This is a genomic window from Kribbella sp. NPDC056951 (genome assembly GCF_042674205.1).
GTDB classification, from domain to species: Bacteria; Actinomycetota; Actinomycetes; order Propionibacteriales; family Kribbellaceae; genus Kribbella; species Kribbella yunnanensis.
Map to the genome: position 1 here is coordinate 451,843 of NZ_JBHUQZ010000006.1, position 55,864 is coordinate 507,706.

The 55,864-nt window shown below is 67.7% G+C and carries 57 protein-coding genes (2 of these 57 running past the window's edge); 25 read left to right on the plus strand and 32 right to left on the minus strand.

The features are described from left to right. A protein-coding gene (gene ligA / locus ACFTSF_RS25395) for an NAD-dependent DNA ligase LigA (RefSeq protein WP_380156110.1) crosses the window boundary here: on the minus strand, positions 1 to 822 show its 5' portion. Its footprint begins 1,170 nt before the window's first position; only the first 822 of its 1,992 coding nucleotides appear in the window; it begins with the start codon at positions 820 to 822; the stop codon falls past the left edge of the window. Between the two features lie 50 nt (positions 823 to 872). On the opposite strand from ligA, the gene ACFTSF_RS25400 reads away from it, so the two are divergent. After that, entirely contained in the window at positions 873 to 1,616 is a 744-nt protein-coding gene (locus tag ACFTSF_RS25400) for an MBL fold metallo-hydrolase (protein ID WP_380156112.1), read from the plus strand. Here ACFTSF_RS25400 and zwf read toward each other — a convergent pair. Continuing rightward, entirely contained in the window at positions 1,613 to 3,109 is a 1,497-nt protein-coding gene (zwf, locus tag ACFTSF_RS25405; protein WP_380156114.1) for a glucose-6-phosphate dehydrogenase, read from the minus strand. The genes ACFTSF_RS25400 and zwf overlap by 4 nt on opposite strands. 83 nt (positions 3,110 to 3,192) lie before the next feature. Between zwf and ACFTSF_RS25410 the strand changes: the two genes are divergently transcribed. The 3 genes from ACFTSF_RS25410 to ACFTSF_RS25420 are packed head-to-tail and all read left to right on the plus strand — an operon-like array spanning position 3,193 to position 5,306. Beyond that, positions 3,193 to 3,510: a YciI family protein gene (locus tag ACFTSF_RS25410; RefSeq protein ID WP_380156116.1), complete on the plus strand. Its 318-nt coding sequence runs from the start codon at positions 3,193 to 3,195 to the stop codon at positions 3,508 to 3,510. Next, positions 3,507 to 4,697 (plus strand): RNA polymerase sigma factor, encoded by a 1,191-nt coding sequence (locus ACFTSF_RS25415; protein WP_380156118.1) that lies wholly within the window; start codon positions 3,507 to 3,509, stop codon positions 4,695 to 4,697. Before ACFTSF_RS25410 ends, ACFTSF_RS25415 begins: the two co-directional genes overlap by 4 nt. Before the next feature lie 18 nt (positions 4,698 to 4,715). After that, positions 4,716 to 5,306, plus strand: a complete 591-nt coding sequence (locus tag ACFTSF_RS25420) for a maleylpyruvate isomerase family mycothiol-dependent enzyme (RefSeq protein ID WP_380156120.1) — start codon at positions 4,716 to 4,718, stop codon at positions 5,304 to 5,306. Here ACFTSF_RS25420 and ACFTSF_RS25425 read toward each other — a convergent pair. Next, positions 5,269 to 6,846: a serine hydrolase domain-containing protein gene (locus ACFTSF_RS25425; RefSeq protein ID WP_380156122.1), complete on the minus strand. Its 1,578-nt coding sequence runs from the start codon at positions 6,844 to 6,846 to the stop codon at positions 5,269 to 5,271. The genes ACFTSF_RS25420 and ACFTSF_RS25425 overlap by 38 nt on opposite strands. A 77-nt stretch (positions 6,847 to 6,923) precedes the next feature. On the opposite strand from ACFTSF_RS25425, the gene ACFTSF_RS25430 reads away from it, so the two are divergent. From ACFTSF_RS25430 to ACFTSF_RS25440, 3 genes are read left to right on the plus strand one after another with little or no spacing between them, the layout of a single operon-like run. Continuing rightward, positions 6,924 to 7,457: a helix-turn-helix domain-containing protein gene (locus ACFTSF_RS25430; protein WP_380156124.1), complete on the plus strand. Its 534-nt coding sequence runs from the start codon at positions 6,924 to 6,926 to the stop codon at positions 7,455 to 7,457. Positions 7,458 to 7,513: 56 nt separating this feature from the next. Next, on the plus strand, positions 7,514 to 8,776 hold the full coding sequence (locus tag ACFTSF_RS25435) for an MFS transporter (protein ID WP_380156126.1): 1,263 nt from the start codon (positions 7,514 to 7,516) through the stop codon (positions 8,774 to 8,776). 10 nt (positions 8,777 to 8,786) lie between these two features. Further along, positions 8,787 to 9,401: a TMEM175 family protein gene (locus ACFTSF_RS25440; RefSeq protein WP_380156128.1), complete on the plus strand. Its 615-nt coding sequence runs from the start codon at positions 8,787 to 8,789 to the stop codon at positions 9,399 to 9,401. Here ACFTSF_RS25440 and ACFTSF_RS25445 read toward each other — a convergent pair. Both ACFTSF_RS25445 and cobF read right to left on the minus strand, forming a co-directional pair. Next, on the minus strand, positions 9,394 to 10,947 hold the full coding sequence (locus ACFTSF_RS25445) for a carboxylesterase/lipase family protein (protein WP_380156130.1): 1,554 nt from the start codon (positions 10,945 to 10,947) through the stop codon (positions 9,394 to 9,396). The two genes, ACFTSF_RS25440 and ACFTSF_RS25445, sit on opposite strands and share 8 nt — an antisense overlap. Before the next feature lie 70 nt (positions 10,948 to 11,017). Further along, a complete protein-coding gene (cobF, locus tag ACFTSF_RS25450; protein WP_380156132.1) occupies positions 11,018 to 11,764 on the minus strand; it encodes a precorrin-6A synthase (deacetylating) in 747 nt (248 codons plus the stop codon). Positions 11,765 to 11,904: 140 nt separating this feature from the next. On the opposite strand from cobF, the gene ACFTSF_RS25455 reads away from it, so the two are divergent. Continuing rightward, positions 11,905 to 12,549: a hypothetical protein gene (locus ACFTSF_RS25455; RefSeq protein WP_380156134.1), complete on the plus strand. Its 645-nt coding sequence runs from the start codon at positions 11,905 to 11,907 to the stop codon at positions 12,547 to 12,549. 10 nt (positions 12,550 to 12,559) lie between these two features. On the opposite strand, the gene ACFTSF_RS25460 is transcribed toward ACFTSF_RS25455, so the two are convergent. Beyond that, positions 12,560 to 13,036 (minus strand): MarR family transcriptional regulator, encoded by a 477-nt coding sequence (locus tag ACFTSF_RS25460; protein WP_344154590.1) that lies wholly within the window; start codon positions 13,034 to 13,036, stop codon positions 12,560 to 12,562. Between the two features lie 50 nt (positions 13,037 to 13,086). Further along, the gene (locus ACFTSF_RS25465; protein ID WP_380156136.1) at positions 13,087 to 13,590 is read right to left on the minus strand and encodes a DinB family protein; all 504 of its coding nucleotides are present in this window, start codon (positions 13,588 to 13,590) and stop codon (positions 13,087 to 13,089) included. A 119-nt stretch (positions 13,591 to 13,709) separates the two neighbouring features. Here ACFTSF_RS25465 and ACFTSF_RS25470 point away from each other — a divergent pair, with 119 nt between their 5' ends. The 8 genes from ACFTSF_RS25470 (at position 13,710) to ACFTSF_RS25505 (ending at position 21,085) form a co-directional block, all read left to right on the plus strand. Then, positions 13,710 to 14,873 (plus strand): MFS transporter, encoded by a 1,164-nt coding sequence (locus ACFTSF_RS25470; RefSeq protein WP_380156138.1) that lies wholly within the window; start codon positions 13,710 to 13,712, stop codon positions 14,871 to 14,873. A gap of 43 nt (positions 14,874 to 14,916) precedes the next feature. Next, positions 14,917 to 15,981: a precorrin-3B synthase gene (locus ACFTSF_RS25475; protein ID WP_380156140.1), complete on the plus strand. Its 1,065-nt coding sequence runs from the start codon at positions 14,917 to 14,919 to the stop codon at positions 15,979 to 15,981. Continuing rightward, positions 15,975 to 16,610, plus strand: a complete 636-nt coding sequence (locus ACFTSF_RS25480; protein WP_380156142.1) for a precorrin-8X methylmutase — start codon at positions 15,975 to 15,977, stop codon at positions 16,608 to 16,610. Before ACFTSF_RS25475 ends, ACFTSF_RS25480 begins: the two co-directional genes overlap by 7 nt. Next, positions 16,607 to 18,118: a precorrin-2 C(20)-methyltransferase gene (locus ACFTSF_RS25485; RefSeq protein WP_380156144.1), complete on the plus strand. Its 1,512-nt coding sequence runs from the start codon at positions 16,607 to 16,609 to the stop codon at positions 18,116 to 18,118. Before ACFTSF_RS25480 ends, ACFTSF_RS25485 begins: the two co-directional genes overlap by 4 nt. A 78-nt stretch (positions 18,119 to 18,196) precedes the next feature. Further along, positions 18,197 to 18,796, plus strand: coding sequence for a hypothetical protein (locus tag ACFTSF_RS25490; protein ID WP_380156146.1), 600 nt, complete (start codon positions 18,197 to 18,199; stop codon positions 18,794 to 18,796). A 44-nt stretch (positions 18,797 to 18,840) separates the two neighbouring features. Next, positions 18,841 to 19,884: an FAD-dependent oxidoreductase gene (locus tag ACFTSF_RS25495; protein WP_380156148.1), complete on the plus strand. Its 1,044-nt coding sequence runs from the start codon at positions 18,841 to 18,843 to the stop codon at positions 19,882 to 19,884. 56 nt (positions 19,885 to 19,940) lie between these two features. After that, a complete protein-coding gene (locus tag ACFTSF_RS25500; protein WP_380156150.1) occupies positions 19,941 to 20,525 on the plus strand; it encodes a helix-turn-helix domain-containing protein in 585 nt (194 codons plus the stop codon). A gap of 32 nt (positions 20,526 to 20,557) precedes the next feature. Next, positions 20,558 to 21,085 carry a DUF6036 family nucleotidyltransferase gene (locus ACFTSF_RS25505; RefSeq protein WP_380156152.1) on the plus strand — a complete coding sequence of 176 codons (528 nt, stop codon included), beginning with the start codon at positions 20,558 to 20,560 and terminating at the stop codon, positions 21,083 to 21,085. Here ACFTSF_RS25505 and ACFTSF_RS25510 read toward each other — a convergent pair. The 3 genes from ACFTSF_RS25510 to ACFTSF_RS25520 form a co-directional block, all read right to left on the minus strand. Continuing rightward, a complete protein-coding gene (locus ACFTSF_RS25510; protein ID WP_380156154.1) occupies positions 21,066 to 21,455 on the minus strand; it encodes a hypothetical protein in 390 nt (129 codons plus the stop codon). The genes ACFTSF_RS25505 and ACFTSF_RS25510 overlap by 20 nt on opposite strands. A 960-nt stretch (positions 21,456 to 22,415) precedes the next feature. After that, the gene (locus tag ACFTSF_RS25515; protein ID WP_380156156.1) at positions 22,416 to 22,856 is read right to left on the minus strand and encodes a hypothetical protein; all 441 of its coding nucleotides are present in this window, start codon (positions 22,854 to 22,856) and stop codon (positions 22,416 to 22,418) included. Positions 22,857 to 22,968: 112 nt separating this feature from the next. Further along, positions 22,969 to 23,829: a transglutaminase-like domain-containing protein gene (locus tag ACFTSF_RS25520; RefSeq protein WP_380156158.1), complete on the minus strand. Its 861-nt coding sequence runs from the start codon at positions 23,827 to 23,829 to the stop codon at positions 22,969 to 22,971. A 106-nt stretch (positions 23,830 to 23,935) separates the two neighbouring features. Here ACFTSF_RS25520 and ACFTSF_RS25525 point away from each other — a divergent pair, with 106 nt between their 5' ends. Both ACFTSF_RS25525 and ACFTSF_RS25530 read left to right on the plus strand, forming a co-directional pair. Continuing rightward, positions 23,936 to 24,265 carry an ArsR/SmtB family transcription factor gene (locus ACFTSF_RS25525; protein ID WP_380156160.1) on the plus strand — a complete coding sequence of 110 codons (330 nt, stop codon included), beginning with the start codon at positions 23,936 to 23,938 and terminating at the stop codon, positions 24,263 to 24,265. A gap of 2 nt (positions 24,266 to 24,267) precedes the next feature. Continuing rightward, a complete protein-coding gene (locus tag ACFTSF_RS25530; RefSeq protein ID WP_380156162.1) occupies positions 24,268 to 24,705 on the plus strand; it encodes an SRPBCC family protein in 438 nt (145 codons plus the stop codon). Positions 24,706 to 24,857: 152 nt separating this feature from the next. Here the strand turns inward: ACFTSF_RS25530 and ACFTSF_RS25535 are convergent, their stop codons facing one another. From ACFTSF_RS25535 to ACFTSF_RS25545, 3 genes are read right to left on the minus strand one after another with little or no spacing between them, the layout of a single operon-like run. Next, a complete protein-coding gene (locus ACFTSF_RS25535) occupies positions 24,858 to 25,913 on the minus strand; it encodes a DUF5937 family protein (protein WP_380156164.1) in 1,056 nt (351 codons plus the stop codon). Further along, on the minus strand, positions 25,913 to 26,383 hold the full coding sequence (locus tag ACFTSF_RS25540; RefSeq protein WP_344154554.1) for a GyrI-like domain-containing protein: 471 nt from the start codon (positions 26,381 to 26,383) through the stop codon (positions 25,913 to 25,915). The genes ACFTSF_RS25535 and ACFTSF_RS25540 overlap by 1 nt, the downstream gene beginning before the upstream one ends. Positions 26,384 to 26,417: 34 nt before the next feature. Then, positions 26,418 to 26,813 (minus strand): nuclear transport factor 2 family protein, encoded by a 396-nt coding sequence (locus ACFTSF_RS25545; protein WP_380156166.1) that lies wholly within the window; start codon positions 26,811 to 26,813, stop codon positions 26,418 to 26,420. A gap of 80 nt (positions 26,814 to 26,893) precedes the next feature. Here ACFTSF_RS25545 and ACFTSF_RS25550 point away from each other — a divergent pair, with 80 nt between their 5' ends. Beyond that, a complete protein-coding gene (locus ACFTSF_RS25550) occupies positions 26,894 to 27,406 on the plus strand; it encodes a TetR/AcrR family transcriptional regulator (protein ID WP_380156168.1) in 513 nt (170 codons plus the stop codon). On the opposite strand, the gene ACFTSF_RS25555 is transcribed toward ACFTSF_RS25550, so the two are convergent. Further along, positions 27,403 to 27,774, minus strand: coding sequence for a cupin domain-containing protein (locus tag ACFTSF_RS25555; protein WP_344154545.1), 372 nt, complete (start codon positions 27,772 to 27,774; stop codon positions 27,403 to 27,405). The two genes, ACFTSF_RS25550 and ACFTSF_RS25555, sit on opposite strands and share 4 nt — an antisense overlap. Positions 27,775 to 27,837: 63 nt before the next feature. Between ACFTSF_RS25555 and ACFTSF_RS25560 the strand changes: the two genes are divergently transcribed. After that, positions 27,838 to 28,302, plus strand: a complete 465-nt coding sequence (locus ACFTSF_RS25560; RefSeq protein ID WP_344154542.1) for a MarR family transcriptional regulator — start codon at positions 27,838 to 27,840, stop codon at positions 28,300 to 28,302. Here the strand turns inward: ACFTSF_RS25560 and ACFTSF_RS25565 are convergent. Next, positions 28,299 to 29,540: a serine hydrolase domain-containing protein gene (locus ACFTSF_RS25565; RefSeq protein ID WP_380156171.1), complete on the minus strand. Its 1,242-nt coding sequence runs from the start codon at positions 29,538 to 29,540 to the stop codon at positions 28,299 to 28,301. The two genes, ACFTSF_RS25560 and ACFTSF_RS25565, sit on opposite strands and share 4 nt — an antisense overlap. Before the next feature lie 73 nt (positions 29,541 to 29,613). Here ACFTSF_RS25565 and ACFTSF_RS25570 point away from each other — a divergent pair, with 73 nt between their 5' ends. Continuing rightward, positions 29,614 to 31,686, plus strand: a complete 2,073-nt coding sequence (locus tag ACFTSF_RS25570) for an alpha-amylase family glycosyl hydrolase (protein WP_380156173.1) — start codon at positions 29,614 to 29,616, stop codon at positions 31,684 to 31,686. Here ACFTSF_RS25570 and ACFTSF_RS25575 read toward each other — a convergent pair. Further along, entirely contained in the window at positions 31,675 to 32,220 is a 546-nt protein-coding gene (locus ACFTSF_RS25575) for a TetR/AcrR family transcriptional regulator (RefSeq protein WP_380156175.1), read from the minus strand. The genes ACFTSF_RS25570 and ACFTSF_RS25575 overlap by 12 nt on opposite strands. Positions 32,221 to 32,286: 66 nt before the next feature. Between ACFTSF_RS25575 and ACFTSF_RS25580 the strand changes: the two genes are divergently transcribed. Beyond that, entirely contained in the window at positions 32,287 to 33,336 is a 1,050-nt protein-coding gene (locus ACFTSF_RS25580; RefSeq protein WP_380156177.1) for an SDR family oxidoreductase, read from the plus strand. Here the strand turns inward: ACFTSF_RS25580 and ACFTSF_RS25585 are convergent. From ACFTSF_RS25585 to ACFTSF_RS25610, 6 genes are all read right to left on the minus strand, one after another. Further along, positions 33,309 to 36,164 carry a DEAD/DEAH box helicase gene (locus tag ACFTSF_RS25585; RefSeq protein ID WP_380156179.1) on the minus strand — a complete coding sequence of 952 codons (2,856 nt, stop codon included), beginning with the start codon at positions 36,162 to 36,164 and terminating at the stop codon, positions 33,309 to 33,311. The two genes, ACFTSF_RS25580 and ACFTSF_RS25585, sit on opposite strands and share 28 nt — an antisense overlap. 80 nt (positions 36,165 to 36,244) lie before the next feature. Then, the gene (locus tag ACFTSF_RS25590) at positions 36,245 to 37,069 is read right to left on the minus strand and encodes a chitosanase (RefSeq protein ID WP_380156181.1); all 825 of its coding nucleotides are present in this window, start codon (positions 37,067 to 37,069) and stop codon (positions 36,245 to 36,247) included. 121 nt (positions 37,070 to 37,190) lie between these two features. Further along, a complete protein-coding gene (locus ACFTSF_RS25595) occupies positions 37,191 to 38,063 on the minus strand; it encodes a diacylglycerol/lipid kinase family protein (protein ID WP_380156183.1) in 873 nt (290 codons plus the stop codon). Beyond that, positions 38,063 to 38,887, minus strand: coding sequence for a twin-arginine translocase subunit TatC (tatC, locus tag ACFTSF_RS25600; RefSeq protein ID WP_344154521.1), 825 nt, complete (start codon positions 38,885 to 38,887; stop codon positions 38,063 to 38,065). The genes ACFTSF_RS25595 and tatC overlap by 1 nt, the downstream gene beginning before the upstream one ends. Positions 38,888 to 38,908: 21 nt before the next feature. Further along, entirely contained in the window at positions 38,909 to 39,220 is a 312-nt protein-coding gene (locus ACFTSF_RS25605; RefSeq protein ID WP_380156185.1) for a twin-arginine translocase TatA/TatE family subunit, read from the minus strand. Positions 39,221 to 39,281: 61 nt separating this feature from the next. Next, positions 39,282 to 39,446: a hypothetical protein gene (locus ACFTSF_RS25610; protein ID WP_165952621.1), complete on the minus strand. Its 165-nt coding sequence runs from the start codon at positions 39,444 to 39,446 to the stop codon at positions 39,282 to 39,284. A gap of 118 nt (positions 39,447 to 39,564) precedes the next feature. Between ACFTSF_RS25610 and ACFTSF_RS25615 the strand changes: the two genes are divergently transcribed. Then, positions 39,565 to 40,755, plus strand: a complete 1,191-nt coding sequence (locus ACFTSF_RS25615) for a winged helix DNA-binding domain-containing protein (protein WP_380156187.1) — start codon at positions 39,565 to 39,567, stop codon at positions 40,753 to 40,755. Here the strand turns inward: ACFTSF_RS25615 and ACFTSF_RS25620 are convergent. Then, entirely contained in the window at positions 40,752 to 41,723 is a 972-nt protein-coding gene (locus ACFTSF_RS25620; protein ID WP_344154513.1) for a WYL domain-containing protein, read from the minus strand. The genes ACFTSF_RS25615 and ACFTSF_RS25620 overlap by 4 nt on opposite strands. After that, on the minus strand, positions 41,716 to 42,672 hold the full coding sequence (locus ACFTSF_RS25625; protein WP_380156189.1) for a helix-turn-helix transcriptional regulator: 957 nt from the start codon (positions 42,670 to 42,672) through the stop codon (positions 41,716 to 41,718). Before ACFTSF_RS25625 ends, ACFTSF_RS25620 begins: the two co-directional genes overlap by 8 nt. Before the next feature lie 78 nt (positions 42,673 to 42,750). Here ACFTSF_RS25625 and ACFTSF_RS25630 point away from each other — a divergent pair, with 78 nt between their 5' ends. Both ACFTSF_RS25630 and ACFTSF_RS25635 read left to right on the plus strand, forming a co-directional pair. Further along, complete coding sequence (locus ACFTSF_RS25630; RefSeq protein ID WP_380156191.1) at positions 42,751 to 43,851, plus strand: DUF3866 family protein; 1,101 nt, start codon at positions 42,751 to 42,753, stop codon at positions 43,849 to 43,851. 31 nt (positions 43,852 to 43,882) lie between these two features. After that, positions 43,883 to 44,341, plus strand: coding sequence for a hypothetical protein (locus ACFTSF_RS25635; RefSeq protein ID WP_380156193.1), 459 nt, complete (start codon positions 43,883 to 43,885; stop codon positions 44,339 to 44,341). A gap of 33 nt (positions 44,342 to 44,374) precedes the next feature. Here the strand turns inward: ACFTSF_RS25635 and ACFTSF_RS25640 are convergent, their stop codons facing one another. The 8 genes from ACFTSF_RS25640 to ACFTSF_RS25675 all read right to left on the minus strand — a co-directional run. Continuing rightward, positions 44,375 to 45,343 (minus strand): FKBP-type peptidyl-prolyl cis-trans isomerase, encoded by a 969-nt coding sequence (locus tag ACFTSF_RS25640; RefSeq protein WP_344154502.1) that lies wholly within the window; start codon positions 45,341 to 45,343, stop codon positions 44,375 to 44,377. A gap of 142 nt (positions 45,344 to 45,485) precedes the next feature. Beyond that, the gene (locus ACFTSF_RS25645) at positions 45,486 to 46,760 is read right to left on the minus strand and encodes a GNAT family N-acetyltransferase (RefSeq protein ID WP_380156195.1); all 1,275 of its coding nucleotides are present in this window, start codon (positions 46,758 to 46,760) and stop codon (positions 45,486 to 45,488) included. Between the two features lie 57 nt (positions 46,761 to 46,817). Then, positions 46,818 to 48,092 (minus strand): GNAT family N-acetyltransferase, encoded by a 1,275-nt coding sequence (locus ACFTSF_RS25650; protein ID WP_380156197.1) that lies wholly within the window; start codon positions 48,090 to 48,092, stop codon positions 46,818 to 46,820. A 51-nt stretch (positions 48,093 to 48,143) separates the two neighbouring features. After that, positions 48,144 to 49,505: a Pup--protein ligase gene (pafA, locus tag ACFTSF_RS25655; RefSeq protein ID WP_132409872.1), complete on the minus strand. Its 1,362-nt coding sequence runs from the start codon at positions 49,503 to 49,505 to the stop codon at positions 48,144 to 48,146. A gap of 83 nt (positions 49,506 to 49,588) precedes the next feature. Continuing rightward, positions 49,589 to 52,744: a DEAD/DEAH box helicase gene (locus ACFTSF_RS25660; RefSeq protein WP_380156200.1), complete on the minus strand. Its 3,156-nt coding sequence runs from the start codon at positions 52,742 to 52,744 to the stop codon at positions 49,589 to 49,591. Positions 52,745 to 52,844: 100 nt separating this feature from the next. Beyond that, positions 52,845 to 53,579 (minus strand): pseudouridine synthase, encoded by a 735-nt coding sequence (locus ACFTSF_RS25665; RefSeq protein WP_380156285.1) that lies wholly within the window; start codon positions 53,577 to 53,579, stop codon positions 52,845 to 52,847. Then, on the minus strand, positions 53,572 to 55,368 hold the full coding sequence (gene scpB / locus ACFTSF_RS25670; protein WP_380156202.1) for an SMC-Scp complex subunit ScpB: 1,797 nt from the start codon (positions 55,366 to 55,368) through the stop codon (positions 53,572 to 53,574). The genes ACFTSF_RS25665 and scpB overlap by 8 nt, the downstream gene beginning before the upstream one ends. After that, a protein-coding gene (locus ACFTSF_RS25675; RefSeq protein WP_380156204.1) for a segregation and condensation protein A crosses the window boundary here: on the minus strand, positions 55,365 to 55,864 show its 3' portion. It continues 484 nt past the right edge of the window; only the last 500 of its 984 coding nucleotides appear in the window; its start codon lies off the right edge, out of view — the gene reads right to left on this strand; its stop codon occupies positions 55,365 to 55,367. Before ACFTSF_RS25675 ends, scpB begins: the two co-directional genes overlap by 4 nt.

Consider the following 55,864-nt stretch of genomic DNA (forward strand, 5'->3'; position numbering starts at 1 on the left):
GCGATCGGCAAGCCGCAGTACGGCGCCGTCCAGGTCGTAGTCGAGTTCGTTGCGCTGCTGCTCGATTCCGGTGATCACCTCCTGAGCCGCCGCGGCGTCCGCGCAGTGCCGCATGTCGGCGGCGGTGAAGCCGAGTGTCTTGAGTGCACGCTCCAGATCGGCGTCGGTGCTGTCCGGATCGGTCTGCAGGTCGAACGCGAGGAACTGGAGCCGGCGCTCGGACACCGTGGCCGGGTCCTTTGCCCGCAGCGTGCCGGCGGCCGCGTTGCGCGGGTTGATCAGCGGCTTGTCCGGGTGCGCTGCGTTGTACGCCGCGAACGTGGACCGCAGCATCACCGCCTCACCACGCACCTCCACTCGCCCCGGTGCGTCCAGCTTGTGCGGTACGCCGTCGGCCAGGGCGCGCACCAGCGGCGTCACGTCGTCACCGGTGGTCCCGTCGCCCCGGGTGATCGCCCGGGCGAACCGGCCGTCCTCGTAGACGAGTGCCAGCGACAGTCCGTCGAGCTTCGGCATCACCACGACGGGCTGTCCCGGGAACCGGCTGAAGAACGCCTCGACCTGCTCCGGCTTCGTCGCCTTCTCCAGTGACAGCATCGGGCGCGAGTGCCGGATCGGTGCGTGCAGCACGGCCGGTGCGCCCACCTGATCCAGCGGGTTCGGCTCCGGCGTCAGCTCCGGGTTGGCGGCGATCAGGGTGCGCAGCTCGTCCTCGATCGCGTCGTACTCCGCGTCCGCGACCACCGGGGATCCCTGGTAGTACGCGTCGCGCAACTCGACGATCCGGCCGGCCAACTCCTGAATGCGTTCATCGACGTTCACACCACCGGACGTTACCGGTCGCCGGGGACAATCCCCGTACCATGAAGCGCGTGAATGACAGCGGCTTGGTGGAAGCAGCAGACGACGTTTTCTTCGTCCAAGGCTCGGCAGTGAACTGGGTGTTGCTCCGCGACGGGTCGAACCTGACGCTGATCGACGGTGGCTATCCGGGCGACCTCGAGGCCGTGGAGGCGTCGATCCGGGCGATCGGACGCCGGCCGGAAGATGTGCAGGCCGTTCTGCTCACGCATGCACACGTCGACCACATGGGTGCGGTGAACCCGTTCCACAGTCGCTACGGCACACCGACGTACGCCGATCCTGCTGAGGTCGGCCACGCGCATCGGGACTACCTGGACCAGCTGGCTCCGGCCAAGCTGATCAGCAACCTGTGGCGGCCCGGTGTGCTGCCGTGGGCGGTCGGGATCATCCGGAACGGCGCTATGCAGGACGTGGCTGCTCCGCACGTCCAGGCGTTCCCCTCGGAAGGTGCACTCGACCTGCCGGGGTCACCGGTGCCAGTGCCGACTTACGGGCACACTGCGGGCCACTCGGCGTACTTCGTCCCGGCGGCAGGTGCGGTGATCACTGGGGACGCTCTGGTGACCGGGCACAAGATCGTTTCGGCCGTGGGGCCCCAGCTGATCCCACCGCTGTTCCAGCACGGCGACCCGACCGATCTGCTCGCAGCGCTCAAGCCGCTCGTCGATCTGGACGCGGATGTCGTGCTGCCCGGCCACGGCGGACTGCACCGCGGTCCGATCCGCGAAGCAGTCGCCGCCGTACATGCCTAAGACTTTGGCTTGTTCTCGCGCCACTCGCGCTCGAACGGCAGCCGCCAGGCACGCGGCGCGATCAGCTGGTGAATGGCGTTCGGGCCCCAGGTGCCGGGCTGGTACGTCTTGACCGGCGGCGGGTCCTCCAGCAGGTGCGCCGACCGCTCCCACAGTGACTCGATGCCCTCGGCGGTCGTGAAGAGCGTGTGGTCGCCGCGCATGGCGTCCAGGATCAGCCGCTCGTAGGCCTCCAGGACGTCACCGGCGCTCTTGGTCTCCTGCGTCGAGAACTGCATCGACAGCTTCTCCAGCCGCATCCCCGGCCCGGGCCGCTTGCCGTAGAACGACAGCGAGACCCGGGACGAATCCGCCAGGTCGAAGGTCAGGTGATCCGGGCCCTCCGCCCCGAAACCGGTCGGGAACATCGTCTTCGGCGCCTCCTTGAAGGCGATCGAGATGATCCGCTGCCCCTGCGCCATCCGCTTGCCCGTGCGCAGGAAGAACGGCACGCCGGCCCAGCGCCAGTTGTCGATCTCGACCTTGAGGGCGATGAACGTCTCGGTGTCGGAGTCCGGCGCGACGCCGTCCTCGTTGCGGTACCCGGAGTACTGGCCGCGGACCACGTCGGTCGCCTGGATCGGCAGCATCGACCGGAAGACCTTGTTCTTCTCCTCCGAGATCGCCCGCGGTTCCAGGGCGGTCGGCGGCTCCATCGCGACGAACGACATCACCTGCATGAGGTGCGTGACCACCATGTCCTTGAACGCGCCGGTCGGCTCGTAGAAGGTGGCGCGCTGGTCGAGACCGAGCTCCTCGGGGATGTCGATCTGCACGTGGTCGATGTGGTTCCGGTTCCAGATCGGCTCGAACAGTCCGTTGGCGAACCGGAAGGCGAGGATGTTCAGCGCCGCTTCCTTGCCGAGGAAGTGGTCGATCCGGAAGACCTGCGCCTCGTCGAAGGTCTCGTGGACGAAGTCGTTCAGCTGGATGGCACTGGCCAGGTCGTCACCGAACGGCTTCTCCATCACCACTCGCGCCCGCTCGACCAGATCGGCGTCGCGCAGCATCGCGATCACCGCCTGCGCGGCCTTCGGCGGCACCGACAAGTAGTGCAGCCGGCAGGCGCCCGCACCCAGCAGGTCCTCCGCTGCCTTCACAGTGGCGGCCAGCGCCTCCGGCCCGGCCGACACCGACACGTAGTCGAGCCGGCTCGCGAACTGCGTCCACTCCTCGTCGCTCATCCGGTGCGTCCCGTACGTCTCCACCGCCTGGCGGGCGCGCTCCCGGAACTCGTCCACGGTCAGGTCCTCGGTCGCCGACCCGATGATCCGCACGTCGGGAGCGAACTTGGACTGCTGCAGGTACGCCAGACCGGGGAGCAGCTTGCGCTTGGCCAGGTCACCGGTGGCACCGAACAGCACGATGACGTGCGGTGCCAGGGGCTCCTCGTCCCGTCGTGACGGCCGCGATCCGGGTGCCGGGTACGCGATGGTCTGGGTACGGTCAGGCATAGACGCAGTGTAGGTCGTGTCTGTTTCGGATCCGGGCGTTCGTCGGTGAACTGTTAGGGCACAGAAAGCTGGGAGGACAGGCTGTGAAGTACCTGCTGATGATCGCCGGTGATGAGAGCGCGGCAGAGCACGCCAACGACGGCTGTGGCAGCTGGTCCGAGGAGATGGAGGCACGGGGTGTGGTCACCGGCGGAGCCGGTCTGCGGCCGCCCACCGAGGCAACCACTGTGCGGGTCCGCTCGGGCGAGCTGCTGCTCACCGACGGCCCGTTCGCGGAGACCAAGGAGCAGATCGGCGGCTTCGTGCTGATCGACTGCGCGGATCTGGACGAGGCGATCGAGATCGCCGCCAAGCACCCTGCCGCGAGCTACGGGACGATCGAGATCCGCCCGGTGTTGTGACGTACGCCGAGGTCTTCCGGGCGGAGTGGGGCCAGGTGGTCGCCACGCTGATCCGGATGACCGGGAACTGGGAGCTGGCCGAGGAGTGCGCCCAAGAGGCGTGTGCGGCGGCTCTCGAGCGCTGGCCGCGCGACGGCGTACCGGACAAGCCAGGTGCCTGGCTGACGACCACTGCGCGCAACCGCGCGATCGACTGGCTCCGCCGCGAGGCGGTCGGGGCCGCGAAACTGCAGGAGGTCGCTGCGATGACCTACGAGCCCGAGGTGCCCGCGTACGACGTACCGGACGACCGGCTGCGGTTGATGTTCACCTGCTGCCATCCGGCGTTGGCGATGGAGGCGCGGGTCGCTCTGACGTTGCGGACGCTGGCCGGACTCAGTACGGCGGAAATCGCGCGCGCGTTCCTCGTCGGTGAGACCACCATGTCGAAGCGGCTCACCCGGGCCAAGCAGAAGATCCAGAACGCGGGAATCCCGTACCGCGTCCCGCCTGCGCATCTCCTGCCCGAGCGGACTCCCGCCGTACTCGCGGTGTTGTACCTGCTCTTCAACGAGGGGTACTCCGATGTCACCCGCAGCACTCTGACCGAGGAGGGTATTCGGCTGGCCAGACTGCTCGTTCAGCTGATGCCGGATGAGCCAGAGGCAGCTGGACTGCTTGCGCTCATGCTCTTCCACGACTCCCGGCGGAACACCCGGCTCTCCCCCGACGGTGTCCTGATCACGCTCGACGAGCAGGACCGAACGCGCTGGGACAGTGCGCTGATCACCGAGGCTGAGCAGTTGCTCGACCAAACGCTGCAGCGCGGCAGTCCGGGCCCGTACCAGGTGCAGGCCGCCATCGCCGCGTGTCATGCGATCGCCCGGACCGCCGCCGACACCGACTGGCCGCAGATCGCACGCCTCTACGCACAGCTCCCCCAGACCCCGGTTGTCGCGCTCAACCGCGCAGTGGCGATCGGTATGGCGGACGGACCTGCCGTCGGACTCGCACTGGTCGATCGACTCGCCGCAGGCTCCTTGGCCGGCTACCACCTGCTCCCCGCCGCGCGGGCGGACTTCCTGCGCCGACTCGACCGCCGTACCGAAGCAGCCGAGGCCTACCGAGAGGCCGCCGACCTGGCCACGACGGACGCTGACCGGAGATACCTGGAGAAGAGACTGGCCGAGGTGTCTGTCCAGAGCTGACCTGTTCGTCGGTGGGGTATGACAGACATTCGAGAGCTCGTTGCGGGTGAACGCAGTGATCTGGTCGAGGTACTGGCCGGACTGCCCGAGGAGGACTGGGACAAGCCGAGTCTGAGCGCCGGCTGGCGAGTACGTGAGGTAGTCGCCCACATCACCATGGCGTACCGCTACTCCACTCCCCGCGTTCTGCTGGGGATAGCGAAGGCAGGTGGCAGCTTCAACCGGTTCTCCGACCGCGCGGCGCGGGCCGACACCGCAGCGCTGAGCAACGCCGAACTGCTCGCCTGTCTGCGGGAGAACATTAATCACCCGTGGAAACCACCGGGTGGCGGCTACGAGGGCGCGTTGTCCCATGACGTGATTCACGGGCTCGACATGACCGTTGCGCTCGGCATCGATCGCCAGGTGCCGCTGGAGCGGCTGCGCGTGGTGCTGGGTGGTCTGGGGCCCAAGCACCTGAAGTACTTCGGTGTGGATCTGCCGAACACCGAACTGCGCGCTACCGACCTGGACTGGTCCTACGGTGCCGGTGAAGTGCTCACCGGCACCGCTCAGGAGTTGGTGTTGCTGGTCAGCGGACGGGACTCGTCAGTTCGGCGAGGCTCTTGAGCTGACGACCTGCGGCGCTTCGGGCGGCCGTAGTCTGGTGGCGGAAGAGGCGGCCGCCCAGGCGGAGGAAGGCGGGTTTGCCGTCGGGGCCTGGGATGAAGTTGGCACGGGTGTGGGTCGGGGTGCCGTCGAGGGCGAGCATCAGCACGTAGTCGCGGCGGTAGAAGCCGAGGCGGAGTGCCTGCTGACCTTGGACCGAAGCGAGGAGCTGACCCTGGTCGCCCGTCAGGTCGAGTTCGAGCGAGCTCTCCACTCCGTCGACGCCGACCTGGGTGGCGACGTACTTGCCCTCGTACGGCGCCAACTGCTTCGGCGGAAGCGGACGCTGTACGGCGGGCAGGTTGTGTACGCCGGCCAGTTCGGCCAGCGCCCAGTCGTCGGCGAACAGTTCGGCCGTCAGCTCCGGACCACTCTCCGAGTTCGTCAGCACGGTGAGGGCGAAGTCGCGCTTCGGCACCATCAGGAAACCGGAGTGCTGGCCAGGCCAGTCACCGCCGTGCTGGATCACCTTCACGCCCTCTGCGGTCGGACGGATCATCCAGCCGATGCCGACACCGTCCAGCTCGACGAACAGCGTGCCACCCGGTCCCGGGTTGGACTGCATGGCCACGCGGGTCCGCTCACGCAGCAACCGCGGGAGCCCCGGGTGGCCGAGCTGGAAACGCGCATAGCGCAGCTGGTCCTGCGCACTGGAGATCAGGCCGCCGATCGCGTGCAGGCTGCGCGGCATCGGGTCGAACGACGGCTCGACGACCGGCTTCCCGTCGACGATGTTGTGGGACGCGGCCACACTGAATCCGCCCAGTTCACTGAGGAAGAACCGGCTGTGCGCCAGACCGAGCGGGTCGATCAGCAGCTGCCGGGTAGCGGTCTCGTAGGGCTTCCCGGTGACCGCCTCGATGACCCGACCGGCCACACCGATCGCTGCGTTGTTGTACGAGAACACCTTGCCCAGTGGGGTTATCTGCGGTGCCGACGACAGCAAAGCGACGTACCGGGCCAGTCCGTCGTCGCCGTCACCGGTGTCGACGAACGTGTCACCTCTCCAGCCGGCGGAGTGGTTCAGGAGCTGCCGGACTGTCACCCGGGGACCGACTGTGGGGTCCGCTGTGGCGAAATCAGGCAGGTACGCGCGGACCGGCCGGTCCAGGTCGACCAGCCCTCGGTCGACGAGCTGCATCATCACGGTGGCGGTGAACGTCTTGCTGGTGGAGCCGATCCGGAAGACGGTGTCCGCGGTCACCGGTGCCGGCTTGTCGACGTTGGTGACCCCGAAACCGCGCACGTACTCACGGCCGCGGTACCAGACGCCCAGACCGACACCAGGGATCGCGTACTTCGCCATCCCGGCCTCGACCTTGTCGAACAGCCTCCCGACCGCGAGTGGCGTCGTACGGGATGGTTTGGTGGCGACGGGCGCCGCAGTGGCATTCGTCGTCGTCAGAGCGGTAACAGGTACGGCGGCTGCCGCGGCGGCGAGCACGGTGCGCCGCGAGAGGCCTGAGCGTTTCGAACTTGCGGGCTGCTGGTGGAGCGACACGGCAGTCTCCTCGGTCGAAGGCGGATTGATACCACAAAGGATATTATTCCCATACTTGGAATCAATAGGGGAAGACCATGACCGAACCCTCGACACCGATGGCCGACCTACTGCTGCACCCGATCCGCTTCCGGATCGTCCAGCGCGTGCTCGGCCGCGAGGTGACCACCACGGATCTGAAGCAGGATCTGCCCGACGTCCCGGCGACGACGCTCTACCGGCACGTGGCCGCACTGATCGAGGGCGGCATGCTGACAGTCGTCCGCGAGCGGCGCATTCGCGGCGCGATCGAGCGCACCCTGACCCTCGACCAGGCCACGACCGGCCGCATCGGCATCGACGAGGCGCGGGCGATGACGCCGGACCAGCACCGCAGCGCATTCCTGCTGGTGCTCACCCAGCTGATCGCCGACTTCGACCGGATGGTCGAGCGCGGCGACCTCGACGCCAGGCTCGAGCAGTTCGGCCTCAACCAGGCCTCACTGTATGTGGACGCCGCCGACCTGGACTCCCTCCGGGAGGGGATCGGCGCCCTAATCGAGCCCTACCTCCAGACCCAGCCCGGCAAGGACCGGATCACCTGGTCGATCATCTCACTCCCTGATACCTAAGCAGATCATCATGAACTAGATAGTCTACTACGGAACTATCTGCTACGGTCTTGCTCATGACGATCGAGACCGAAGTTCGCCCGGCCGGACGCCTCAAGGCGCTGGTCGTGCTGTGCGTGATGCAACTGATGATCATCCTCGACGGGACCGTGGTGACGGTCGCGTTGCCGACGCTCCAGCGCGACCTGGGCTTCTCGCCCGCCGGTCTGGCCTGGGTGATGAACTCCTACCTGATTGCCTTCGCCGCTCTGCTTCTGCTGGCCGGCCGGCTCGGCGACCTGATCGGCGGCAAGCGGGTGTTCGTCGCAGGTCTCGGACTGTTCACCGCGGCCTCCCTGCTCTGCGGGATCGCCAACAGCGCCGAGGTGCTGATCGCCGGACGGTTCCTGCAGGGCGTCGGCGGCGCACTGGCCTCCGCGGTCATCATCGGGATGATCGTCGGACTCTTCCCGGCACCTGGTGAGCAGGCACGAGCCATGGGCATCTACAGCTTCACCTCTGCCAGTGGTGCGTCCATCGGCCTGATCTTCGGTGGACTCATCACCGAGACCATCGGCTGGCACTGGGCCTTCCTGATCAACGTCCCGATCGGACTGATCGCCCTGCTGTTCGCCCAGCGCCTGCTCACGCGTGAACAGGGTCTCGGACTGGGCAAGGGTGCCGACGTGCTGCGTGCTGCCCTGGTGGCCGTCCTGCGGATGTTCCGCAGCCGGCAGATGACGGCGGCCAATCTCGTGGTCATGCTGCTGTTCGCGGCCGGGTACGGCTTCCAGTTCATGACTGCGCTCTACCTGCAGCGTGTGCTCGGCTATGACTCACTCGCCACCGGTCTGGCGTTTCTGCCGGCCCCCATCATGAACGCGGTGATGTCACTGTCCATCGCACCCCGACTGACCGTCCGGTACGGCGCCCGCCGGATGCTGATCGTCGGCCTCGCCATGTTCGCCCTGGCACTGCTATGGCTCAGCCAGGCACCCGTGGACGGCTCGTACGTCGTCAATGTCGCGCCTGCGCTCGCAGTGATGGGCGCCGGGATCGGGCTGGCCATTCCGGCCGCGATCATGCTGGCCATGGGAGCTGCGGATCCGACCGATGCCGGACTGGCCTCGGGACTCAACAACACTGCCCAGCAGGCCGGTGCGGCAATCGGCACCGCCGTACTGGCCACTCTGGCCGCCGCCACCACTTCACAACGCCTGTCCGATGGTGCGGGCGAACTGCTGGCGCTCCGGGACGGGTACGGCGTCGCCTGGCTCGCTGCCGCCGGTTTCGTTGCCACAGGCCTCGTCTTGGCGCTGGGGTTGATCCGTCGGCGCTAGGGTGTCGGCCGTGAGTAAGACGAGGAATCCGGATCGCTTGGTCCTGTTCACCGACGCAGTGGTGGCGATCGCGCTGACCCTGCTGATCCTGCCGCTGGTCGAGGTGGTGACGGAGTCCAGGACCGAAGGGCTGACCGCGCTCGAGGTCGTCACCGAGCACAAGCCGGAGATCTACTCGTTCCTGCTGAGCTTCGCGGTGATCGCGAACTTCTGGCTGGGTCACCACCGGGTCTTCGAGCACGTGCGGGCCTACACGCCGAGGCTGATCCGGCTGAACCTGATCTGGCTGCTGGCGATCGTGATCCTGCCGTTCCCGACCGAGATCGTCGGCACCTTCGAGAGCTCGCGGTTCACCGCCGGGTTCTACAGCGGGACGATCCTGGCACTCAGCCTCAGCCAGACTGCCCTCACCTGGCTGATCCGGGGACACCGGGAGATCGAGAACCCGGACAACCCGGTCAGCCGCCGGGAGCTCGAAAACTCCTTCGTGCTGACCGGGCTCACGCTGCTCGCCTTCGTGCTGGCAGCGTTCGTTCCGGGCGTCCGCTTCTACGCACTGCTGCTGTTGCTGCTCTCACCGGTCATCATGCGCGTGGGTGACCTGGTGCGCCGGCCTGCTACTTAAGACCGGCCCAGAAGTTGCAGTGGTGCTCGGTACTGAGGTTGACCGGGTGAATGCCGGACTGGTCCGTCGGAGCCAGTGAGAGTCCCGTGACCGCGCGCTGGCCGGTCGGCGACCAGTCCGGGCGGCCGGGGCCGTTCGGGTTGCCGGTGCGGACGAACGACGTCCAGTAGTCGATCATCTGGTTCGACAACTGCTGCTGCGTCGCCGAGAGCGGCCAGTCGAAGCCACCCGGGCGGAACAGGTACACCAGCTCCGCAGCGTGCGCAGCGCCCTGACCGGGCTGCACGAGTGGCGAGTGCTTGTCGGCGAACTCGTACGCGTAGACCGGCACCTTGCGAGCCGCCTGCTGACTACTGGTGACCTGAGTGCACGACCAGATCCGGTCGGTGGTGACTGCGGCCCACGCAGCGGCCGGCGACTCGTACCGGCTCAGCGGATACTCCCGCAGTACTTGAGCTGCCTGCTTCGCGCCGACCATGTCAGTCACGAGCTTCGGGTAGTCCTTGATCTCTCCGAACGCCGGTAGCCACGAAGCGGCTTCGTCATGGTTGTTGCCGGAGACAATCGGCACCCGGTGGAACAGCCCGGCCTGCAGCGCCTTGGCCGGGCTCAGCGGCAGGACGGCGCTCCCGCCGTACCCGACCTGGGTGAACTGCAAGGTGTCTTCAAGCAGTACGTCGGACTTCGCCGTCTGAGCGCAGTCGAGGAGGGACTGGCCGGGCTTGCAGCCCAGCTCTGCCTTCTTGCTCTCTACCCATTCCTTGCCGGTCGCCTGGACATCGCGGACCGGACGCCACGGCGAACCGGCCGCCTGGTTGGGGTACTGGCTGTTGTCGGCCCAGTTGAACGCACACGAGCCGCTCTGCATGATCGCCTTGCTGAACAGGCCGGCCGCTGTTGGCGAGGTGAGCTGCGTGCACACGCTCATGCCACCGGCGGACTCCCCCGAGACCGTCACATTGTGCGGGTCTCCCCCGAAGGCGCGTGCGTTGCGCTGCACCCAGCGCAAGGCGGCCTGCTGGTCCTGCAGACCGAACGTGCCGGAGCCAGGCAGACCTGGGTAGCCGAAGAAGCCATAGATGCCCAGCCGGTAGTTGACCGTCACTACGACCACATCGCCACGCGCAGCGAGCTTCGACGCCTCATAGCTGTTGCCGGCGCCCTCGAAGAACCCGCCGCCGGGAATCCACACCATGACAGCCCGTGGCTTCGCGGAGGCCTTGGCCGGGACAGTGACGTTCAGATAGAGGCAGTCCTCGAGCGATGAGCCCTTGGGGACTTCGGAATTGGCCTGTTGCGGACAGGGGTTGCCGAGCGTCGACTCACGGACGCCGGTCCAGGGCTGCACCGGTTGCGGCGCCTTCCAGCGCAATGCGCCGACCGGTGGCGCGGCGTACGGGATGCCGTCGAAGACACGAGCCTCACCGACTGTCTTGCTGCGAACGGCACCCGAGTCGGTTTGTACGACGTCCGACGCGGCTGCCGGGCCGGGGATGGCGAGCGGGGCCAACGCTGCGGTCAGCAGTGCCAAGAGTTTCTTCGTCATGCCCAGCAGCTTCGGCCGGACTGGTCACTAGCCGCTTCGGCCGGATGGCCAGGGCGCCACCACCTTTGGTCTAGGGGCGACGCAGCAGATAGGTGTCCATGATCCAGCCCTTGCGCTCGCGGGCCTCGGCTCGCACCTTCTCGATCTCCGCAGCGACCTCACGGACCGGACCGGCGATCAGCAGCTCGTCCGGCGTACCGAGGTAGGCACCCCAGTAGATGGTGGCGTCCTGGTCCAGGTGTGCGGTGAAGGCAGTCTGCGCGTCCAGCATCACGACCACGTCGTCCACACCGTCCGGCCACTCCTTGGCCAGCCGCCGACCGGTGGTGATCTGCACCGGACGTCCCACCTGGTTGAGCGGGACGCGGTGCCGGGCAGCCAGCGTGGAGACGCTGCTGATGCCGGGGATCACCTCGATCTCGAAGGACAGCTCACCGCGGGCCTGGATGTCGTCGAGGATCGCCAGCGTGCTGTCGTAGAGCGACGGATCGCCCCAGACCAGGAACGCGCCCACCTGGTCCGCACCGAGGTTCGCTGCGATCAGCTCCGCACACACGTCCGCTCGGCGGCGCCGCCAGTCGTCGACAGCCTCGACGTACGCCGTAGTGGACCGGTCCCGCTCGGGGTCGCGGCCGACGACGACCTGGTATCGGGTCGCGTGCCGCTGCAGGATCTCGGTGCGCAGATCGACCAGCTCCTGCTTGACGTCACCCTTGTCCAGCACGAAGAACACGTCGACCCGGTTCAGCGCCGCGACCGCCTGCAGCGTGAGCTGCTCCGGATCGCCTGCGCCGATACCGATCACCAGGATCTGCATGCGGGCAGACTAAGGCATCCACCCCCTGTGACTGCCGACTGACTGCGGGTGTGGATTGCCCGATCGCGAACGGGTCATGGCCCTGGCGGCGGCCTGGACGCGACTGTTGCCCGAGGCATCTGATTTTCACAATCGACGGCATGGACCTGAAAAACAGAGCACTACAGGTGGGGAAGTCGCGTACCGTCGCGGCTGTGCTGGGGGCAACGGTGGCACTCGGTGCCAGCACGGTGCTGGTCGCTTCGGCGGCTGAGCCGGCGCCGGTCACGATCAACGCGTGCGTCGGCCGGAGCTTCGGTGACGTGCGGATCATCGACCCGGCCAAGGGCGGCACCTGCCTCTTCTACGAGACGCCGACGTCGTGGAACCAGAAGGGCCCGAAGGGCGACCTCGGACCGGCCGGTGCGGCCGGACCGCAGGGTGCCGCCGGTCCGCAGGGCGTCCCGGGGCCGGCCGGACCGGCTGGGCCCGTGGGCCCGCAGGGGCCGAAGGGTGACGCGGCGGGCTTCGTCGTCAACCCGCCGACCATCTTCCGGAAGACCATCCAGGACGGCGGCTGGGCGCAGTGGGAAGCCAGCTGCCCCACCGGTCAGGTCGTCGTGACCGGCGGGACCGGCGGTGGCACCAACAATGGCCGCGGACTGACCTTCTTCCAGTCCGAGCCGAGCTACGACGGCCACCGCTGGTTCTTCGGAGCGCGCTTCAGCAGGGCTGACGGTGGCGTCAACGACAGCATCGAGGCCTACGGCTTCATCGTCTGCACGCCGGGTAAGAGCAACGCCTGAGCAGCACGCGTCAGCTCGTCCGCTGCCTTCCGCGGCGGACGGGCTGCGCCTCGACCGGCGTGGCCAGGTGGTCGTCGACCAGGGTCTGCAAGGCCTCGACGAACGGCGTCCGCCGGTCGGCCGCCAGCGCGTCCAGGGTCTCGCGGTGCACGCGGTCGACGATCGCCTGGCCTTCGCGCGCGATCTTCGCGCCGGCCGGGGTGACCGAGACGATCCGCGCCCGGCGGTCGGTGGCCGACGCCTTGCGCTCGGCGTACCCAGCCTTCTCCAGCGCGTCGACCGTGACGACCATCGTGGTCTTGTCGAGGTACGACAGCTCGGCGAGTTGGATCTGCGTCCGCTCGGCCTCCAGGGCATGACCCAGCACGCACTGCATGCGCGTCGTCAGCCCGATTTCGGCCAGGGCGGCATGCAACTGCGTCTCGAGCACGTGACCGGCGTGGTTCAGGTAGCCGGTGAGGTCGGGAACGGTCCGCGTGATCGCCATGATTCGAGTCTAGCTCGGGATTATCTGCGGCCAGATGATCCCGCTCCGGATCACTCCCCCGTGGCCCCGTCGATCAGCTCGCGCACGATGTCCAGGTGGCCGAGATGCCGGGCCGACTCCTGCAGCACGTCGGCGACGAACCGCTCGATCCGGACCGGGCCGTGGTACCCGGTCACGAACGCCGACCAGTCGACCTTCGCCAGCGTCCGCTGCGACAGCGCCCACTCCGCGTCGTACGCCGCGATGACCGTCGCGACCGTCTCGTCCGGACCTATTCGGAACTCGTAGTCATGGTCGTCGGACCGCCACAGCGACGGCAGGTCCTGGCCGCCGATCGTGCGCTGGATGTGTTGCCGCTGAACCGCAGTCAGGTGTTTCACCAGCCCCAGCGGGTTCATCACCGGTGACGTCGGGAGCGGTGTCGCCCGCGCCTGCTCCTCGGTCAGCCCGTCCAGCTTGTTCACGACGGTGGTGTGGACGAACTGGAAGTACCCGACCACAGACTCCTGCAAGGTCAGGTCGTCGTCCGGCCACGGCCGGTCTCGCAATGCCATGACCCGAACCCTGCCAGGTGCTTCCGACAATCCGCGGGAATGCGACATCTCGGTCGGCCTTCGCCTCACCGTCGCAATTCCGCGAGTCTCCCGCGCCCGCGCTCGGTTGGCTGGATGGCATGACACTCGAGATGACTCGGACTCGGACCAACCATCGGCTCGGTGTGGCCGCACTGACGCTCGGCATCTTCACCATCGTCACCACCGAGATCCTTCCGGTCGGCCTGCTCACTCCGATCGGCACTGACTTTGGTCTGACCGCAGGTCGGACGGGTTGGCTGATGACCATGCCCGGGCTGGTCGCCGCCGTCGCCGCACCGGTCATCACGGTCACCACAGCGCGACTGGACCGCCGGCTGATGCTGTGCGCGCTAATGGGGCTGCTGGCCGTCTCCGGGTTCCTGGCAGCCGCCGCACCCTCCTACCCCCTCGAACTGCTCGCCCGCCTCCTCGTGGGCCTCACCATCGGCGGCTTCTGGTCGATCGGTGCCGGACTGGCCGAGCGCCTCGTCACCGAGCGGTGGAAGGCCCGGGCTACCGCAGTGATCTTCTCGGCGGTTCCACTCGGCACACTCCTCGGCGTACCGGGTGGGACCTTTCTCGGTGAGCTGCTCGGCTGGCGTGCCTCGTTCGCAGCGCTCGGCGGCCTGGCTCTGGTGGTGATGATCGCCCTCTACCTGACCGTGCCTCCGCTGCCGCCGCTGCAAGTCACCCGGCTGTCCGTCCTGCGGGGCGCACTCCGGGGCAGCAACCTGGCGTTGCTCGCCACCTGTCTGGTGGTGACCGGCCATTTCGCCGCCTACACCTATGTGACGCCGTTCCTCCGGCCCTTCGTGCAGTCCGACCTGATCAGCCTGCTCCTGCTCGTCTACGGCGGCGCTGGCCTGGTCGGCAACCTCGTCGCGGGTACGGCGGCCGCCCGGAACCTGCGGCTGACCTTCGCCACCTGCGCCGGTCTGATGGCCACAGCGATGCTGCTGCTCCCCCTGCTCGGGCGCAGTACGCCGGGAGCTGTTGCCCTGCTGGTGGTGTGGGGACTCGGGTACGGCGGCGTACCGGTCTGCACGATGACCATGTTCGCTGCGGCGGCTCCGCAGGCACGGGAGGCCGCGACTGTGCTGTTCACGTCGTCGTTCCAGGCAGTGCTTTCGATGGGCGCGTTGTTCGGCGGCCTGGTCGTGGATGCCTGGTCAGTGCATACGGCGATGACGCTGGGTGGTGTGTGCGCTGCACTGACGGTCGGAGTCGTGACGTGGTCCAGGACACAGGAGGCTGGCACGTAGCATCACCGGTGTGGTGCGGACTTCGACGGACAGGTGCCCTGGTGTGCTGGCAGTGCACCAGGCGGCTGACGGTGGGCTGGCTCGGATCCGCGTGCCTGGCGGGTTGCTGAGCGTCACGCAGCTCGACGTACTGCGCACTGCGTCGCTGGACCTCGGTGACGGTCGGCTCGAGCTCACCTCCCGCGGGAACCTGCAGATCCGCGCCCTGCGGCCGGACGGACCACGAGAACTGTCGGACCGCCTCTACCGGGCTGGACTACTCCCCTCGTTGACGCACGAGCGGGTCCGCAACATCCTCGTCTCGCCGCTATCCGGTCTGGACGGCCGGTACGACGTACTGCCGCTCGCTGCTGCGCTTGACCGGGCCCTGTGTGCGGATCCTGGTTTGGCCAACCTGCCGGGGCGGTTCCTCTTCGCACTGGATGACGGACGTGGCGATCTGGTCGCCTCCGGCGCGGATGTGCTGGTCCAGGCAGTCGATGCTCGTGAGGCGCTGCTGACCCTCGGTACGCGCGGTGTGCGCGTCGGCTGGGGTGATGTGGTCGAGCTGATGCTGGCGGCCGCGGCAACGTTCTTGGAGGTGCGGGACGCTGCGGAGTGGCGAATCGCCGAAGTGGTGGACGGAGAGAGCCGGATTCTGGAGCGGCTGGGCCTGCAGGCGACTGACGAGTTGCCGACGGCCGGTGCGCCGGTTGAGGCTGGTCCGCATGGAGCAGCGCTGGCAGTCACCGTTCCGCTCGGGAGTCTCACGCAGGAGCAGGCGGTGCTGCTCACGGAGGTCGCGGAGTGGGTCCGGGTGACGCCCTGGCGTTCGGTCGTGCTCCCTGCGATGGCCAGTGAGCCGTTGGAGGCTGTCGGGTTGATCACAACACCTGACTCGATGTGGAGCGGTGTGACAGCGTGTGCGGGCCGCCCCGGCTGCGCGAAGGCGCTGGCCGACGTCCGCGGTGACGCGCAACGGATCGCGCCGCGGATGGTGCGGGACGGACGCCGGGTGCACTGGTCAGGCTGTGAACGCCGGTGCGGGAAACCGGCAGGTGACTTTGTCGACATACTTGCCGTCGGCAACGGGTATCTGGTCGACGGTCAGTTGAGGGAGACGTGGTGAGCGGGTTCGAGTACGTGCGGGATGGCGCGGAGATCTACCGGCGGTCGTTCGCGACGATCCGGTCCGAGGCCGCGCTCGACCACCTGCCGGCCGACGTGGCCCAGGTCGCGGTGCGGATGATCCACGCCTGTGGCATGACCGATCTGGTCTCCGACCTGGCCTGGTCGCCCAACGTGGTCAAGAACGCGCGCGCCGCCCTTCAGGACGGCGCACCGATCCTGTGTGACGCACAGATGGTGGCTGCCGGAATCACTCGACGACGGCTGCCGGCCGACAACGAGGTGATCTGCACGCTCAGCTCCCCCGGCGTGCCTGAGCTGGCCTCGCAACTCCAGACGACTCGGAGTGCGGCCGCGGTGGACCTCTGGGCCGACCATCTGGCCGGTGCGGTGGTCGCGGTGGGCAATGCGCCCACCACGTTGTTCCGGTTGCTCGAGGTGATCGCAGCGGGCGGTCCGCGACCGGCCGCCGTACTGGGGATTCCGGTCGGGTTCATCGGTGCTGCCGAGTCCAAGGAGGCGTTGGCAGCGAACACGCTTGGTCTGGAGTACCTGGTCGTGCGGGGACGGCGTGGTGGCAGTGCGATCACCGCTGCCGCTGTGAATGCGATTGCGAGCGAGGAAGAGTGACCGGACAGCTGTGGGGCGTAGGACTCGGGCCGGGTGACCCTGAGCTGGTCACTGTGAAGGCTGCGCGCTTGATCGGTGCTGCGGACGTGATCGCGTTCCACAGTGCGCGGCACGGGCGGAGTATCGCGCGCTCGGTCGCGGCGCCGTACCTGCGGGATGGGCAGATCGAGGAGCACCTGGTCTACCCGCTCACCACCGAGACCACTGACCACCCTGGCGGGTATCAGGGCGCCATGGACGAGTTCTACGCCGAGTGCGCCGCTCGGCTCGCTGCTCATCTCGATGCGGGCCGCGATGTCGTCGTACTGGCTGAGGGCGATCCGTTGTTCTACGGGTCCTACATGCACATGCACAAGCGGCTGGCTGACCGGTACCCGTGTGAGGTGGTTCCGGGAGTGACGTCGGTGAGCGGGGCGGCCGCCGTACTCGGACGGCCGTTGTGTGAGCGCGATGAGGTCCTCACTGTGCTGCCGGGCACACTGCCGCCGGACGTGCTGGCCGAGCGACTGCGGAACACTGACGCTGCCGCAGTGATGAAGCTGGGGCGCACTTTCAGTAACGTCCGCGAGGCTTTCGAGCTGGCCGGCCGCGCTGACGAGGCCTGGTACGTCGAACGCGCCACCACCGCGGACCAGCGGATCGCACCGCTGTCAGAGGTCGATCCGGACGCCGTTCCGTACTTCTCGCTCGCACTGCTGCCCAGTCCGATCAACAACACCTTCAGTACGCCGGAGGTGCGCACCGAACGCGAAGGCTCGGTGACGGTGGTCGGCCTCGGTCCTGCTGGGCCGGAGTGGATGACACCCGAGGTGCGGGCGGCGATTGCCGGAGCCGACGACCTGATCGGCTACGGCCCGTACGTCGACCGTCTGCCGGACCGGGCTCGTCAGCGCAAGCATGGGTCGGACAACCGGGTTGAGTCGGAGCGGGCTGCGTTCGCACTGGACCTGGCGCGCAAGGGGTCCTCGGTGGTCGTGGTGTCGTCCGGTGATCCGGGTGTGTTCGCCATGGCCAGTGCGGTCACGGAGGTCGCGTCGGAACCGGAGTACGCGGACATCGCCGTACAGGTGTTGCCTGGGATGACTGCGGCGCAGGCTGTGGCCAGTCGGGTCGGTGCGCCGCTGGGACACGACTTCTGCGTGCTGTCTCTGTCAGATCGGCTCAAGCCGTGGGAGGTCATTGCGCAGCGACTGGCTGCTGCTGCGGCTGCTGATCTGGCGATCGCGATCTACAACCCGGCTTCGAAGACGCGCACCTGGCAGGTGGCCGCAACGCGGGACCTGCTGCTGGAGCATCGTTCCGCGGACACACCCGTAGTGGTGGGGCGTGACGTCGGTGGAGCTGGTGAAAGCGTCACTGTGACCACGCTGGGTGAGCTGGACCCTTCGATCGTCGACATGCGGTGTCTGCTGCTCATCGGCTCGTCCCAGACACGAAGTGTTTCCCGGCCCGCCGGACCGCTGGTCTTCACACCACGTCGCCATCCCGGTTTAACAGAGCCGGGTTAAATCCTCGGCGCAACCGGTGTTGGCAAGGAGCCAGGGGGGTACTGGTCGTAAGAAGCTCACTGTGAGGAGAAACGGACGATGAGCAACGTGACGACCGTCCCGGACCGGCCCGTGGCCGCTGCTCCGGATCGCCAGCCGGCCGCCGACGCGGCACTGCTGGTCTATCGGGGATTCAAGTTCGGCGCCGCCTTCTTCGGCTGGCTGATCGCGATCTCCATGGCGGTTCTGCTGTCCGCCGCGGTCTCCGCAGTGGCCCTGCTGACCGCTGAGATCCTGGACTACAACCGCAGTGACGCCGAATCCGCCCCCGCCGCCGCAGGGCTCACCGCCTCGGTGATGGGCATCGTCGTGATCGCAGTGGCCTTCTACAGCGGCGGCTACGTCGCTGGCCGGCTCGCCCGCTTCGACGGCGCCCGGAACGGCTTCGGAGTCTGGATGGTGGCGGTCCTCGTCGCCGTGCTCACCGCGGGTGCTGGGGCGCTGCTGAATAGCCAGTACGACTGGCTGGGCGACGTACAACGTCCTGACATCGCGCTGTCCACCGAGACGCTGGCCACGGGTGGTGTGATTGCCGCGGTCGCCCTGATCGTGGTCACGCTGCTGTCCGCGATCGTCGGCGGCAAGAGCGGGCAGCGCTACCACGAGAAGATCGACCGGCTGATCGCCTCGGAGGAGTGAGCCTGTCTGGGAAGACGTGGGGGTAGTCCCGCGTTGTTCCTGGTGTGCAACAGGTTGTGGTGATCGGCGCCGGGCAGGCGGGACTGTCGGCTGCGTACCACCTCGTGCGGATGGGATTCACGCCGTACGAGGAGGTCGTCGTACTGGACCGCAATCCGGAGCCGGGTGGCGCGTGGCAGCACCGGTGGGACTCGCTCACCATGCACGACGTCCACGGGATCGCGAACCTGCCTGGCGTCCCGGTGCCGGCGAGTGCTGGGTCGGAGCGGGCGAATGTCTTCGTGCCGTCGTACTTTGCGTCGTACGAGAAGCGTTTCGGGCTGCCGGTCGTGCGGCCGGTGGCGGTCGATAGCGTGCAGCGGGTTGACGGTGGGTTCGAGGTGCTGACGGACCAGTCGACGTACCGGACGGCTGCGCTGGTCAATGCGACCGGCACGTGGAACCGGCCGTTCATCCCGTGGTACCCAGGCATCGAGACCTTCCAGGGGCGCCAACTGCACACCGCTGACTACCGCGGCGCGGCTGAGCTCGCCGGCCAGCAGGTGCTCGTGGTCGGCGGCGGTGCGTCCGCGGTGCAGCTTCTGGCAGAGATCTCCGAGGTGGCGACCACCACCTGGGTCACGCGCCGCCCGCCCGAGTGGCGCACCGGCGAAGAGTTCGGCCCCGAGCTAGGCCGCCAGGTCGTCGCCAAGGTCGAAGAACGCGTCCGCGCCGGCCTCCCACCCCGCAGCGTCGTCAGCGTCACCGGCCTCCACCTACGCCCCCAAGAACAACCAGCCTGGGACCGCGGCGTCTACACCCGCCTCCCCATGTTCGACCACCTAACCCCCGACGGCCCCACCTGGCCCGACGGCCACCACCAACACATCGACACCATCCTCTGGGCCACCGGCTTCCGAGCCGACCTGGCCCACCTCGCCCCACTCCACCTCCGCGAACCCTCCGGCGGCATCCGCATGCAAGGCACCCAAACCGCCCAAGACCCCCACATCCACCTAGTCGGCTACGGCCCCTCCGCCAGCACCATAGGCGCCAACCGAGCCGGCTTCACCGCCGCCCGCTCCCTCCGCAACCTCCTCAAACCCTGAGCCCTCGCGACGGTGCGGGCATTGCCGGGTCAGGGGGTCGCATATATGCTACAGGCGTGGACGCGAGTGAACTCCTTCGGCATGCACGCGAACAGGCAGGCCTGTCGCGGAGCGCACTCGCCGCCCGCGCCGGCGTCCCGACATCCACGGTCTCGCGGATCGAAGCAGGCTCGACGGACCCGACGTTGACGATGCTCGGACGCCTGATCGCAGCCGCCGGACTGACCATGTCGATCACAGTCGGGAAGAGCGCCCGGTCGCGGCAGCCACGCATCGAGGACCTGACAAACGCCTACGCACCTAGCGCTCAGGTCCGCAAGATCAACTGGACGCACCTACGGGGTTTTGTCGACCAGCTCACCCAGCACCCAGAGCTGATCGCAGCGGCCATCGCCTCACCACCTCACCGAACGGGTGACCCAATGTTCGACTCCCTACTCGCCGGCATCGCCGAGAAGCTCGCCGACGACGCAGGCATCGACAGACCCCGATGGACTCGCAGCGTTCCGGCATCCCGCACCCCATGGGACACACCAGGCACCCCAACCCGGGTCAAGCGAGCCCGCGCACAAACACCCTCACAACTAGCAGCCCGTAACATCTGGCTCGCAGCCCACGACCTCTGGCGAGACGCCGCGTGAACCAAGCCGACCCAGCTCTTCCGCCGCCAATCTTGGGCAAAGACGACATCGTCAACCACCTCAGCGAGGTCAGCGACGAACTCGCCGAACGCGACGCCGTCTGCACGATGGTGATTGTCGGCGGCTCCTACCTCGCACTAGTCGATCTTCGCGAGTCAACCGCGGACGTGGACTCTCTGACGCGCCTCTCCGACGAGATGAAATCAGCGGTCCGCCGAGTCGCCGATCGGCATGGTCTGCGACCCAACTGGCTCAACGACTCGGCTGCGATGTTCGCACCTGCCGGACTGCGCGCCGACGACTGCGAAGTCCGGTTCCAGACCAGCCATTTGACAGTTCTCGCACCACCGCCTGACCTGGTGTTCCTGATGAAACTTCTCGCGGCTCGCGCACCGGACCATGACGACATGGTCGCCCTGTGGCCGCGATGCGCATTCCCTGACGCTCAGGCAGCAGTCGACACGTTCTACGCGGCCTATCCGTTCGAGGAACACGACCCCTACCTCGTCGACTACGTGCAACAGATCGCCGACCAGTCCCTCAAACCCGGCGCGACCTGAGGTCGATCGTGATGGGTGGGTCGCCGTACGGCGAGAACTGGGTGAGCGTGGGGCCTAGGCGGAGATCGGGGTCGGTGTCGACCTGGTGCTCCAGGTGATCCTCGGCTGTTGTGTCGCCGGCGTCGGCGGCTAGTAGTAGATGGGAGATCTGGTCGGCGTCGGCGTCTGTGATGCCGTCGGCTACGCCGTCCCAGAGGAGCGTTTCGTAGCCGTAGCCGTAGCGGTGGAGGACCTCCATGACGACGTACAGACGGATGCAGCCGAGGCCGGACAGGGGTGAGCCGGCCGCCACGCCGTAGCGGGTGGGGTCGAGGCGGCCGGCGCGGTAGCCGGTCCAGTGCCCACGCCCGCGGTCGCGAGCGCTGGGCATCCGTCGAAGACTCGCGCATCGACGTCAGCCCACCTCGATCCGGAAAAGGACTGCACCAGATCATCGGCGCCATCATCGACGTACCGGGCGCCGTCGTCACAACCTCGACCCGTCCGGACATCGTCGCCGCCACCCTCGAGTCCCGCCGGGCGGTCGGTCCCGTCGCGGTCTTCGACCCCACAAGGTCTCGGCCGAGCCGAAGGGGTTCGCTGGTCGCCTGTCCGCGGCTGCGAGAACCCGACCACCGCCATGGTGCGCGCGAGCGGGCTCGCTGCCGGAGCGGTTCGGGATGCGTCGGCCGAATGACTTCGCGATAGAAAGAATTCTGCGGACATACTGGTCATTCGGGGGGCGGCCGCTACGAACTTCCTTTAATGCCGTGTTCGCAATCTGTAGGTCTGTCGTCGTGGACTAGTCAGGCCCGAGTAGGTCCGGTGGTATCCGGGTGGCAGACGCGGGATCAGTTCGCCTGCTTGGAAGCTGGCAGTGTCCATTGCCGTATCCCGAAGGCTCCGCTACGAGGCAGCACGGATGGACCAGCGAAGTGGCGGTACTGCACTGATCCGCTGTTCACTGCCTCCAGGAGCGTTCCAGATGCAGATGGACCTGCAATCACTGATCACGCGTGCCGACGCCAGTCGTCGCCTCGGGGGGTTCGCCGAAAACCTCTCCAAGTGGCATTTCCGGACGCAATACCCCGATCAAACAGTCCCGGTGGACGAAGAACTCCTGCCTAGCGTCAGTGCCTCTTCGCGACACGGTGAGCACGAGGTGGTCGTCTGATTCTGAGATGGTTCCACCGCATATCGCATCGACGTAGGTGGTTTCTTCCGGCACTTCATCAGCCTCCTTGGAGGTCGAACCATCGGCCGCGCGAGACCTGCCTTGCGATCCAACCGTCCGACGACCATTGATTGGTGACGATCCTTCCCGTCGCAGGGTCGCGGATTGTCATTTGGTTCAACCCATTTCGCTGAGACCAGCAGAATACCTGGTTCCGTTCTCGTCATAATACATTCGCTCGGCGTTCCTCATTACCTCCTTGGGGTCAATGTTCCGTTCGCCACCGCGTATGGCAGAGTGGATCGTATCCTCACTGGGCGGTGAATCGTCCGATTGAGATCCACCCGCATCGCCGGAGGCCGTTGCGTACAGGATCGCAGTGGCCGCCGCCGCGACCGCAATTGCCGCGGCACGGGCAAGCGTAAGGCCAAGCACTGTGGCGGCAGCTCGCCGTCCGGCAACTGCGAGTAGCCCGCCGCACACTCCGAAGTAGATGCATGCGGTCGCGGCCGCGAGAGCTGCGGCAGCCAAGAATATGCACACGAGATCGCAGTGGCCGATGGTTGGGGTGGAAGAGAGCCCGGTGGGGTCGGTGTAATTGAATGGGTTGTTATCCACGTACGCATTCCATGATGCTCAGGCAGCAGTCGACGCTTTTACGCCGCTTATCCGTTCGAGGAACACGACCCCTACCTCGTCGACTACGTGCAGCAGATCGCCGACCAGTCCCTCAGACCCGGCGCGACCTGAGGTCGATCGTGATGGGTGGGTCGCCGTACGGCGAGACCTGGGTGACTGTTGGGCCTAGGCGGAGTTTGGGGTCGGTGTCGACCTGGTGCTCCAGCTGGTCTTCGGCTGTTGTGTCGCCGGCGTCGGCGGCTAGTAGTAGGTGAGCGAGGTTGTCGGCGTCGGCGTCGGTGATTCCGTCGGCGACGCCGTCCCAGAGGAGGGTTTCTTGGCCGTGGCGGTGGAGGGCTTCCATGATGACGTAGAGGCGGATGAAGCCGGGGCCGGACAGGGGTGAGCCTGCGGCTACGCCGTAGCGGGTGGGGTCGAGGCGGCCGGCTCGGTAGCCGGTCCAGACTTCTGCGGCGGTTTCGAAGGGGGAACCTTCGCCGGTTGGGAAGTCGCGGATGTTGAAGGGGCGAGTGCCGGGGCGGAGTTCGGGGTCGAAGCGTTGCCAGCGCGTGCCGTTCCAGTGTTCGGCGACGACGTGGTCGCCGCAGAAGTCGGGGGCGTGGGTGAAGCCGACGCGGGTGCGGGCTGGGGTTTCCTGCTCGCGGAGGGCGGCGACTGCGAGTAGCGCGTGGTCGCGGCAGCAGCCGGCGACTCGGTCGCCGGGTGGGCGGGGGTTCAGGAGTGGGCCGGGATTACGGGCTTGATCTAGGTCGAGGATGGTGGAGATCCAGCGGGCGTTGATCTCGTCGCGACGGTCGTCGCGGAGGAGGTGGGCCTCGGCGCGGTAGTGGAGGACGAGGTTGTTGGCGATCGCGCAGATCTCCTCGATGCCGGAGAGCTCACGGAGCAGCCCGGCATGCCGGCCCGGGTCGGAGAAGGCGGAGTGCCGCGCCCGGCGTTCCAGGGTGTCCATCCGATGAGCGTGCCTGGATTTTGGCGACTTTTCAGCCATTTACGGATCCTCGAGATGGTTAAGCAGATACTTGACTTTCGCCACGGCTCCGATGATAGTTAACGACATGCCTAACCAATCTGGGGTTGACGCGATCGGTCGGGTTTTTCATGCGCTCGCCGATCCGTCGCGGCGGGCGGTTGTGGAGCGGTTGGTTCGGGGACCGGCGGCGGTGAAGGAGCTGGCGGAGCCGTTGGCGATGTCGCTGCCTGCGGTGATGCAGCACCTGAAGGTGCTCGAGGACGCGGGCGTCATCGTCAGCGAGAAGGTCGGCCGCGTCCGCAGCTGCCGGATCGAACCGCAGACCCTGCGCGACGCGGAGCACTGGCTGTCCGGCCAGCGCACCGAATGGGAACGGCAACTGGATCAACTCGACGACTACCTGAAGGGAAACTGATCATGTCTGTCACGCACTCGACCTACACCCTCGAACGCCGCTACCCGGTCCCGATCGAGCGAGTCTTCGACGCCTGGGCCACCCCGGAAGCACGCAAGCGCTGGATGGCCCAAGGAGCCGAGCATTCCCAGGACTTCCGAGTAGGCGGCCACGAAACAGCCAAAGGCTTCGACGGCGAAGGACGCCCGCTGACCTACGAGGCCGAGTACACCGAGATCATCCCGAACGAACGCATCCTCACCACCTCCACGCTCCGCACCGGCGACGTACTCTCCACCGTCTCCGTCACCAGCGTCGAGTTCCACGCCGAAGACGGCGAGACCCTCCTCGTAGTAACCGAACACGGCATCTACCTCCCCGGCCAGGAGAAGCCCGAGTGGCGCGAGCAAGGAGCCGCCCAACAACTCGACACCCTCGCCAAGGAATTCACACGTCCCTAGCGGACGGCTCCTAGATCACGCTCGCCGCACGCGGTCTGTTGTTGGGCGAGCGGTAGCGAGCAGGAGGAGTGAGCGTTGCGAGCGTAGGAGGGTGGGCGGGGCGGCCTGCGTAGCGTGCGACGGAGGAGCTCGCGTAGTCGGGCTGCGAGGGGTTATCTGAGGATGAGGGTTAGGAGGTGGGGGCCTAGGGATTGGAGGGTGGACTCGTTGAGGTGGTAGGTGACGAAGCGGCCTTGGCGTTCGGCGGTTACGAGGTTGGCTCGGGTGAGGGCTTTGAGGTGGCGGGTTACTTGGGTGGGGTGGAGGTTCCAGAGGGCGGCTATTTCGCCGGCGGTGCGGGGTTCGCTGGCTACGGCTCGGCAGACTTGGAGGCGGTCGGGGGCGGCTAGGGCTTCCAGGCGAGCCTTGACTTGCTGGGCGGTGGGGACGGCGGGGCCGCGGCCGGTGGCGGGATAGATGACGGTGAGGGGTGCGCCGGGGATCTCGCCCAGGAAGAGGTGGGGGGCGATGTGGTTGCTGGGGATGAGCAGCAGGGAGCGGTCGGACAGGTCGATACGTTTGTTCTGGACCTTCTGTACGACGGCGCTGTCGTTGTCGCGGATGTCGATGGAACTGTCCAGCGACTGCAGCATCGCCAGTACGCCGTCTCGCACGGCCAGATCGCGGTCTTGGCGGCCACGGGCGGCCAACGCGTCACGGGACGAGTCCCACACCTCGTGGAACCAGGTGGACCAGCAAGCGTCCAGCAGGTCGAGGAAACGTCGTACCGGCTCGGCAGGTGCATCCAGCAACGACTCAACGAGTGAGGCGACCGCACGGCCACGCGAACGCGACCAGTGCCGTACGGCGTCGAGGTCGACCTCTCGACTGCTGAGTGGACGACCGCGCAGCGGGCGCACGAGCTCAGCGGCCAGGTCTTCGGGAGCACGCGCACGCAGTGCCGCGATCTCGTCGGACCACGACGGCAGTCCGGTCGCGGACGAGGTAGCGAAGAAGCGAGCTCGCACAGCGCGCACGGTCCACGTCCACTGCGACAACTCGTCGCGCAGCGCAGCAGGCAGCGGTACGGCGGCAGCCCAGTCCACCCGACTGTGGTGCCGGGGCTCGGCCAGCACGTGGAGGGCGCAGCCGAGCTCGATGAGGGGTGAGGCGACGTGCCGGATGCGTTCTGGTGCGAGCCGGCTGGCACCTGCGAGGACTGTGGGCACTACTTGAGCTTGAACTGCAGCTCGGTGTCCCAGTCCGCCATGTCTGGCACCTCCCGCGGATCGGACAGGTAGATCTCCAGCCGCGACACCCACTTGTCGCCGTGAGCGTCCCACTCGACGCCCTCGGCCTCACCCCAGGCGAGCAGGTCGCGCGTGGCGTCCAGCAGACCGTCCGGGTGACCATGGTGCGACACAGTGGCGTACCGACCGGCCGGAAGCACGCCAGTGACGATCTCCCCCTCACCGGCATGCAGGTCGTCCACCGGGAAGCCGATCTCCATCACGAGACCGGCTTCCATATCGACCACGTCGTACTTGAAGAACGGTGCGTCGTTCGGCGCGATCTCCCGCGCTGCGAGCCAGCGGATCACCTCGTGCAGCCGGTCGGCGAACGCACTGATGCCGTCCATCGGCACGGTCCCCCGCAGCGCGACGTACGGCCGCTCTGCCAGCTCGACGATCTCCGGCATCACACAGTCCTCCCACTCGGCAACGCGATCAGCCTCAACTTAACGCCTGCAGGATGGCATGCGTGTCCTGATACTCACGCCAGCCCGCGATGAGACCGTCCCGCACCCGCAGTACGCCGACGAATCGCGCCCCGGCTCGTTCACCGGTCACGGGGTGCGCCCCCGCCAGTTCGTACTCCAGCACGGCGACCTCCGGGTCTGTCGTCTCATGCAGGGTCAAGACCGTGAACCGGTCGAGCCGCACCGGGAAAGCCTCCCGCGCGGGCACCGCGTGCGCGAGCCAAGCCTCGCGTCCGTCCCACCGCGCCGGACCGCCGGCCGCGAACGGCGCCTCGATCACCACGTCGTCGGCGAGCAGCGAGTCCATCGCCGCCGGATCACCGGTCCAGCCCTGCCCGAGACTCTCGATGATCGTTCGCAGGTCAGCCATGACAACCTCCAAAGATGAGTGGTCACTCAGGTTGCCTCGACTATAGTGAGTGCTCACTCATATTCCAAGCGGGAGGCCGGATGGCTCTGCGCGCCGACGCAGCACGGAACCGGGCAGCCATCCTGGCCGCCGCCTCCGAAGCCTTTGCCGAACACGGCCCGAAGGCGACCACTGAGCAGGTCGCTCAGCAGGCCGGAGTCGCGGTCGGGACCGTGTTCCGGCACTTCCCGACCAAGGACGACCTACTGGTCGCGATCATGAAGGAATCACTGGAGCGACTCGCCACCCTCGCGGACGAGTCGACGCTGGCCGACTTCTTCAAAGCAGTGGTCGACGAAGCCGCCCGAACCAGAATGGTCGTTACTGCGCTGGGCGAGTCACGCCTCGACATCGGCGACGCCCTGCGCGGACTCACCGACAGCGTCAGCCGGCTGCTCGAGCAGGCGAAGGCCGCCGGTGAGGCCCGGTCCACCATTCAGGTGGACGAGGTGATGGCGCTCCTCACGGCGGCGACCTACGCAGCTCGGCAATCTTCTTGGACGACGGACCTTCGGCAGCGAACGCTGGCCGTCATCCTCCGAGGCCTGCGTTAGCGAGACCACGGCGGCTGGACGGTGCTGCCGTCAGCCATGGTGCCGGTGAAACCGGCGGTGATGACGACCTGAATCTCGGCGTGGCCCTCGCCCAGGTTGGTGATGCCGATGGGCTCACCGGCTGGGACGATCAGGGAGTCACCGGCGGTGAGCTTCTCCCCGTCCGGGGTGATCTGGACAGTGCCGCTGAGGACGACGAAGACCTCGTCCGCGTCCAGGGTGTGCGGTGCGTCGACCACGAACCCGGGATCGACCCGCAACCGCCAGGTGCAGACGCTGGGCGAGCCGAGGCTCGGCGCGGCCTGCACGGTGAACTCGAGTCCGGGTGCCTGCATTTTCGGCGCGTCGGCCGCACGTACGACTGGCATGGAATCCCCTCCGGTATTTAGTCAAGCCAGCTTGACCAAGCTGACTTGACTATCATGACCGGTATGACGGATTTGGGCAAGCTTGATTTCGGGATCCTGCTGTTGCTGGCCGAGCAGGAGTTCGTCCGCGGGCTGCGCGCGTCGACCGCCGAGCAGGGGTTCACCGACCAGGGCAGGTCGGACGGCTTCGTGCTGCGCACACTCGGCGAGGGGCCGACGACGATCAGCGCAATGGCGGAGCGCCTGGAGATCACCAAGCAGGGCGCGAGTCAGCTCGCGGACGACATGGAGCGGCGTGGGTACGTCGAACGCCGCCCCGACCCGTCGGACGCCCGGGTGCGGCTCCTGCACCTGACCGACCGCGGTGAGGCGGCGCTGAAGGCGGCCCGGAAGTACCACCAGGCCTACGAACGCCGGCTGCGCACCCGCTTCGGCGACCAGGCCGTCGACGGACTACGCGACGTACTGGCCGCCATGGCGGGTGAAGCCGAGGTCATCACCCCGCACTTCCGAGCGCTGATGTTCTAGCTGAAGTACTGCGGGAACAGGTCGTTCGTCGGCCAGGTCCGGACGCCGTTGGCGGCCGTCCACATGGCTGCGTCGATATCGCCGTACGACTTGCCGGACGCGTCGTCGCGCCGGTTGAACAGCACTGCCCAGCTCATACCGTTGTACGTGCGCACCAGCAGCGTGGACGTGCCCGGCATGCTCCCGGTGTGCCAGGTGTTGCGACCGGTACCACCTGTCGTGACCGGACGCACATGCCACCCCAGGCCGTAGTACCAGCCACCGGGATCCATACCGGTCTCCGGCTTCGACCAGACCCGACCCAGCGACGTACTGTTCAGCACTGCGCTCGGTGCGTCGAACATCTTCGCCCACCGGACCAGATCCGGCGCACTGGCGATCCAGCCGCCGTTGGCATCCTGCGTGCGCATGCTGAACGTCCCGTACGGCGCTGCGACCGTCGAGCCGGTGTTGTTGAGCACCGTCTTGCCGGTGTACTGCGATTCGTACGACATCTCACCGGTGTGCTTGGCAATGCTCCAGCCGAGCGCCATCCGCTTGATCTTGAGCGGGGCCAGCAGCTTCTGCTTGACGTAGGCCTCGTAGCTCAGCCCGGACACCTTCTCGATGACGCGGCCGGCCAGCAGGTATCCGAAGTTCGAGTACGAGTACTTCGTCCCCGGCGCGACGTCGAGCTTCTGGCTCTTCATGTACTTGATGACGTCCGCGTGCTTCAGCTCCATCGGTACGCCGAGCGCCTGCGCGATCGCCGCGTCCTTGAAGTTCGGGTCACCGGAGACAGCACGGTCCCAACCGCCCAGGTGCTGCAGCAGCCGCCAGAGCGTGATGTTCGACCAGCGCGGATCGACGGGCGCGGTGATGCCGAGGATGTCGACGACCTTCGAGGCGAGCTTCAGCTTGCCGTCCTGCTCGAGGCGCAGGATCGCGGCGGCCGTCAACGACTTCGACAGGCTCGCGATCCGGAAGAGAGACGTCGGCTGGACGACGGTCGCGCTGGCACTGTAGCCGCGGGCAAGCACCAACCGGCCCTTGTAGGTAACGGCGAGCTGACCGGCTGTCACCCCACGCGCCTGCATGAACGTCTTCATCTGGTTGTCGAACCCGGCCAGTGCGGGGACCGCGGTCCCGGTCACCTTCCAGGTCGCGGCGTCGGCCGCGACCCCTACCGCGACTCCGATCCCGGCGGCCGCTCCGGTCGCGACGGTGAGTTTCCCGAGATTCCGGCGGGACAGTTCCACAGAGGTGACTCCTTCAATGGCAGGCGGATGCCATCGAACCCTATAAACCCGTCGGTCCATTAGCGTGCAGAGGGTGAAGAAGACAGCCACCGCACTGGCCACAGCCGTCGCTCTCCTGGCCGCCGTCCAGCCTGCAGCAGCCGGTACGCCGGACGCCGGGCTGGCGCGCGACTCGGTGCGGACCGGCCCGTCCGGGGTGCCGTTCTACATGGTGATGATCGACCGGTTCGCGAACGGTGATCCGGGCAACGATCGCGGCGGCATACCGGGTGATCGACTGGTGAACGGCTTCGACCCGACCGATAAGCAGTTCTTCCACGGTGGCGACCTGAGCGGTCTAAGCGGCAAGGTGGATTACCTGGCCGGGCTCGGGGTGAAGGCGGTCTGGGTGAATCCGCCGTTCCGCAATCGCTGGGTCGTCGACTTCGGCGCGGGCGGCGCCTTCGCGGCGTACCACGGGTATGCGATCACCGACTTCACCAGCTTCGACCCGCACTTCGGGACGGCGGCGGAGATGCGGGCGTTCGTCGACAAGGCGCATGCGCGCGGGATCAGGGTGTTCTTCGACATCACCGCGGGCTATACCGCCGACGAGATCACCTTCGACGGAGCACATCCGTACAAGACGCTCGCGGAAACGCCGTACCGGGATGCCGATGGCAAGCCGTTCGACATCAAGGCGGTCGCGGGCCGGCCGGACTTCCCGAAGCTCTCGGTCGAGAATTCCTTTCCGTACAAGCCGATCGTCAGCCACCCGACGCTGAAGAAGCCGGACTGGCTGAACGATCCGACGCTCTATCACAACCGCGGCGAGGCGACCGTGTTCGAAGGTGAGCAGCTCGAGTACGGCGACTTCTTCGGGCTCGACGACCTGATGACCGAGCACCCGCGCGTGGTCGCCGGGATGGAGCAGATCTACTCGTCGTGGATCGACACGATGAACATCGACGGTTATCGCGTCGACACCACCAAGCATGTGAACGACGAGTTCTGGCAGGCGTTCGCACCGGCGATCCAGCGGCATGCCGTTGCCCAGGGCAAGAAAGACTTCTTCGTGTTCGGTGAGGTCTACAGCGGCGACCCGCTGCTCACGTCGCACTACACGACGGACGCGAAGATGCCCGCCGTACTGGACTTTCCGTTCCAGGGTGCGGCGCGGTCGTTCCTTGCGGGGAAGGGTGCGGCGGACCTGGGTCGCGTTGCGGACGCCGATGATCTCTACACCGATGCGGACTCGAATGCGTACTCGCTGACCACGTTCGTCGGGAACCACGACATGGGCCGGCTGTCGACGATGCTGAAACAGGATCGGCCGGGGATGACCGAGCAGGAATGGCTGGCCCGCGTGAAGCTCGGGAACGAACTGCTGTACCTTTGGCGCGGGAATCCGGTCGTGTACTACGGCGACGAACAGGGTTTCGCCGGGGTCGCGGGTGATGCGGAGGCGCGGCAGGACATGTTCCCGTCGAAGGTGCCGGACTTCGTCGACCAGGACCAGGTCGGCACCGACCGGACACCAGGCGACGGCAACTTCGACCCGAATCACCCGCTGTACAAGCAGTTGGCCGAGCTCGCGCATTTCACCGCCGCCGACCCGGTCTGGAAGCGCGGCAACCAGGTACTGCGACTGAGCGATGGTGACGTGGTCGCGTTCAGCCGGATCGATCGCGAGTCCGGTCGCGAATACGTCGTCGCCGCCAACGCATCCACGGTCGCTCGAACCGTGGACGTACCGGTAGGGGCGGCCGGACGGTACGACCGCATCCGACCGCAGGTCACCGTGGCGAGCGTCGGCCAAGCGCCCAGCTCGGTGGTCGGAGACGGCAAGCTCCAGCTGACGATTCCACCCCTCAGCACAGTCGTCTACCGCAGCACCAAGGCACTGCCGCCGGCCCCCACCGGCCCTCGACCGACACTTGCCCTTGGCAACAACACGACCGACGGTCGCACCGCGCTGATCGCCGGCGTGCCCGATCAGCCTTACGCCCAAGCCACGTTCGCGGCCCGCGTCAACGGCCGGTGGCAGATCCTCGGCACCGACGACGCAGCGCCGTACCGGATCTACACCAAGACCAAAGCCACGCAGTACCGCGTCGTGGTGAAGGATCGCCAGGGCCGGATCGGCTCTGCGGAGCTACGCCCCTGATTCCGGGCGCAACCCGTCCAGGATCAGCGCGAGCATCCGCGGCGACCGCTCGTCGGACGCCCGCCAGAGCGCGGCGGTCAGCGCGAGGAAATCGCCCGCGTCGGCATCGGCGCGGATCGTCCCGTCGCGCTGCCCGGCCTCGATGAGCGTGGTGATCGCGCCGATCACCGGCTCGTAGGTCTGCTCGGTGATCGCCTGCTGCGTGGCCGGGCCGAGAGCGTCACCCAAGCCGTGCTTCCGGCGCATCGCATCGACCAGCCCGGTGGTCCATTGCCGGAGCGCTTCCAGCGGTGGCAGCTCGGCCAGCAACTCCGGCACCGCGCTGAGGATGCGCTCCACCTCGTCCTGGTAGACGGCGAACACCAGCGCCTCCCGGGTGGGGAAGTTCCGGTACAGCGTGCCGGCGCCGACCCCGGCGCGCTGGGCGACCTGGTTCATCGAGGTGGATCCGTCGTCGAGGAAGGCCGCGCGAGCCGCCGCGAGGATGCGTTCCCGGTTCTCCCGAGCGTCCGAACGAACCACAAGACTCCCCATCTTGATAAGTGGAGAGCTCTCCACTACCGTATCTGGAGAACTCTCCACATAGCTTAGAGGAGCATCATGAGGACGGACAAGGTTTTGGTGACCGGCGGGTCGGGGTTCATCGCCGGCTGGTGTGTGCTGGCCCTGCTGGAGGCTGGGTACGACGTCCGGACGACGGTACGCCGTCTCGACCGCGCGATCGCATTGCGCGCTCAGTTGCACGCGGCGACCGACTTCGAGGACGCCCGGCTGAGCGTCGTACAGGCGGATCTGCAGAGCGACGACGGCTGGGCGGACGCGGTGGCAGGTTGCGAGTACGTGCTGCACGTTGCCTCGCCGACTCTGCGCAGTACGCCGGAGAGCGAGGAGTCGATGGTTTCCGCGGCTCGGGACGGCGTACTGCGGGTCCTGCGGGCCGCTCGCGATGCGGGGGTCCGCCGGGTGGTGCTGACCAGCGCGTTCGGAGCGATCGGCTACGGGCATCCGCGACGGTCGACGCCGTTCACCGAGGCGGACTGGTCGAACGTCGACGCCGGCATCCCGCCGTACCAGAAGTCGAAGACGCTCGCCGAGCGTGCGGCCTGGCAGTTCATCGAGGAGCAGGGCAACGGTCTCGAACTCGCGGCCGTGCATCCGACCGCCGTTCTCGGCCCGGTCCTCGGCCCGGACGATCCGCCCTCGTTGCGGAACATCCGCGCCATGCTCGAAGGTGTCTTGCCGGCCTGCCCGCCGTTCGCGACCAGCTGGGTCGACGTCCGCGACGTGGCGGACCTGCACCTGCGTGCGATGACCGACCCAGCCGCGGCCGGCGAACGCTGGCTCGCCTCCGCCGGTCCGAGCCTGCGCATCGTCGAGGTCGCCCGCATCCTGCGCGCACGGCTCGGGGACCGCGCGGCACAGGCCCCGAGCCGCGAGCTGCCACTCCCCCTCGCGCGCGTCCTCGCCCGGTTCGGCGGCCCGCTGCGCGCACTCCGGCCGCAGCTCGGTCAGGACTTCAACGCCACCAGCGCCAAGGCGGAGCGGCTCCTGGGCTGGCGGTCACGCCCGATCGAGGACACGATCGCCGAGACCGCCGAAAGCCTGCTCAGCCACGGAATCGGTCAGGACTCGTCGACCACCGCGGCGTAGGCGATGACTCCGCGGCGGATCTGCTCGACCACCTGGCGGGCGGTGTGGCGGAGCGGGGTGTCCCCGGCCGCGTCGGCCACCTGTTCGGTGAGGTCGATCAGCTGCTTGGTCCAGCGGACGAAGTCACCGGCCGCCAGGTCCGACTCGTAGAGGACCTCGGCCAGCGATGCACCGGCCGACCAGCGGAAGGCCGGCCAGCAGAAGCCGAGGTCCATCGAGCGCAGGAAGTCGACGCGCATGTCCCGCTCCAGCGCCGACAGCTCGCGCCAGATCTGGCCCATCTTCTCCAGCGCCGGGCGGACGTCGCCGCGTGGTAGCCGGGGCGAGGTGGGCTCGTCCTTGGAGCGTGATTCGTAGACGAGCGCAGCCAATGCGGCTGCCAGCTCGGGCACGGTGAGGTCGTCGAACACGCCTTGCCGCAGGCACTCGGCCGCGACCAGGTCGAGCTCGGTGTAGATCCGCGCCAGCCGGTCGCCGGCCTCGGTGGTCTTGTCGCCGTCGAGGTAGTGCAGGGCGTCGAGCACCTGGCAGACCCGGTCGAACTGGCGGGCGATCGTGTTCGTCCGCTGCTCGATCTTGCGCTGGACATCACGGTTCTCCCGGTCGAGCCGGAAGTACCGCTCGGCCCAGCGGGCGTGGTCCTCGCGGTCGGAGCAGCCGTGGCACGGGTGTGCGCGCAGCTCCGCCCGCATCTCCTGCAGCTCCGGGTCGTCCGCGTGGCTGACGACATCGCGGCCGCGGGTGCGCGACGGCGGTCCGTCCTCGCCGAGCATGTCGGTGCGAACCCGCAGCACCTGCGCCAGCTCACGCCGCTGCTGCGGATTGCGGGCGTTGAACTTCTTCGGGATCCGCAGCGAGCTGATCGCCTCGACCGGGGTCGGGAAGTCGATCATCGACAGCTTCCGCACCTGCCGGTCCAGCGTCAGCACGGTCGGCCGCGGTCCTTCGCGCTCCGACCGCATGCCCGCGTCGAGGACCAGCGCCCAGCCCGCGCTGCGGCCGGCCAGGATCCGGATCACGTCGCCCATCTTCAGCTTCTCGATCGACTCCTGCGCCTCGACCCGGCGGTCCTGCTTGCGCGCCTTGGACCCCGAGGACTCCCGATCCCCGATCCGGCGGCGGAGAGCGGCGTACTCGAGGAAGTCACCGAGGTGGCAGTCGATCGACTCCTTGTAGCCCTCGAGCGCCTCGGTGTTGCGCTGCACCTGGCGCGCGAGCCCGACCACGGCCTGGTCGGACTGGAACTGCGCGAACGACAGCTCGAGCATGTCGCGCGCACGCGTCCGCCCGACCTGGCGGACCAGGTTCACGGCCATGTTGTACGACGGGGAGAACGACGACCGCAGCGGATAGGTACGAGTGGACGCAAGCCCGGCGACCGCCCGCGGATCGAACCCGGGCTGCCACAGCACGACCGCATGTCCCTCGACATCGATCCCGCGCCGCCCAGCCCGCCCGGTGAGCTGCGTGTACTCCCCCGGGGTGATGTCGACGTGCGCCTCACCGTTCCACTTGCTCAACTTCTCCAGTACGACGGTGCGCGCCGGCATGTTGATGCCCAAGGCAAGCGTCTCGGTCGCGAACACGACCTTGATCAGCCCGCGCGCGAACAACTCCTCGACGACCTCCTTGAACGCCGCCAGCATGCCCGCGTGGTGCGCCGCGATCCCGCGGCTGAGCGCCTCGGAGAAGTCGTGGTACCCAAGCACGCCGAGGTCCTCGTCCGGCAGGTCGACGGTCCGCTCGGCCAGCACCCGCTTGATCTCGTCGCGCTCGGACGGCTTGGTCAGCCGCAGGCCGGAGCGCAGGCACTGCAGCATCGCGTCCTCGCAGCCCTTGCGCGAGAAGATGAAGAAGATCGCCGGCAGCAGCGCGCCCGCGTCCAGCTCCTCCACAACATCGGACCGGTACGGCGTGAAGTGCGAGCGCTGCGGGCGGTTCTTCGGCAGGTCGCGACGCCGACGCGGCTTGCGCGAATCGTCGCGGAAGATCCGGTTGTCGTCGCGAGCGATCTTGACCAGCTGCGGATTCACCAGATCACGCAGATCGGTGGCAGTGCCCTGGCCCGCTGCCTTGGCCGGGTTCCCCGAGCGATTCGGACGGCCGGCCGACGGACCGAACTGCGCCTGCACGCCCGCACCGGCGGTCGGCGTCTCACCGGCGAACAGGTCGTGCAGCCGCTTCCCGACCATCACATGCTGGAACAGCGGCACCGGCCGCTTCTCTTCCAGCACGACGACCGTGTTACCGCGAACGGTCGCCAGCCAGTCGCCGAACTCCTCGGCATTGCTGACGGTCGCGGACAGCGACACCACCGACACCGAGTCCGGCAGGTGGATGATCACTTCCTCCCAGACCGCACCGCGAGCCCGGTCGGCCAGGTAGTGCACCTCGTCCATCACGACGTACGACAGGCCGAGCAGTGTCCGAGAACCGGCGTACAGCATGTTCCTGAGGACCTCGGTCGTCATCACGACGATCGGGGCCTCGGAGTTGACCGAGTTGTCCCCGGTCAGCAGTCCGACCTGATCCGCGCCGTACCGGCTGACGAGATCGGCGTACTTCTGGTTGCTCAGGGCCTTGATCGGTGTCGTGTAGAAGCACTTCTGACCCCGCTGCAACGCCAGATGCACGGCGAACTCGCCGACCAGCGTCTTCCCGGACCCGGTCGGCGCGGCCACCAGGACCTGGTGGCCGTCCTCCAACGCTGCGCAGGCGCGGAGCTGGAACTCGTCCAGTGCGAAGTCATACAGCCCGCGGAACTCCTTCACCGCAGGATGCTCCTGGTCCGAGCGGAAAGTTGCGTACTTCTCGGACGGGGTGCTCATGGCTACACACTATTCGACGGCTCCCCCAAAAACCCCACGCCCAACAAATCACACGCAGCCCTCACGGTCAGGCGACGCGGTCAGCCGATGTGGTAGCTGTCGCCGTAGACCTTCCAGTCCAGCGGGGTGTTGAGGTCGAGGTTGCCGTTGCGGAGCCAGACGCGCTGCGCGGTGTCGACGCGGCTGGTGTCGCTGTGGGCCTCTTCCTGCTTCATGGCCCAGACCCGGGCGTCCAGGAAGGCGTTCAGCCAGGTGGTCTCGTTACCGCCCTGCGCCGGCGGCTTCGCCTTGCCGAGAGCGCGCTTGCGAATGTTCCGGAAGCTGGTCGAGTCGCCGCCGTCGCCGTGCATGACGATGGCGTCGTAGTAGGCGAACTGGCCGAGGGCGCGGACGCCGTCGGACTTGCCCTGGGAGACGGCCGGCCGGAAGTAGACCCGGTCGCGCTCGTCGTTCTGGCACTGCTGGAAGACGGTGTCCTTGGCGGCCGTCGCCCAGTCCCTGGTGTAGTTCGGGTCGAGCCCTTCGTGCGAGTCGCTGCCGTCCACCTCGCGGAGCGCCGGGAGGTACTTCTGCAGGATGTTGCCGGCCTTGCGCTGCGAGTACAGCTCGACCAGCTCGAGCATGTCGTGGGTACCCGAGCAGAACCCGATGATGCCCGCGGTGTAGCCACGGCCGTCGTCGATGTCCTCGATGTACTTGTAGTAGTTCTTCCAGTTCAGCGACGAGTTCTCCGCGCTGCAGACGACCTTCATCGCGATCTCCTTCTTCGCGGGATCGTCGAGGTTGACCGCCTGCACGGCGGCGTCGGCCGAGGATGCGTAGCGGGTGACCAGAGCGGTGGCCGGGACGGCGGCGAGGCCGAGACCGAGCAGCAGCGTGCTCCGGCGAGTGGGGCGGTACTCCATGTCTTCCTCCGAGGGGGCGTCCGGAAGTGAACTTAACTGATAGGAAGCTTTACTATCAGATGGAGTGCAGAGCTGAAAACACTTCAGCTCCAAATATTTCTTCGATCAGGCGCAGTTCGGATCAGGCGAAGACCGACAGCGCGCCCGGCGCGATCGTGACGTTGACCGGGAGCGGGCCCAACGGCTCACCATCGGCGTACGCCGTGATGCCGGGCGACTCGATCCGCACCGAGCGGCCGCGGAGTGCGCGGACCATCGGGTGCCCGACATGGGTGCCCTTGGACAGCTTCGGGAACAGCTGCAGCAACGTCAGCCGCGACACCGGCTGGATGATCGTGATGTCGAGCAGCCCGTCGTCGATGACCGCCCCGGCGCAGATCTGCAGTCCCCCGCCGTACGTCGGGCCGGTGCCGACCGCGACCAGCATCGCCGACGTCTCGATCACCTCGTCGTCGACCGTGACGACGTACTGGAGGGGTTTGAAGGTGCGCAGCTCGGCCAGTGTGGCGACCGTGTACCGGGAGTTGCCCTTGGGCCACGTCATCGCGTTGGCGCGCTTGTTCACCAGCGAGTCGAAGCCGCCGGCCACGACCGTGGTGATGAACTCATCCTTCGCGACGGCGAGGTCGACCGTGCGGATGTTGCCGGCCACGATCAGATCGGCCGCCGCGGTCGGATCCTTCAACGGCAGGCCGAGACCGCGAGCGAAGTCGTTGCCGGTCCCGGCCGGGATCACGCCGAACGGCATCCCCGACTTGGCCAGCACCTGAGCCCCGAGATGGATCGTGCCGTCACCACCGACCAGCGCGACCGCGTCCGCACCGGAGGCGATCACCTCGGCCGAGATCCGGCCGACATCCTCGGCGCAGGTCGTCTGGTAGCTCTCGACCGTCAGACCGGCCGATTCCAGCCGTGCCTGGACGACCGGAGCCACCCGGGCACCCAGTCCTCTGCCGCTGGTGGGGTTCACCACCAGCGCGATCTTGCGGGTCATCAGGCTTCCAGCAGTTCGTCGTTCTTGCGCCGCCGCCGGCGGTCGTTCAGCCGGGCGACGATCTCGGCGCCGAAGAACAGCAGACACATCGGCACGGCCAGGAACATCAGCGAGAACGGGTCACCCGACGGGGTCGCGATCGCGCCGAAGAGGAAGATCGACAAGATGATGTACGGCCGGAACTTCGCCAGCGCCGTCGCGGGGACGATGCCGAGGATGTTCAGCAGCACCACCACCAGCGGCAGCAGGAACGCGATCCCGAACACCAGCATCGTGCGCAGCACGAAGTCCAGGTACTCCGGCAGGGTGATCAGGTTCTGGGCGAAGCTCGGGGTGAAGCCGATCAGGATCTCGATGCCCTTGGGCAGTGTCCAGTAGGCGACCCAGATGCCGGCCGCGAACAGCGGGGTGGCGATCGCGGCGAACAGGTACGCCCACTTCTTCTCACTGCGGTGCAGCCCGGGCGCGATGAACGCCCACAGCTGGTACAGCCAGACCGGGCTGGACAGGATCAGGCCGAACACCATCGAGATCTTGATCTGGAAGGTGAACGGCGAGGTCACCGAGTTGAAGGTGAGCTCCGGCCGCTTACCGCCGTTGTTACTGGCGATCAGGTCGGCGACGCCTTCGTCGAAGGGCTTCTTCAGGAACGCCAGCGCGTGGTCGTAGAAGATGTAGCCGAGGATCGACATCAGCACGATCGCGAGCACCGCGATGGCCAGCCGGTTGCGGAGCTCGGTGATGTGCTCGCGCAGGGTCATCCGACCCTCTTCGTCCTTCGGGCGGCGCTCCTTCTTCTCCTTGCGTCGCCCGAACCTCACCATCGACAAGACGTACTACTCGGCTCAGTTGGCCGTGTGCGGCGGCAGGCCTTCACCGGGCGCCTGGCCGTTGGCCTGGTTCGGCTGGGCCTGGGCCTGGGCCTGCGCCTGCGGGGCCGCCTGCTGCTGCACAGGGGTCTGGGCCGGCGGCGTGCTCGCCTCTCCGGTCAGCTCCGCGTCCTTCTTGCGGGGGCCGACCTCTTCCTCCCAGATCTTCTTCGACTTGCCCAGCTGGCGGACCAGGGCGGGCAGCTTGGTCGATCCGAAGAGCAGGACGACGATCGCGAGGACGACCAGCCACTCTGCGCCCGAGGGCATCGTGATGAGCGGGTTCATGTCGGTCTCCCTTTCACAGAACTTCTACTCGTGGCTCACGCCGGAGAATTCGAGACGGATACTACGCCCGGACCCGGTCCTCCGACATTGCAGCGTCCAGCTTGGACTGAGCGGCGCCCAACTCTCGCAGCAGCGCCTTGGACTTGCCCCACAACTTCTTCGCCAGCAGAGCGAGGACCAGGAGCCACACCGCCACCACCGCAAGGAAGAGCAAGAGCCAGTACATACCAAGGAGCCTAGCCGGTTCCCGGGCACCGCCCACGTCGCCCGGGGCGTCCCGCCCGACAACGGTGTCGGAACGTGATGGTAAAACCAGGTGTCCGGCAGGCAGGTGAGGGGACGGAATGCGGCAGATCGGGGTCGAGGAGCGGCGGGCACGGATCGGGCGCCGGCACCGGCTGGCAGCGTCCAGCCAGGCGGCCGACGCGGCGGAGGCGGCTGCGGCGATGGTCGCGTTGCACGCCACGGATCCGGCCACCGTGCACCTGTCCGTCGCCGCCAGAGTGCCTGGCAGTGACGTTGCCGCTACAGAGCGCGCCTTGTACGACGAGCGCTCGCTGATCCGGATGCTCGGGATGCGCCGGACCGTGTTCGTCGTACCGACCTCGTTCGGGCCCATCGTTCAAGCGGCCTGTGCGGACGACATCGCGGTCAAACAGCGCAAACTGCTGGTCAAACACCTCACCGAGGCCGGAGTGGCCGGTGACGCGGAGTCCTGCGGCACGTGGCTGCGAGCGGTCGAGGAGTCCACTGCGACCGCTTTGGCACTGCGTGGTTCAGCCACCGCTCAGGAGCTGTCAGCGGACGAGCCGCGGCTGCGGACCCGGCTCAGCATGGCCGAGGGCAAGGCGTATGCCGCTGCGCCGTACGTGACCAGTCGGGTGCTGTTCCAGCTGGCCGTCGAGGGCCGGATCGTCCGTGGCCGACCACTCGGCACCTGGCTGAGCAGCCAGCACCAGTGGTCTCCTGCGGAGGACTGGCTGGCCGGTGGGCTGGGTGACAAGCCGGTGGCTGAGGAGGCGCGAGTAGCACTGGCACGAGCGTGGCTGACGTCGTTCGGGCCTGGGACGGCTGCTGACCTGCAGTGGTGGGCTGGCTGGACAGGCGGTCAGACCAAGAAGGCCCTGGCTGCGGTGGAGGCAGTGGCGGTCGATCTGGACGGCCAGGTCGGCTATGTCCTGCCTGGTGACGAGGAGCCTGAGGTCCCGGTCGAGCCGTGGGTGGCGTTCCTGCCTGCGCTCGACCCGACGCCGATGGGCTGGAAGGACCGCGGCTGGTACCTCGGTGCGCACAAGGCGAGGCTCTTCGACACCACCGGCAACATCGGGCCGACAGTCTGGGCGGACGGTCGGATCATCGGCGGCTGGGGTCAGCCGGAGTCCGGTGAGGTGCGTTTCCAGCTCCTCGAGGACGTCGGCGACGAGACCGAGGCACTGGTCGAGGCGGAGGCGGCCCGGTGGACCACTTGGCTGGCCGGAGTCCGTGTGACACCGCGTTTCCGGGTCCCCCTGGAGCGACAGCTCAGCCAGGGCTAGACGTCGTACGCCGACAGTGCTTCGCGGGCCGTCTCGGCGATCTGACTGCTCAGGTCGGGCGGATCGAGCACAGTCGCCGCACCGCCGAGTCGAAGCACCAGACGCTGCAACCAGGCGATGTCGGCGACCCGGAGCTTGACGACGAGTGAGCCTTCGGGGCCCTCCTCGACCGACTCGTTCGGGTAGTACTCCGCGACCCAGCGGGCCGGGGGCGCGAGCCGGATCGTGGCCAGCAGGTCACGCTCGGACGGCTGGAACATCCCGTTCGACAGGTCGCGCGGAGTCGCCTCCGGCGGCGGCTCACTCGGCAGGTCGAGCAGTTTGACGGCAGCGATCCGGTCCAGCCGGAACAGCCGGACGTCCTCGGCCAGCCGGCACCACGCCTCCAGGTAGCTGCGCCCGTCGGAGACGACCAGCCGCATCGGGTCCACATCTCGCTCAGTGGTCTCGTCCCGCGACGGTACGTCGTACGTGAGGTGCAGGCGGCGCTTCCCGGCCAGGCCGCGATTCACCGTCTCAGCGATCTCCGGTGCGGCCGGCTCGACGTGCACATGCGCGGCAGAGCCCTCGTGGGCCGCCGCAGCCTCACCAGCGGCACGCTCCAGCTTGGCGATCGCCCGGTCGACCGCATCCCGGTCCTGACCGGCAGTCACCTCGCGCAGCGTGCGCAATGCGGTCAGCAGTGCGAGCGCCTCGTCGGCTGCCAGCCGCAGCGGCCGTGCCAGGTAGTCGGCGTTGTTGATGTGGATGACGCCTTCGCCCTCGGCGGACTCGATGTCGATCTCGATCAGATCGCCCATCTGCGCACCGGGCAGACCGCAGAACCACAACACCTTCAGGTCCGCGAGGATCTGCTTCGGCCGGACGCCGAACTCCTTCGCGACGTCGTCGACGCGGGCTCCGTCGTTCTCCCGCAGGTACGGCACGAGGGCGAGCAGGCGCTGCACCTGATCACGTGCGTTAGACACCGGCCACCGTCCGGAGTCTCCACAGCACACCGTCCAGCACGTCACCAGGGCCCTCGACCACGGCATCCGGACCGTACGACGCGATCTCCTCGGCCAGTACGGCAGAGTCGGCGTACGGGACGTGGAGCAGGTCCCAGCCCTCTTCGTACGGCTCGATGGCGTTGGCGCGGCGGCGCAGGCTCACACAGGAACCGGTGCGCGCCCGGACCTTCGCCTCCGACGTCGGACGCGGCGGAGCGAGCTCTGCGACGAGAGACCGCAGATCGGTGCCCTCTGGGACTGTGAACGCCCCTGCGTCGCCGACCGTCTTCACGTCGCCGCCGATGCGCGACAGCCGGAACATGCGGGTCGCCTCGCGATCACGGTCGCGACCAACGACGTACCAACGGCCGTGCCAGGACACGATGCCCCAAGGCTCCAGCGTCCGTGTCATGGCCTCGGTAGCGCCACTGCGCAGGAACTGGAACCGCACTGCGGTCCGACTGACTACAGCCGCCCAGACGGTGTCGAAGGCAGGCTCCGACGCCCCGACATGCGGCTCAATCGCGCTCAGTGCGGACTGGTCGGTCTGAATGCCGGCTGCCTTCAGCTTGAGCACGGCCGAGGTGGTGGCCTCGGACAGCCCCGCGTGCTGCCAGACCCGCGCGGCAACGCCCAGTACGGCGGCCTCGTCCGGCTCCAGCTGCACTTCGGGCAGCTCGAAGACATCCCGGCGGATCCGGTAGCCGACGTCGTCGGAGAAGAACTTGTCGATCGTGCCCATCTCGATCGGGATGCCGAGGTCGCGCAGCTCGTCCTTGTCCCGCTCGAACATCTTCTCGAAGGCGTCGTCGGTCTGGCCCGCGTACCCCTCGACGGCCTCGCGGATGCGCTCCTTGGTCACGTACGTGCGCGCGACAAGCAAGCAGATGACCACGTTGAGCAGTCGCTCACTCTTCCGCGCCGACACCCGTCCACCTTACGGCCTCACAGCGTCAAACCACGCCTCCCCCACCGAACAGGTGTTCGGACGGACTAAGGTCGCCGTGTGATTCGGTGGCGTAGTGGTGTGGTGACGCAGGTCGGGCGAAGCTGGGCTGGCGCGGTCGAAGTGACCGCACTGGTGGGTGAGCAGCCGGTGCGCGCGCTGGCCTACCCAGACCTGGTCGGTACGCCGGTCGCGGGTGACCGCGTGCTGCTGAACGTCGGTGCGCTCGACAAGGGCCTCGGGACCGGCGGCTACGCCCTGGTGGTGGCTCTGCCGGACCGCCTCCCGGAGGACCCGCCAGAGGGCGGCCATCTGGTGAAGGCGCGCTACACACCGCTGCAGGCGATGGTCATGGGCGCGGACGACCAGGAGTCACCGGACCACGACGTACTGCGAGATGCGGACGACCTGTTCGGTACGCCGGTAGTCGTGGCGGACCTGCACTCCGCACTGCCCGCCGTACTGGCTGGGATCTACGAGGCGCGGCCGAACACTCGGGTCGTCTACGTGATGACAGACGGTGGAGCGCTGCCGATCGCGTTCTCGCGGACTGTGGCCGCACTGCGCGAGAGTGGCTGGCTGAGCGGCACTGTGACGGTCGGGCAGGCGTACGGCGGTGATCGGGAGGCGGTGACGGTTCACACCGGGCTGCTGACCGCAGTGCACGTGATGGCGGCGGAGGTCGTCGTACTGACGCAGGGGCCGGGCAACCTGGGGACTGGGACGCGCTGGGGGTTCAGCGGGGTGCAGTCCGGTGAGGCGGTCAACGCGGTCGAGACCCTCGGTGGGCGGGCTGTGGCGTCGCTGCGGATCTCCGAGGCCGATCCGCGGCCGCGGCATCGCGGGATCTCGCATCACAGCCTCACCGCGTACGGCCGGGTCGCACAGCAGCCGGCGGACGTCGTCGTACCGGATCTGGACGGTGACTTCGGCGATGCGGTCCGTGACGCCGCCGAACCCCTCAAGGCTCGGCACCGCGTCGTACGGATCGGTGTGGACGGTCTGTACGACGCCATGCAGGCCGCACCGGTCAAGCTGTCCACCATGGGCCGCTCACTCGACGAGGACCGCGCGTACTTCGAAGCCGCGGCCGCTGCGGGCCGTCACGCGGCCGGACTGGTGGACATACCCCCACTGGGAGTGTGGTCTCAGAACTCCTGAGTGCGAGGCCGCTCTGCGTCAGCCTGGAAGCATGACAGTTCTCGTACGCCCCCAAGCACCGCTGACCGCGCGGTGGGCCACTCTGCTGTGGCTGCTCGCGGTCGTCGCCGGAGTGGCGGAGTCCGTCGTCGGAGTAATCGGTGCGGTCCGTGACGACGTCCCGATGGGTAGCATCGCGGCCCAGATCGCCATCCGCGCCCTGGTGTACGGCGGCCTGTTCGTCGTCATCGAGCGCTACTTCCAGCACGGCGTCAGGTGGTCCCGCTACCTGCTAGCGGGCCTACTAGGCACCGTCGGCACCGCCTCACTCGTCATCGGCCCGATCGGCTGGCTACTCGACCATGACCTCGGCAGCATCGATTGGAGCGCACAGTTCGTGCTGACCGCGCTGCTGCGCAGTGTGCACCTCACCGCAGTCATCACTGCTCTCGTGCTGACCTTTCACCCCGAAACCAACCGCTGGTTCCGTCGCAACGCAAAGACCGCCTGACCACGTCGATGGTCAGGCGGTCTGCGGCAAGAACTACTGGCCCTGCTGCTTCGGGGCCGGGAAGGCGTTCAGGATGTCGATGACCGCGAACGCGTTCACCGCCTTGCCCTTGGCGTCCTTGGTCGGCGGGAGCTCGACCAGCACGCGGCTGCCGATCGGGATGCCGGCGATACCGTCCAGGGCACCCTTCTGACCACCCGGGCCGGGGCCGACCTGGAGCTGGTCCGTCGGCGCGCCCGGCTGGGCCGGACCGGTCTGGCTGGCGGGCTGGCCGTCCCAGGTGCTGGCCTGCTTCTTGCCGGTGTAGTCGAAGACGACGTAGCGGCCGATCAGCTGGCTGCCCGCTGCGACCGGCTTGCCCTTGCCGAGCGCGATCACGACCGGCTTGCCCGGCTTCGCCGGCGGCTTGGTGCCGGCCGGAACGGTGACCTTCGGCTCACCGTTCAGCTCGCCGGTGACCTTGATCTTGGAGTTCGCCGAGGTGGCCGGCTCCGCGTCCAGCTTGGTGTCGTTGGCGGCCGCGCCGACCAGGTCGACGACGAAGATCAGCGTGTCGTCACCCTTGATGCCGGCCTGCTCGTTGCCCTTCTCCTTGTAGCCCTTGTCGGACGGGATGGAGAGCATCACGCGGCTGCCGATCTTCTTGCCGACCAGCCCTTCGTCCCAGCCGCCGATGACGCCGCCGACGCCGATCGGGAACGACGACGGCGCACCGCGGTCGTAGGAGTTGTCGAAGACCTTGCCGTCGCGCCAGATCTGGCCGAGGTAGTTCGCGGTGAGCAGCTCACCCTTCTTCACCTCGGGACCGTCGCCCTCCTTGAGGACCTCGGTCACCAGGGCCTTGTCCGGCTCACCCTCGCGGTGCGTGATGGTCGGCTTCTGACCGAAGTCCGACGTCACCTTGATCCCACCGGCTCCGAACTCGGACTTCTTGTCGGAACCGCAGGCCGCCATCGAGGCCCCCAGGGCCACGACTGCAACCAGACTCAGCAACTTGCGCACGAACCAGCACCTCGAAACATCCCGGCGCGGTCTGCGCCATTCGATCGACGGGCAACAACGCGGACCACCCTAGCCTGCACACGCAACCACGCCAGCGGCCACCTGCGTCACCGTTAGGTCACACCACGTACAGTCACGCCGCTCAGAAGGCCATGGCGTTGTGGGGAGCCCGATCCGGCCGCAACAACGCGTCAAGCCGAGTCAGCGCTCCAGATGTGTGCTCTGTCATCCGTCCGGCGTCGCGGAACTCACTGGCGCGGACTCCGCCTAGATACAGCGATCCCAGTTCGTTGACGGTCAGACTGACGTCCGCGCTCGCCCCGGGCGCCGCCGTACAGGCTGCTCCGTCGGGAGACGCGTCCAGGCGCCAGGCGACGCCGTCCACCTCTAGAACGAGCGCATCGGTTGCTGCGTAGGTGCGCGCCTCCAGTGCACGTTGTACGTCGAGGATGTTGAGCCAGAGGTTGTCACGCGTTCGGGCAAGCTTGAGTGCCCGAGGATTCGCCAGCATCCAGCGCAGTGGCTCGTCTACTGGTCGCCGTGCTGCGACTACGCGTTTAGTGAGGTCGAAGTCGAGCAGTAGGCCCCACAGTGCGCGATAGGCATCGACGGTGAGTGCCTCAAGGGACGCCACGGCCAGTACGCCGGCGTCGGCTGGGTCCGGCGCCCACGGCACCTTGAAGATCGCTGCGCCGTCCACCTCGCCTGCAGCGTTGCGGTGCACGAGGTGGTGTGCCGGTCCGGAGCCGTCGGCCGGCAGTGCGCCCGCAGCGAGCCCGTCCCACCTGCCTGGCAGCGGACTGATCTCCCCGACCCGCTGTGCCCGCACCTGCCCGTGCAGAACCGGCCAAATCGCCGCAGCGGTCGCACCGTCTACCAGATCAAGCGTGCCGGGGTCGGTGAACGGAGTACGGAACGCAGCGTCGGTACGGCGAACCTCCCACCGGTGCTGGAATGTCGCCGTACCGAACCCGTAGCGGCCGTAGATCGTGCCCTCACTCGCATGGAGGCCCGCCAAGAACTCACCGCGTTCGCGGCAGTCGGCCAGTAGCGCGCCCATCATCTGCCGCAGCAGACCGCGCCGCCGGTACGTCGGGAGCACGCCCGACCATGTGACTCCGCCCATCGGTACCTGCCGGCCGCCGGGCAGGGTGATGTCCACCGACACGATCGCGGAGCCGCCCGCCAACTTGCCGTCCACGAAGGCGGCCTGCGGACGGAACCGGTCGGTCAGCAGACCAGCGGCGGCCTGCTCCAGCCGCTCGGCCGTGGGCTGCACGAGTGGCGGGAAGGCAGCGCGACCGGTGTACCAAGCGACCGGCTCGGGCTCCTCCTGCGGGAAGCCGCTCACCCACGGCATCACCCGCATGTACTCCAGGGCCTCGCCCTGGGTGATCGGCCGGATCTCGATGGTCATCTCACCTTTATAGGCAGCCGAGACCGGCCTCGCACTCGACTTGCCCCTTCGGGCCGTTCAGAAGCCCACTGCGTTGTGCGGTGCGCGGTCCAGCTGCAGCAGCGCATCAAGCCGGGACACTGCGCCGGCGGTGTGCTCTGCGATCCGCCCGGCACCGCGGAACTCGCTGGCGCGGACTCCGCCCAGGTACAGCGATCCCAGTTCGCTGACGGTCAGACTGACGTCCGCGCTCGCCCCGGGCGCCGCCGTACAGGCTGCTCCGTCTGGAGACGCGTCGAGGCGCCAGGTGACGCCATCGATCTCCAGAACGACCGCATCGGCTGCTGCGTAGGTGCGGGCTTCGAGTGCACGTTGTACGTCGAGGATGTTGAGCCAGAGGTTGTCACGCGTCCGGGCAAACTTGAGTGCCCGAGGATTCGCCAGCATCCAGCGCAGTGGCTCATCCACTGGTCGCCGCGCCGCCACCACTCGTTTGGTGAGGTCGAAATCGAGCAGTAAGCCCCAGAGCGCCCGGTGCGCATCGTGGTTGAGCGCCTCGAAGGCGTCGACCTGCAGCTCGCCTGCATAGTCCGGATCCGGCGACCAGGGCAGCCGGAAGATCGCTGCGCCGTCCACTTGGCCGCCAGCGTCGCGGTGGATGAGGTGGTGCGCCGGTCCGCGGCCATCTGCCGGCAGTCCGCCGTCAGCGAGACCACTCCACTTCCCTGGCAGCGGGCTGACCTCACCAACCCGCACTGCCCGCACCTGCTCATGCAGCACCGGCCAAATCGCCGCAGCGGTCGCGCCGTCCACCAGGTCAAGCCCGCCTGGGTCGGTGAACGGCGTACGGAACTCAGCGTCGGTACGGCGAACCTCCCACCGGTGCTGGAAGGTCGCCGGAGCGAACCCGTACCGCCCGTAGATCGTCGCCTCGCTGGCACTCAACCCAGCCAGGAACTCACCGCGCTCCCGGCAGTCGTCCAGCATCGCGGCCATGACCTTCCGGAGCAGACCGCGCCGCCGGTACGTCGGGAGCACGCCCGTCGACGTGACTCCGCCCATCGGGACCTGCCGACCGCCGGGCAAGGTGAGCTCCACCGACACGATCGCGGAACCACCGGCGATCTTGCCGTCCACGAACGCCGCCTGCGGGCGGAACCAGTCAGTCAGCAGCTCCTCGGCGTACCGGTCCAGCTGCTCGGGCGTTGCCTTGCGCTGCGGCGGGTTGGCCGCGCGACCGGCGTACCAGGCCGAGGGCTCGGGCTCCTCCTGCGGAAGGCCGTTCGCCCACGGCAGGACCCTTAAGTAGTCCTTGGCCTCGGCGCGGGTGATCGGCCGGATCTCGATCGTCATGCCCTCTTTCTAGAAGGCATGACGCGACCGGTCACCCGATTTAGCGACGGGCTACATGCTGGCGATGAGCTTCTCGACGCGCTCGTCGTGAGACTTGAAGGGGTCCTTGCAGAGGACAGTGCGCTGCGCCTGGTCGTTGAGCTTCAGGTGCACCCAGTCGACGGTGAAGTCGCGGCGGCGCTCCTGAGCCCGCTTGATGAACTCACCACGCAGCCGCGCCCGCGTGGTCTGCGGCGGCACCGACTTCGCCTCGAAGACCCGCAGGTCGTCGACCACCCGGGTCACCGCACCGCGACGCTCGAGCAGGTAGTAGAGCCCGCGCGGCCGGTGGATGTCGTGGTACGCCAGGTCGAGCTGGGCGACCCGCGGGCTGGCCAGGCCGAGGTTGTTCTGCTGGCGGTAGCGCTCGATCAACCGGTACTTGATCACCCAGTCGATCTCGCGCTCGATCCCGGACAGGTCGCCGGACTCGATCGCCTTCAGGCAGCGCTCCCACAGGTTCAGCGCGCGTTCGACAGCCGGCGTACCGAGCTCGCGGCGGTCGACGAAATCGCGCGCCTTCGACAGGTACTCCCCCTGGATGTCCAGGGCGCTGGCCTCGCGGCCGTTGGCCAGCCGGACCTCGCGGCGGCCGGTCATGTCGTGGCTGATCTCCCGGATCGCCCGAATCGGGTTGTCCAGCGTCAGGTCGCGCATCACGATGCCGGCCTCGATCATCCGCAGGACGAGATCGGTGCTGGCCACCTTCAGCAGCATCGTCGTCTCGGACATGTTCGAGTCGCCGACGATCACATGCAGCCGGCGGAACCGCTCGGCATCCGCATGCGGCTCGTCCCGCGTGTTGATGATCGGCCGGGACCGCGTCGTCGCACTGGAGACGCCCTCCCAGATGTGCTCGGCCCGCTGGCTGACGCTGTACACCGCGCCACGCGGCGTCTGCAGCACCTTGCCGGCCCCGCAGATCAGCTGCCGGGTGACGAGGAACGGAATCAGCACATCCGCCAGCTTGGCGAAGTCGCCGTGCCGGCTGACCAGGTAGTTCTCGTGGCAGCCGTAGCTGTTCCCGGCCGAGTCGGTGTTGTTCTTGAACAGGTAGACGTCACCGAAGATGCCCTCATCGTGCAGCCGCTTCTGCGCGTCGACCAGCAGCCCTTCGAGAATCCGCTCACCGGCCTTGTCGTGCGCGATCAGGTCGGTGACCGAGTCGCACTCGCCGGTCGCGTACTCCGGGTGGGAGCCCACGTCGAGGTAGAGGCGTGCCCCGTTGCGGAGAAACACGTTACTGCTCCGCCCCCAGGACACAACCCGCCGAAACAGGTACCGCGCCACCTCGTCGGGAGTCAGTCGGCGCTGACCGCGAAAGGTACACGTGACGCCGTACTCGTTCTCCAGTCCGAAGATTCGCCGGTTCACATCCACCACACTACGTCCCGCCTCCGACAACCGTGCGCTGTCTCAGGCGCGCCGCCGTACGGCGTTATCCCTTTGTGGTCTCTTCAGGGCCGGCCCGGCACCCACGGATGCGACGGCAGGTTCGTCGCGTCGCCCAGTACGTCGAAGTAGCGCTGCTTGCTCCACTCCGTCCTATTGCCGATGACGAACAGCCGTCGCTTAGCCCGGCTCACCGCCACGTTGAGCAGGTTCGGCCGTTCGGCCGCCCAGCTTCGGGCACCGGCCCGGTCCCGGGCCGTCCCGAGGATCAGGATCACGACATCGGCTTCTTTGCCCTGTGCCGTGTGCACGGTGCCGACCCGGTCGAGGTTCAGCAGCCCTCGAACCGCCCGCTTCGCGCCGGTGACGACCTCTCTGAACGGGCTGATCACGAACACGTTCTGATTCAGGTCGATGTCGGTGGTCTCGGCGATCTTCCGCAGCACCTGGCACAGTGCCTGACCTTCGTCCGGAATCCAGTGCCCTTCGTTCGCGGTTCCGACCACGTCGATCCAGCAGCTTCCCGGCCGGTAGGCATACGGGGTACGGTCCGGCGTACCGAAGACCATCATGTCGTCATACGCGATCGCGTTGCTGATACCGAACATCGGCCGATCGCAGCGGCGATGCACTCGCAGCGGTGCCCCCACCCAGACTTCGTGGCTTCCGTCCGGCAGTTCGGCGGGAAGCGTCGTACCGAGGTTCATGCCGCGATCGGCGATCCGTTGCACCGAGGTGCGGCCGGGCGTCCACTCCTGGGAGACGCCGAACTCGGCACGGAGTGTCTGCTGGGCAGTCCAGGGCAGCGTGACCACGGGCTCGAGTTGCAGCGGATCGCCGACCACGACCGCTCGCTGCGCCCGCCACAGCGCGCCGACCGCCAGCTGGGGCGCAGCCTGGCCGGCTTCGTCGATGAACACCCACCCCAGGGCCTCTCGACCAAGGCCGTGGAACTGACGGTCCAGCGACGCGAACGTCGTGGACACGACCGGGACAACAAGAAACAGGCACTGCCAGGCAGCCAGTCGTTGTTCCTCCGGAAGGTCGTGTGGCGCCTGGCCGGAGACGACCTCCATCGCGGCTCGCAGGTTCGACTTCATCGTCGGCGCCATACAGCGGATCAACGCGTGGTGTAGTGCCAAAGCCGCCAGGAAGAGCTCGGTGCGGGCCACGCAGAACTCTTCGTCTGCCCACGGCGCCGACAGTTCTCGCAGGTCGTCGTCCTGCGACCACTCAGCGGTCGGCACAAACCCCGGCCACGCCTGGCGTGCCTCAGCGAGGACAGCATCCAGTCGACGCACAGTGTCGAGCGCGGCCGCCTGGCGCGCCCGGCAACCTGCAAGTTCATGCTCAACGGAGACCGCCGCGGAGCGCGCGTGCGACTCGACGGTCCGCGCCTGGACCAGCGCCGCCTCCGCGCCGTACGTCCGCTTCGCGAGCTCGGCATCCTCGCGATGCCAATCCCGGGCAGCTCTGCCGAAGGTTGCCAGAATGATCCAAAAGCCAGGACGTCGAGTCGTGTGCTCCTTGCGTCGCTCCGCCGCGCGCTCGAACTCGATGGACCGTTGCGACGAGGCAGCAGTCAGCGGCTCGAGCGCTGCACGTGCGCGGACGAGCCTCTCGCTCGCAGCGGACGTCGCGCGCTGGGACTCATCGGCAGTATGAACGGCTGCCTCGCGCCGGCTCCAGGCGTCAGCTGCGGCGACACGCTCGTCGCGGAGCCGCTCGACCCGCTCCTGCGCCGCGAGGAATGTCTGTTTCGCCTGCTTCCATACACCTGTCTGAGGAGTTGCGATCCACTCGTCGAGCTTGTCCTGCAGCGTCATTAGCGGCGGTCCGTCGGCTGTGCCGTACCAGAGCTTGTTCACGAACTCCTTGCGGTACTGCTTCTTCCCCAGCCGTGCAGCGATCAGGCCCCACGCGGGCTTGCCGTCCAGGAGTGCTGTGGCCTGATCGGCAAAGTAGTCGGCATCGGTCCGCCACTGCTCACCGAGACTCTTGCGCTCGGGGATTTCGATCGAGATGTTCTCGACCGCAGCGTTGTTGGCGGACGCGACGACCATCTCGAATCCCGTGAGCTCGGGGATCAGCCTGCGTACCCGGCGGCTGCGCTCGGCGGTCTGCCAGCGCACCTCGGAACCGAAGGCATCCGACGGGCGCCTGAGAGCGGCTAGCCTGCGTGCCCGTTCAACGATGCGGTCGGCAACGTTGTCCCGCAGCATCGTCGTCTTCCCGGTCCCAGGCGCACCATTGACCGCGAACAGCCCGCCACCGATCAGATCCGACCGGGTCGAGTTCACTGCGAACTGCTGACTGAGGGCCAGCGGCTCAGACGGCGACGACGGCCACCTCCCCAACGGTGTGCGTTGCGGATTCACTGCGTCGAGAACGATGTCGGGATGGCGACGGACGTCAACACGCCGGGCGCGATCCAGCGCCGCATCGGGTGTGAGGAACGTTGTCAAGGCCTCGCCGACGTCGCCGTCGCGGGCCGCGGAGGCGACTCTGGCCAGGTCTCGCAGGTAGAAGCTGTTCAGGAAGTCGTCCGTCACAGGCTCCTCGGCACGCTTCCGTGAGCGCAGGATGGTCCGCATCCGATGGCCGGTCGGCGTGAGCTCCTTCGTGACACCCCATCCAGCCGCGAGATCGTCCGCGAACTGGTGCAGGATCGAAGAGTCCATTCTGCGGGTGAGCGGTGACTCAACGGGCTCCTCGGTGCCGCCCTCATCGACCGGTGCCGGTTCGGGGCTGAGCGCGGCCAGCAGGTCGCGGACATCGCGCTCGTCGTCGTCGAAGCCCTCCAACCAACCCCGGTGTCCACCGCGCCGCAGTGCGCGGCCGGTTGCCCACCCGCACGTAGAGACCACCAGGGTGCCCGGGAGAAGTTTGCCCTCATCGGTCACCATGACCGCGAAGAGCGCCGTGGTGCCCCGGATCCTGCCGTCGAAGTCCTCGCCCGTCGCACCGAAAACCTGCGCCACGACATCACGGACCGCGGTCAGCTCGAACAGTCCGCCGTACACGATGTGGACTCTGACCAGGTCAGGACCGATCGTCCGACGCCGCTCCGGATGCCCGTTCTCCCAGGGCGCCAGGGCGCCACGGGCGACGTCGTACACGCGCTCGTTGACGTCGGCCCTCGGAACGGCCTGCGGACTGAACAGTTCGACCGCGCGGTAGTACTCGAGCAATCTTGCCTGTCGGGCTCGCTCGCCGCTCATTCCCCTCCAGCTCTCAGCATCGTCCGCGTCCATTCTCGTGGACGCCGGGTCCCGTGTGGGGCTCTGCGTGAGTCGCTGTGGATAACTCGAACGGCGAGGCTCAGAGGTCGACGATGTCGAGGAGTTGGCCGAGTTCCTTGGGGTCGAGTTCGCGGAGTTCGCCGGTGTGCAGGTTGCCGCGGCGGACCGGGCCGATCGCCGTCCGGGTCAGTCGCTTGACCGGGTGACCGATCGCGTCGAACATCCGGCGGACGATCCGGTTGCGGCCCTCGTGCAGGGTGATCTGGACGAGCGTGCGGCCGCGGATGCTGGACATTTCCTTGACGGTGTCCGCCTGGGCGGGACCGTCGTCGAGATTGACGCCGTCAAGGAGGCGGCGGAGGGTGCCCGGCTTCACGTTGCCTTCGACCTCGGCGACGTACGTCTTGGAGACCTCGTACGACGGGTGCGCGAGGCGGTGCGCGAACTCACCGTGGTTGGTGAGCAGCAAGAGTCCTTCGGTGTCAGTGTCGAGCCGGCCGATGTGGAACAGCCGTTCCGTCCGGTCCTGCACGTAGTCGGCGATACACGGGCGACCCTCGGGGTCGGACATCGTGGTGACCACGCCGCGCGGTTTGTTCAACACGAGGTAGGCGTGCGCACTCGTCGGCGGGATCCGCTCCCCGTCCACGCGAATAACCGAAACCGCCGGATCCACCCGCGTCCCGAACTCGGTCACCACGGCGCCATCCACCTCGACGCGCCCCTGCTCGATCAGAATCTCAGCATTCCGCCGACTGGCCACCCCAGCCTGAGCCAACGCCTTCTGCAGCCGGATCCCCTCGTCCTCACTCACCCCGCTCACGCAACTCTCCACCACTAGATACCGCGCCCGAGGACTCAATCTCCTCAGCCGTCTGGTCATACGGATACCACCGACTAGCCGCCTCACCAGCCCCGACCACGGAGTCGTCGGACTCCACCTGCTCGGTCGCGGGGGCGGCGTCGTCGTCTGCCTCGTCCGCCGAAACGTCCTCCGCGGACACGTCGGCTTCAACCGACTCGTGCTCGGGGCGCTCGTGCTCGAACGACTCGGCTGCGGACGCGTAGGACTCCACCTGCCCAGTCGCGAACGCGTCGTACTCGGACTCGCCGGACTCGACCTGCTCGGTCGCGTGGGCGGCGTACTCAGGCTCGCCTGCCTCGTCCGCCGTGACGTCGTCCCCCGGCTCCTCGGCCTGGACCGGATCGTGCTCGGGGCGCTCGTGCTCGGACGACTCGGTTGCGGACTCGTAGGACTCCACCTGCTCGGGCGTGGAGGCGTCGTACTCGGGCTCGACGGGCTCGGTCGCGGTGGCGGCGTACTCGGACTCGTCGTCTTCGTCGTCGTCTTCCGGGTCGGTCGGGGTGACGGCGGGTGGGGCCAGGTCGTTTTCGAGGGGGCCGCTCTCGTCTTCCTCGGGCTCGGTGGGTGTTGATTCCTCGGGGACAGGCGGGAGGGACTGGGCGGCGAGTTCGTCCTCGATGTCGTCCATGTCGGGGAGGTACGGCGCGAGTTCGGGCAGGTCGTCCAGCGACTGCATGCCCATGCGCTCGAGGAAGAACGAAGTGGTGCGGTAGAGCGTCGCCTGGGATTCGGTGTCGGCGCCGGCCTCTTCGACCAGCCCGCGTGCGATCAGCGTGCGCATGACGCCGTCGACGTTCACACCACGGATGGCGGAGACGCGAGCCCGGCTGACCGGCTGCTTGTAGGCGACGACGGACAGTGTCTCGAGAGCCGCTTGAGTGAGCCGCGCCTGCTGCCCGTCGAGCACGAACCGCTCCACGAACGCAGCCGCCTCCGGGCGCGTGTAGTACCGCCACCCACCACCGATCTCACGCAGGTCGAACCCACGCCCCTGTTCGGTGTACTCCCCCGACAACTCAGCCAGCGCCGCAGTCACATCCCCCGTCGGCCGCCCCACCGCCCGAGCCAACGTCAACACCGGCAACGGCTCATCCGTCACCATCAGAATCGCCTCGATAGCCCGCCGCATGGTGTCGTCATCGATCACCACCTCGTCCCCAACAGGCACCTCAGTCTGCCCCGGCGGCAAGTGATCCTCACCCCCCGGTACGTCGCCCTCTTCACCCCGTACGCCGTCCCTGTCGCCAGAAGCAGTGTCCGCCGTGGAGTCGTCGCCGTCCGAGGTGGTGTCCGCCGTGACGTCGTCCGCGGTGGTCGCGTCCTGGGAGGCGCTCCCGGTGGTGTCTACCGAGGCGTCGTCCGAGGATGCGTTCTCCTGCGACTCCGCGCCCGCGCCCGAGGTCTCGTCCACCGGCGCTTCGTCGTCATCCGAGGCGGTGTCGGCTGGCTCCGAGTCGACCGGTGGGGTGGACTCCGGGGCAGCGTCCGCGTCAGCCTCCGCGGCTGGGGTGGTGTCTGCTCCGGCGTCGACTGCCGAGGAGGCGTCGTCAGCCGAGGAGGTGTCGGCCGGCTCCGAGTCGACGGGTGCGGTGGGCTCGACGGGGGCGTCCACGCCCGAGTCGACCTCCGAGGGGGCGTCCACGTCGGAGTCGACCGCCGACGACGCGTCTACGGGGGTGGGGTTCTGGGGGTCGCGCTCGTCCGACGGGGCGGGGGTCGGGGTGGGGGGTTCGGTCACTGGGGCACCGTCTCGTGGGGTGGTTCGGGGTGGGTGGGGGCCTCAGGGTCTTCGGTGAGGGAGTCGCCGGGCTCCAGGAAGGAGTCCTCGTCGGTGACTGTGGGGGCTTCGCCGTCGTCGGAGGGCGGGAGGTTCTCTTCGTCGAACTCGTCGCTGACGGCGATCTCACCCTCGTCGGTTCCGGTCCAGCGGATGGTCAACTCACCTAGCGGGGTGACCTGGTCGAAGGAGACGTCGGCGGAACGGAAGAGCTCCAGCAGCGCAAGAAAACGGCAGACCGTGGTCACGGTGTCGGGCGAATCCGCGACCAGCATGCGGAACGTCGTACTGCGCTGACGGCGCAACCGGTCCACGATCACCAGCGCCTGCTCGCGAACCGTCACCGCGGGTGCGTGCAGGTGAGCGAGCGAAACACCCTCGGGGATGTTGTCCTTCGGCGCGAGCGCCTTCTGTGCCAGCAGCATCAACCCATTCGGATCGATACCAAGCAACACCT

Excerpts from the sequence above, each read along its gene's own strand:
- zwf (WP_380156114.1), bottom strand. The coding sequence starts at position 3,109 with ATGCCTGACCGTACCCAGACCATCGCGTACCCGGCACCCGGATCGCGG.
- ACFTSF_RS25420 (WP_380156120.1), top strand. The coding sequence starts at position 4,716 with ATGACAGACATTCGAGAGCTCGTTGCGGGTGAACGCAGTGATCTGGTC.
- ACFTSF_RS25430 (WP_380156124.1), top strand. The coding sequence starts at position 6,924 with ATGACCGAACCCTCGACACCGATGGCCGACCTACTGCTGCACCCGATC.
- ACFTSF_RS25435 (WP_380156126.1), top strand. The coding sequence starts at position 7,514 with ATGACGATCGAGACCGAAGTTCGCCCGGCCGGACGCCTCAAGGCGCTG.
- ACFTSF_RS25445 (WP_380156130.1), bottom strand. The coding sequence starts at position 10,947 with ATGACGAAGAAACTCTTGGCACTGCTGACCGCAGCGTTGGCCCCGCTC.
- cobF (WP_380156132.1), bottom strand. The coding sequence starts at position 11,764 with ATGCAGATCCTGGTGATCGGTATCGGCGCAGGCGATCCGGAGCAGCTC.
- ACFTSF_RS25455 (WP_380156134.1), top strand. The coding sequence starts at position 11,905 with ATGGACCTGAAAAACAGAGCACTACAGGTGGGGAAGTCGCGTACCGTC.
- ACFTSF_RS25460 (WP_344154590.1), bottom strand. The coding sequence starts at position 13,036 with ATGGCGATCACGCGGACCGTTCCCGACCTCACCGGCTACCTGAACCAC.
- ACFTSF_RS25465 (WP_380156136.1), bottom strand. The coding sequence starts at position 13,590 with ATGGCATTGCGAGACCGGCCGTGGCCGGACGACGACCTGACCTTGCAG.
- ACFTSF_RS25470 (WP_380156138.1), top strand. The coding sequence starts at position 13,710 with ATGACACTCGAGATGACTCGGACTCGGACCAACCATCGGCTCGGTGTG.
- ACFTSF_RS25490 (WP_380156146.1), top strand. The coding sequence starts at position 18,197 with ATGAGCAACGTGACGACCGTCCCGGACCGGCCCGTGGCCGCTGCTCCG.
- ACFTSF_RS25510 (WP_380156154.1), bottom strand. The coding sequence starts at position 21,455 with ATGCCCAGCGCTCGCGACCGCGGGCGTGGGCACTGGACCGGCTACCGC.
- ACFTSF_RS25520 (WP_380156158.1), bottom strand. The coding sequence starts at position 23,829 with ATGGACACCCTGGAACGCCGGGCGCGGCACTCCGCCTTCTCCGACCCG.
- ACFTSF_RS25525 (WP_380156160.1), top strand. The coding sequence starts at position 23,936 with ATGCCTAACCAATCTGGGGTTGACGCGATCGGTCGGGTTTTTCATGCG.
- ACFTSF_RS25530 (WP_380156162.1), top strand. The coding sequence starts at position 24,268 with ATGTCTGTCACGCACTCGACCTACACCCTCGAACGCCGCTACCCGGTC.
- ACFTSF_RS25540 (WP_344154554.1), bottom strand. The coding sequence starts at position 26,383 with ATGCCGGAGATCGTCGAGCTGGCAGAGCGGCCGTACGTCGCGCTGCGG.
- ACFTSF_RS25545 (WP_380156166.1), bottom strand. The coding sequence starts at position 26,813 with ATGGCTGACCTGCGAACGATCATCGAGAGTCTCGGGCAGGGCTGGACC.
- ACFTSF_RS25550 (WP_380156168.1), top strand. The coding sequence starts at position 26,894 with ATGGCTCTGCGCGCCGACGCAGCACGGAACCGGGCAGCCATCCTGGCC.
- ACFTSF_RS25555 (WP_344154545.1), bottom strand. The coding sequence starts at position 27,774 with ATGCCAGTCGTACGTGCGGCCGACGCGCCGAAAATGCAGGCACCCGGA.
- ACFTSF_RS25560 (WP_344154542.1), top strand. The coding sequence starts at position 27,838 with ATGACGGATTTGGGCAAGCTTGATTTCGGGATCCTGCTGTTGCTGGCC.
- ACFTSF_RS25575 (WP_380156175.1), bottom strand. The coding sequence starts at position 32,220 with ATGGGGAGTCTTGTGGTTCGTTCGGACGCTCGGGAGAACCGGGAACGC.
- ACFTSF_RS25580 (WP_380156177.1), top strand. The coding sequence starts at position 32,287 with ATGAGGACGGACAAGGTTTTGGTGACCGGCGGGTCGGGGTTCATCGCC.
- ACFTSF_RS25585 (WP_380156179.1), bottom strand. The coding sequence starts at position 36,164 with ATGAGCACCCCGTCCGAGAAGTACGCAACTTTCCGCTCGGACCAGGAG.
- ACFTSF_RS25590 (WP_380156181.1), bottom strand. The coding sequence starts at position 37,069 with ATGGAGTACCGCCCCACTCGCCGGAGCACGCTGCTGCTCGGTCTCGGC.
- ACFTSF_RS25595 (WP_380156183.1), bottom strand. The coding sequence starts at position 38,063 with ATGACCCGCAAGATCGCGCTGGTGGTGAACCCCACCAGCGGCAGAGGA.
- tatC (WP_344154521.1), bottom strand. The coding sequence starts at position 38,887 with ATGGTGAGGTTCGGGCGACGCAAGGAGAAGAAGGAGCGCCGCCCGAAG.
- ACFTSF_RS25605 (WP_380156185.1), bottom strand. The coding sequence starts at position 39,220 with ATGAACCCGCTCATCACGATGCCCTCGGGCGCAGAGTGGCTGGTCGTC.
- ACFTSF_RS25610 (WP_165952621.1), bottom strand. The coding sequence starts at position 39,446 with ATGTACTGGCTCTTGCTCTTCCTTGCGGTGGTGGCGGTGTGGCTCCTG.
- ACFTSF_RS25615 (WP_380156187.1), top strand. The coding sequence starts at position 39,565 with ATGCGGCAGATCGGGGTCGAGGAGCGGCGGGCACGGATCGGGCGCCGG.
- ACFTSF_RS25635 (WP_380156193.1), top strand. The coding sequence starts at position 43,883 with ATGACAGTTCTCGTACGCCCCCAAGCACCGCTGACCGCGCGGTGGGCC.
- ACFTSF_RS25645 (WP_380156195.1), bottom strand. The coding sequence starts at position 46,760 with ATGACCATCGAGATCCGGCCGATCACCCAGGGCGAGGCCCTGGAGTAC.
- ACFTSF_RS25650 (WP_380156197.1), bottom strand. The coding sequence starts at position 48,092 with ATGACGATCGAGATCCGGCCGATCACCCGCGCCGAGGCCAAGGACTAC.
- ACFTSF_RS25660 (WP_380156200.1), bottom strand. The coding sequence starts at position 52,744 with ATGAGCGGCGAGCGAGCCCGACAGGCAAGATTGCTCGAGTACTACCGC.